Annotated in this window: 58 protein-coding genes and 1 tRNA gene (2 of these 59 only partly in view); 4 read left to right on the top strand and 55 right to left on the bottom strand. The window is 68.1% G+C overall.

The genetic code is table 11. The features are described from left to right. The 4 genes from ACTOQ1_RS27990 to rplM form a co-directional block, all read right to left on the bottom strand. Positions 1-6725, bottom strand: partial view of a putative Ig domain-containing protein gene (locus tag ACTOQ1_RS27990; RefSeq protein ID WP_440070964.1) — the 5' portion only. Its footprint begins 5002 nt before the window's first position; 6725 of the gene's 11727 nt are visible here — the first part of the coding sequence; it begins with the start codon at positions 6723-6725; its stop codon lies off the left edge, out of view. Between the two features lie 554 nt (positions 6726-7279). Further along, positions 7280-8635, bottom strand: a complete 1356-nt coding sequence (glmM, locus tag ACTOQ1_RS27985) for a phosphoglucosamine mutase (RefSeq protein ID WP_440070963.1) — start codon at positions 8633-8635, stop codon at positions 7280-7282. Between the two features lie 3 nt (positions 8636-8638). After that, positions 8639-9160: a 30S ribosomal protein S9 gene (gene rpsI, locus ACTOQ1_RS27980; protein ID WP_440070962.1), complete on the bottom strand. Its 522-nt coding sequence runs from the start codon at positions 9158-9160 to the stop codon at positions 8639-8641. 69 nt (positions 9161-9229) lie between these two features. Next, a complete protein-coding gene (gene rplM / locus ACTOQ1_RS27975; RefSeq protein WP_344746717.1) occupies positions 9230-9673 on the bottom strand; it encodes a 50S ribosomal protein L13 in 444 nt (147 codons plus the stop codon). A 500-nt stretch (positions 9674-10173) separates the two neighbouring features. Between rplM and ACTOQ1_RS27970 the strand changes: the two genes are divergently transcribed. The 3 genes from ACTOQ1_RS27970 to ACTOQ1_RS27960 all read left to right on the top strand — a co-directional run bounded on the left by ACTOQ1_RS27970 (position 10174) and on the right by ACTOQ1_RS27960 (position 14571). Then, complete coding sequence (locus tag ACTOQ1_RS27970) at positions 10174-10926, top strand: CAP domain-containing protein (RefSeq protein ID WP_440070961.1); 753 nt, start codon at positions 10174-10176, stop codon at positions 10924-10926. A 35-nt stretch (positions 10927-10961) separates the two neighbouring features. Further along, the gene (locus ACTOQ1_RS27965; protein WP_440070960.1) at positions 10962-11900 is read left to right on the top strand and encodes a hypothetical protein; all 939 of its coding nucleotides are present in this window, start codon (positions 10962-10964) and stop codon (positions 11898-11900) included. Between the two features lie 94 nt (positions 11901-11994). Beyond that, a complete protein-coding gene (locus ACTOQ1_RS27960) occupies positions 11995-14571 on the top strand; it encodes a hypothetical protein (RefSeq protein ID WP_440070959.1) in 2577 nt (858 codons plus the stop codon). On the opposite strand, the gene truA is transcribed toward ACTOQ1_RS27960, so the two are convergent. The 50 genes from truA to ACTOQ1_RS27710 form a co-directional block, all read right to left on the bottom strand. Continuing rightward, positions 14561-15442 carry a tRNA pseudouridine(38-40) synthase TruA gene (gene truA / locus ACTOQ1_RS27955; RefSeq protein WP_440070958.1) on the bottom strand — a complete coding sequence of 294 codons (882 nt, stop codon included), beginning with the start codon at positions 15440-15442 and terminating at the stop codon, positions 14561-14563. The two genes, ACTOQ1_RS27960 and truA, sit on opposite strands and share 11 nt — an antisense overlap. Before the next feature lie 171 nt (positions 15443-15613). Then, complete coding sequence (gene rplQ, locus ACTOQ1_RS27950) at positions 15614-16177, bottom strand: 50S ribosomal protein L17 (protein WP_440070957.1); 564 nt, start codon at positions 16175-16177, stop codon at positions 15614-15616. A 177-nt stretch (positions 16178-16354) separates the two neighbouring features. Beyond that, entirely contained in the window at positions 16355-17371 is a 1017-nt protein-coding gene (locus tag ACTOQ1_RS27945; RefSeq protein WP_089210160.1) for a DNA-directed RNA polymerase subunit alpha, read from the bottom strand. 101 nt (positions 17372-17472) lie between these two features. Further along, entirely contained in the window at positions 17473-18099 is a 627-nt protein-coding gene (gene rpsD, locus ACTOQ1_RS27940; protein ID WP_030912875.1) for a 30S ribosomal protein S4, read from the bottom strand. Between the two features lie 76 nt (positions 18100-18175). Continuing rightward, on the bottom strand, positions 18176-18580 hold the full coding sequence (gene rpsK / locus ACTOQ1_RS27935) for a 30S ribosomal protein S11 (RefSeq protein WP_012887860.1): 405 nt from the start codon (positions 18578-18580) through the stop codon (positions 18176-18178). A gap of 45 nt (positions 18581-18625) precedes the next feature. Further along, positions 18626-19006 (bottom strand): 30S ribosomal protein S13, encoded by a 381-nt coding sequence (gene rpsM / locus ACTOQ1_RS27930; protein WP_362678418.1) that lies wholly within the window; start codon positions 19004-19006, stop codon positions 18626-18628. Between the two features lie 212 nt (positions 19007-19218). After that, on the bottom strand, positions 19219-19332 hold the full coding sequence (gene rpmJ / locus ACTOQ1_RS27925; RefSeq protein ID WP_003956441.1) for a 50S ribosomal protein L36: 114 nt from the start codon (positions 19330-19332) through the stop codon (positions 19219-19221). A 25-nt stretch (positions 19333-19357) separates the two neighbouring features. Next, positions 19358-19579 carry a translation initiation factor IF-1 gene (infA, locus tag ACTOQ1_RS27920; RefSeq protein ID WP_012887858.1) on the bottom strand — a complete coding sequence of 74 codons (222 nt, stop codon included), beginning with the start codon at positions 19577-19579 and terminating at the stop codon, positions 19358-19360. Positions 19580-20102: 523 nt separating this feature from the next. Continuing rightward, entirely contained in the window at positions 20103-20585 is a 483-nt protein-coding gene (locus ACTOQ1_RS27915; protein ID WP_440070956.1) for a hypothetical protein, read from the bottom strand. A 111-nt stretch (positions 20586-20696) separates the two neighbouring features. Then, a complete protein-coding gene (locus ACTOQ1_RS27910; RefSeq protein WP_440070955.1) occupies positions 20697-21146 on the bottom strand; it encodes a DUF1707 domain-containing protein in 450 nt (149 codons plus the stop codon). A 31-nt stretch (positions 21147-21177) separates the two neighbouring features. Further along, entirely contained in the window at positions 21178-21996 is an 819-nt protein-coding gene (map, locus tag ACTOQ1_RS27905) for a type I methionyl aminopeptidase (protein WP_440070954.1), read from the bottom strand. A 123-nt stretch (positions 21997-22119) separates the two neighbouring features. Then, a complete protein-coding gene (locus tag ACTOQ1_RS27900) occupies positions 22120-22770 on the bottom strand; it encodes an adenylate kinase (protein WP_440070953.1) in 651 nt (216 codons plus the stop codon). Then, complete coding sequence (gene secY, locus ACTOQ1_RS27895; protein ID WP_440070952.1) at positions 22770-24089, bottom strand: preprotein translocase subunit SecY; 1320 nt, start codon at positions 24087-24089, stop codon at positions 22770-22772. Before secY ends, ACTOQ1_RS27900 begins: the two co-directional genes overlap by 1 nt. A 179-nt stretch (positions 24090-24268) precedes the next feature. Beyond that, on the bottom strand, positions 24269-24724 hold the full coding sequence (gene rplO / locus ACTOQ1_RS27890) for a 50S ribosomal protein L15 (RefSeq protein WP_362678406.1): 456 nt from the start codon (positions 24722-24724) through the stop codon (positions 24269-24271). Positions 24725-24726: 2 nt separating this feature from the next. Further along, entirely contained in the window at positions 24727-24909 is a 183-nt protein-coding gene (gene rpmD, locus ACTOQ1_RS27885) for a 50S ribosomal protein L30 (protein WP_012887849.1), read from the bottom strand. A gap of 3 nt (positions 24910-24912) precedes the next feature. Then, positions 24913-25545 carry a 30S ribosomal protein S5 gene (rpsE, locus tag ACTOQ1_RS27880; RefSeq protein WP_329089955.1) on the bottom strand — a complete coding sequence of 211 codons (633 nt, stop codon included), beginning with the start codon at positions 25543-25545 and terminating at the stop codon, positions 24913-24915. 73 nt (positions 25546-25618) lie between these two features. Further along, positions 25619-26002, bottom strand: a complete 384-nt coding sequence (rplR, locus tag ACTOQ1_RS27875) for a 50S ribosomal protein L18 (RefSeq protein ID WP_344913778.1) — start codon at positions 26000-26002, stop codon at positions 25619-25621. A gap of 2 nt (positions 26003-26004) precedes the next feature. Beyond that, a complete protein-coding gene (gene rplF / locus ACTOQ1_RS27870; protein WP_344746701.1) occupies positions 26005-26547 on the bottom strand; it encodes a 50S ribosomal protein L6 in 543 nt (180 codons plus the stop codon). An 18-nt stretch (positions 26548-26565) separates the two neighbouring features. Next, a complete protein-coding gene (rpsH, locus tag ACTOQ1_RS27865) occupies positions 26566-26964 on the bottom strand; it encodes a 30S ribosomal protein S8 (protein WP_329089949.1) in 399 nt (132 codons plus the stop codon). A gap of 146 nt (positions 26965-27110) precedes the next feature. Beyond that, entirely contained in the window at positions 27111-27296 is a 186-nt protein-coding gene (locus ACTOQ1_RS27860; RefSeq protein WP_012887844.1) for a type Z 30S ribosomal protein S14, read from the bottom strand. A 2-nt stretch (positions 27297-27298) separates the two neighbouring features. Continuing rightward, positions 27299-27877: a 50S ribosomal protein L5 gene (rplE, locus tag ACTOQ1_RS27855; protein ID WP_329089947.1), complete on the bottom strand. Its 579-nt coding sequence runs from the start codon at positions 27875-27877 to the stop codon at positions 27299-27301. Next, complete coding sequence (rplX, locus tag ACTOQ1_RS27850; RefSeq protein ID WP_362839965.1) at positions 27877-28197, bottom strand: 50S ribosomal protein L24; 321 nt, start codon at positions 28195-28197, stop codon at positions 27877-27879. The genes rplE and rplX overlap by 1 nt, the downstream gene beginning before the upstream one ends. Next, positions 28197-28565: a 50S ribosomal protein L14 gene (gene rplN, locus ACTOQ1_RS27845; RefSeq protein WP_012887841.1), complete on the bottom strand. Its 369-nt coding sequence runs from the start codon at positions 28563-28565 to the stop codon at positions 28197-28199. Before rplN ends, rplX begins: the two co-directional genes overlap by 1 nt. A 188-nt stretch (positions 28566-28753) precedes the next feature. Next, positions 28754-29035, bottom strand: a complete 282-nt coding sequence (gene rpsQ / locus ACTOQ1_RS27840; RefSeq protein ID WP_326635528.1) for a 30S ribosomal protein S17 — start codon at positions 29033-29035, stop codon at positions 28754-28756. Continuing rightward, a complete protein-coding gene (rpmC, locus tag ACTOQ1_RS27835) occupies positions 29028-29264 on the bottom strand; it encodes a 50S ribosomal protein L29 (RefSeq protein WP_030912909.1) in 237 nt (78 codons plus the stop codon). Before rpmC ends, rpsQ begins: the two co-directional genes overlap by 8 nt. Next, positions 29264-29683, bottom strand: coding sequence for a 50S ribosomal protein L16 (gene rplP, locus ACTOQ1_RS27830; protein WP_030912912.1), 420 nt, complete (start codon positions 29681-29683; stop codon positions 29264-29266). Before rplP ends, rpmC begins: the two co-directional genes overlap by 1 nt. A gap of 2 nt (positions 29684-29685) precedes the next feature. Further along, positions 29686-30555, bottom strand: coding sequence for a 30S ribosomal protein S3 (rpsC, locus tag ACTOQ1_RS27825; RefSeq protein WP_344746699.1), 870 nt, complete (start codon positions 30553-30555; stop codon positions 29686-29688). After that, positions 30555-30908 carry a 50S ribosomal protein L22 gene (rplV, locus tag ACTOQ1_RS27820; RefSeq protein ID WP_030912916.1) on the bottom strand — a complete coding sequence of 118 codons (354 nt, stop codon included), beginning with the start codon at positions 30906-30908 and terminating at the stop codon, positions 30555-30557. Before rplV ends, rpsC begins: the two co-directional genes overlap by 1 nt. A gap of 76 nt (positions 30909-30984) precedes the next feature. After that, positions 30985-31263: a 30S ribosomal protein S19 gene (gene rpsS, locus ACTOQ1_RS27815; RefSeq protein WP_012887835.1), complete on the bottom strand. Its 279-nt coding sequence runs from the start codon at positions 31261-31263 to the stop codon at positions 30985-30987. 11 nt (positions 31264-31274) lie between these two features. Continuing rightward, positions 31275-32111: a 50S ribosomal protein L2 gene (gene rplB, locus ACTOQ1_RS27810; RefSeq protein WP_440070951.1), complete on the bottom strand. Its 837-nt coding sequence runs from the start codon at positions 32109-32111 to the stop codon at positions 31275-31277. Between the two features lie 91 nt (positions 32112-32202). Next, entirely contained in the window at positions 32203-32505 is a 303-nt protein-coding gene (rplW, locus tag ACTOQ1_RS27805) for a 50S ribosomal protein L23 (protein WP_030912923.1), read from the bottom strand. After that, positions 32505-33152, bottom strand: a complete 648-nt coding sequence (rplD, locus tag ACTOQ1_RS27800; protein ID WP_344746698.1) for a 50S ribosomal protein L4 — start codon at positions 33150-33152, stop codon at positions 32505-32507. Before rplD ends, rplW begins: the two co-directional genes overlap by 1 nt. After that, positions 33149-33802 carry a 50S ribosomal protein L3 gene (rplC, locus tag ACTOQ1_RS27795; protein WP_329089937.1) on the bottom strand — a complete coding sequence of 218 codons (654 nt, stop codon included), beginning with the start codon at positions 33800-33802 and terminating at the stop codon, positions 33149-33151. The genes rplD and rplC overlap by 4 nt, the downstream gene beginning before the upstream one ends. A gap of 14 nt (positions 33803-33816) precedes the next feature. After that, entirely contained in the window at positions 33817-34125 is a 309-nt protein-coding gene (rpsJ, locus tag ACTOQ1_RS27790; protein ID WP_030912931.1) for a 30S ribosomal protein S10, read from the bottom strand. A 334-nt stretch (positions 34126-34459) separates the two neighbouring features. After that, positions 34460-35653, bottom strand: a complete 1194-nt coding sequence (gene tuf, locus ACTOQ1_RS27785) for an elongation factor Tu (RefSeq protein WP_440070950.1) — start codon at positions 35651-35653, stop codon at positions 34460-34462. Positions 35654-35882: 229 nt separating this feature from the next. Beyond that, positions 35883-37931 (bottom strand): elongation factor G, encoded by a 2049-nt coding sequence (fusA, locus tag ACTOQ1_RS27780; protein WP_440071015.1) that lies wholly within the window; start codon positions 37929-37931, stop codon positions 35883-35885. An 87-nt stretch (positions 37932-38018) separates the two neighbouring features. After that, a complete protein-coding gene (gene rpsG / locus ACTOQ1_RS27775) occupies positions 38019-38489 on the bottom strand; it encodes a 30S ribosomal protein S7 (protein WP_012887827.1) in 471 nt (156 codons plus the stop codon). Positions 38490-38491: 2 nt separating this feature from the next. Continuing rightward, positions 38492-38791 (bottom strand): 30S ribosomal protein S12, encoded by a 300-nt coding sequence (gene rpsL, locus ACTOQ1_RS27770; protein ID WP_435288898.1) that lies wholly within the window; start codon positions 38789-38791, stop codon positions 38492-38494. 563 nt (positions 38792-39354) lie between these two features. Next, positions 39355-43242, bottom strand: coding sequence for a DNA-directed RNA polymerase subunit beta' (locus ACTOQ1_RS27765; RefSeq protein ID WP_362839975.1), 3888 nt, complete (start codon positions 43240-43242; stop codon positions 39355-39357). Between the two features lie 27 nt (positions 43243-43269). Further along, positions 43270-46737 (bottom strand): DNA-directed RNA polymerase subunit beta, encoded by a 3468-nt coding sequence (rpoB, locus tag ACTOQ1_RS27760; protein WP_440070949.1) that lies wholly within the window; start codon positions 46735-46737, stop codon positions 43270-43272. A gap of 443 nt (positions 46738-47180) precedes the next feature. After that, positions 47181-47705, bottom strand: coding sequence for a hypothetical protein (locus ACTOQ1_RS27755; protein WP_440070948.1), 525 nt, complete (start codon positions 47703-47705; stop codon positions 47181-47183). Next, positions 47702-48229 (bottom strand): hypothetical protein, encoded by a 528-nt coding sequence (locus ACTOQ1_RS27750; RefSeq protein ID WP_440070947.1) that lies wholly within the window; start codon positions 48227-48229, stop codon positions 47702-47704. The genes ACTOQ1_RS27755 and ACTOQ1_RS27750 overlap by 4 nt, the downstream gene beginning before the upstream one ends. A gap of 268 nt (positions 48230-48497) precedes the next feature. Beyond that, positions 48498-48884, bottom strand: a complete 387-nt coding sequence (gene rplL / locus ACTOQ1_RS27745; RefSeq protein ID WP_440070946.1) for a 50S ribosomal protein L7/L12 — start codon at positions 48882-48884, stop codon at positions 48498-48500. 84 nt (positions 48885-48968) lie between these two features. Continuing rightward, positions 48969-49493: a 50S ribosomal protein L10 gene (gene rplJ, locus ACTOQ1_RS27740; RefSeq protein ID WP_344746617.1), complete on the bottom strand. Its 525-nt coding sequence runs from the start codon at positions 49491-49493 to the stop codon at positions 48969-48971. Positions 49494-49802: 309 nt separating this feature from the next. Beyond that, a complete protein-coding gene (locus ACTOQ1_RS27735) occupies positions 49803-50633 on the bottom strand; it encodes an LppX_LprAFG lipoprotein (RefSeq protein WP_440070945.1) in 831 nt (276 codons plus the stop codon). A 144-nt stretch (positions 50634-50777) separates the two neighbouring features. Next, on the bottom strand, positions 50778-51491 hold the full coding sequence (gene rplA / locus ACTOQ1_RS27730; RefSeq protein ID WP_362678384.1) for a 50S ribosomal protein L1: 714 nt from the start codon (positions 51489-51491) through the stop codon (positions 50778-50780). Positions 51492-51667: 176 nt separating this feature from the next. Then, positions 51668-52099: a 50S ribosomal protein L11 gene (gene rplK, locus ACTOQ1_RS27725; RefSeq protein WP_362840357.1), complete on the bottom strand. Its 432-nt coding sequence runs from the start codon at positions 52097-52099 to the stop codon at positions 51668-51670. A gap of 145 nt (positions 52100-52244) precedes the next feature. Continuing rightward, a complete protein-coding gene (gene nusG, locus ACTOQ1_RS27720; RefSeq protein ID WP_440070944.1) occupies positions 52245-53033 on the bottom strand; it encodes a transcription termination/antitermination protein NusG in 789 nt (262 codons plus the stop codon). 72 nt (positions 53034-53105) lie between these two features. After that, positions 53106-53354, bottom strand: a complete 249-nt coding sequence (gene secE, locus ACTOQ1_RS27715) for a preprotein translocase subunit SecE (protein ID WP_329089906.1) — start codon at positions 53352-53354, stop codon at positions 53106-53108. Positions 53355-53429: 75 nt separating this feature from the next. Then, positions 53430-53502: transfer RNA gene (locus ACTOQ1_RS27710), tRNA-Trp, on the bottom strand. A 245-nt stretch (positions 53503-53747) separates the two neighbouring features. On the opposite strand from ACTOQ1_RS27710, the gene ACTOQ1_RS27705 reads away from it, so the two are divergent. After that, positions 53748-54953 carry a pyridoxal phosphate-dependent aminotransferase gene (locus tag ACTOQ1_RS27705; protein ID WP_440070943.1) on the top strand — a complete coding sequence of 402 codons (1206 nt, stop codon included), beginning with the start codon at positions 53748-53750 and terminating at the stop codon, positions 54951-54953. Positions 54954-55089: 136 nt separating this feature from the next. Here ACTOQ1_RS27705 and ACTOQ1_RS27700 read toward each other — a convergent pair whose 3' ends face one another. Beyond that, positions 55090-56656, bottom strand: partial view of an ATP-binding protein gene (locus tag ACTOQ1_RS27700; protein ID WP_440070942.1) — the 3' portion only. It continues 473 nt past the right edge of the window; the window shows 1567 of its 2040 coding nt (coding positions 474-2040); its start codon lies beyond the right edge, outside the window; the stop codon is at positions 55090-55092.

Raw genomic sequence — 56656 nt, 5'->3', positions numbered from 1 at the left:
GTGACCGTGGTCCCCGGCACCGCCGTCGCGGGGTTCGAGGTCTTGGTGATCCTCAGCGCGGGGACGAGCACGGCCACGGTGCTGGTGCACCGGGCGTCGCCGCTCGCCGGTGCGCAGTTGGCACCGGCGGTGGGCGAGGAGACCGTGTTGATCATTGTCTTGTCCCCGGGGTCGGGGTTGCGCACGGCGACCGTGTAGGCGATGGTCGCGCTCGCCCCGACCGCGAGGTCCCCTGTCCAGGTCAAGGTGGACCCGGCGAAGCTCACCGTACCGGTCGTGGCGGTGGCGTCCGCGTTGTAGACGGCGTCGTCCAGCACTCCGGCCAGCGGGTCGGTGAACGTCGCGCCGGTGTAGGGCGCCTGTCCCGAGTTGACGACGGTGATCGTGTATCCGACGGTGCCCCCCTGGACGGTGGCGGCCGTGTCGGCGGTCTTGGTGATCGTCAGACCGGGGACGAGCACGTTGAGCGTGGCGGTGCAGCGGGGGTCCGAGCCGCCGGACGGGCAGTTGTTGCCCTCGGCGGCGGAGACGAGGGTGCCCGTGACGATCCGGTCGCCGGTGGGCGGGTTCTTGAGCGTGAGGGTTCCGGTGACGGTGACGACTCCCCCGACGGGGATGTTCCCGGTCCAGGTGAGGCTCGTGGCGTTGAGCAGGAGCGTGCCCGAGCTCGCGGTCTGGTCCCCGTTGGGGACGGCGTCGTCGAGGGTGCCGGCGGTGGGGGCGGAGACGGAGATTCCCGTGTAGGGAACCTGTCCCGTGTTGGTGAACGTGGCGTTGAGGGTGATCGTCGAGCCGGGGGTCGCCCCGGCCTGGGTGTAGCTCTGCTCCAGCACGAGGCGCGCCACCGCCACCTGGACGGTGCAGCGCGGGTCGATGCCCCCCGCCGGGCAGTTGCTCCCCGTGGTGGACGAGACGACGGTGCTGGAGAGCAGGGCGTCCCCGGCGTCGGGGGTGTCGACCGTGACCGAGTAGGTGATCGTGGCGCTCGCGCCGACCGCCAGATCGCCTGTCCAGTTCAGGTCGGACCCGGTGAGGCCGACCGTGCCGCTCGTGGCGGTGGCGTCCCCGTTGTAGGCCGCGTCGTCCAGCACCCCGGCCAGCAGGTCGGTGAAGGCGGCGGCGACGTACGGCGTCTGCCCGGAGTTGGTGACGGTCACCGTGTAGTTGACGGTCGCCCCGGGCGCCGTCGTGGCGGTGTTCGCGCTCGCGGCGATGGTCAGCTCCGGCACCAGGACGATCACCGTCGAGGTGCACGCCGGGTTGGTGCTCCCCGCCGGGCAGGTGCTGCCCGGAGCGGACGACACCGCGACGTTGCGCATCACCCTGTCGCCGAGGTCCGGGTCGTTCACGGTGACCGAGTAGGTGATCGTGGCGGTCGCCCCGACCGCCAGGTCACCGGTCCAGGTCAGGTCGGACCCGGCGTAGGCGACCGTGCCGCTCGTCGCGGTCGCGTCGCCGTTGTAGGCGGCGTCGCCGAGCACCTGGGCCAGCTGGTTGACGACCTGGGCGCCGGTGTAGGCGCTCTGCCCGGTGTTGGCGACCGTCGTCGTGTAGGTGACCGTGGCACCGGGGTTGGCCGTCTGGGTGTCGGCGGTGTTCGTGATCGTCAGCTCCGGCACCAGGACGGTGACCACGCTGAAGCAGCCGGGCGCCGTCGCGCCGACGTCCGGGCAGGTGCTGCCCGGCGCGGCGGAGGTGAAGGAGCCCCTCAGGACCTTGTCGCCGAGGTCGGGGTCGTTGACGGTCACCGAGCCGGTGATGGTGACCGTCGCGCCGATCGCGATGTCCCCGGTCCACAGGAGCGAACCGTCCGGGTTCACGTCGATGCCGCCCGAGCTCGTCACGATGTCACCGTTGTAGGTCGCGTCGTCGAACACGTCCGCGACGGTGAACGTGGCGCTGATGCCCACGTAGGGGGTCTGCCCGGTGTTGACCATCGTGAGCGTGTACGGCACGACGCCACCCGGGGTCGTGGTGCTCGACGGGGTCGTGACGGTCATCGTCAGCTGCGGGACGAGGACCGTCACACTGCTGGAGCACCGGGCGTCGCCACCGCCCGACGGGCAGTTGCTACCGGTGGTGGCCGAGGTGAGTGCGTTGGTCAGCGTCTTGTTCCCGGTGCCGGGGTCGGCGACGGTCACCGAGTAGGTGATCGTGGCGCTCGCCCCGACGGCCAGGTTCCCTGTCCAGGTCAGCGTGGAGCCCGCGAAGCCGACCGAGCCGCTGGTCGCGGCGGCGTTCGCGTTGTAGGTCGCGTCGTCCAGCACCCCGGCCAACGCGTCGGCGAACGTCGCGCCGGTGTACGGCGTCTGTCCCGAGTTGGTGACCGCGACCGTGTAGTTCACGACCGAGCCGGGGGTCGTGGTGAGCGTGTCGGCCGTTTTGGCGATCGTCAGGCCGGGGACCAGGACCGTGATGACGCTGAAGCACCCGGGGCCCTGGTTGCCCACCGGGCAGTTGCTGCCGGGCGCGTTGGAGATCACGGAGGTTGTCAGGACTTTGTTGCCGGTGTCGGGATCCTTCACGGTGACCGAACCTGTGACGGTGACGGTCGCGCCGATGGCCAGGTCACCGGTCCAGGTGAAGGTGCCGTTCAGGTTGTTGACGACGGTGCCCGACGTCGAGGCGAAGTCTCCGTTGCCCGTCGCGTCGTCCAGCACACCCACCATGGAGACGGTGAAACTCGTCCCGACGTACGGGGTCTGCCCGGTGTTGGAGACCGTCAACGTGTAGTTCACGACCGAGCCGGGGGTGGCGTTGGCCACGTCCGTGCTGGTGCTGATCGTCAGTCCCGGAACCAGGACGGTGACGGTGGCGGTGCACTGCGGGCCGGGGTTTCCCGGCGGGCAGGTACTGCCGGGAGTGGCCGAGGAGACCGTGTTGGAGACGATCCTGTTGCCGGGGTCGGGGTTGCGCACCGTGGCCGAGTAGGTGATGCTCGCGCTCGCGCCGGGCGCGAGGTTGCCGGTCCAGGTCAGGTTGGGGGCGGTGTACGACACGCTGCCGGTCGTCGCGACGGCGTCGGCGTTGTAGACGGCGTCGTCAAGCAGGCCGGCCATCGCGTCGGTGAACGTCGCACCGGTGTACGGGGTCTGGCCGTTGTTCGTCACCGTGATCGTGTATCCGATGCTTTGCCCGGGAGTCGTCGTCGAGACGCTGGCGACCTTGACGATGGACAGCCCGGACACGGTCACGGTGGCCGAGCACCGGGGGTCGACGCCGCCGGCCGGGCAGGTGCTGCCGACCGTCGACGAGGTCACCGCGTTGGCCAGCACCTTGTTGCCGGTGCCGGGGTTGTTCACCGTGACCGAGTAGGTGATGGTCACGGTGGCGCCGGCCGCCACGTTGCCGGTCCAGGTCAGGGTCTGGCCGGCCAGGGACACCGAGCCGCCGCTCGCGGTCGCGTCGCCGTTGTAGGTCGCGTCGTCGAGGACGCCCGCCAGCGGGTCGTCCAGCGTCGCACCGGTGAAGGCGGCGGTACCGGTGTTGTTCACCGTGATCGTGTAGTTGACCGTGCCACCCGGGACCGCCGAGGAGGCACTGGCCGTCTTGACCATGACCAGGGCCCCGGCCGCGATCACCAGCGTCGCGGATCTGGTGTCCGCGAGGCCGCCTGCGTCGACCACCCGGAAGGTGACCGGGAAGCTGCCCCTCACCGTCGGGGTGCCCGACAGCACGCCGGTGGAGGTGTTCAGCGTCAGGCCCGGCGGCAGGCTGCCCGCGCTGACCGACCACGTGTAGGGCGCGACCCCTCCGCTGACGGTCAGCGGGACGCTGTAGGCGACCCCGACCTGCCCGGGCGGCGGCGCGGCGAACGTGAACGTCGGCAGCGTCGCGATCGTCACACTCACCGTCCTGGTGCTGCTCTGGCCGAAGGCGTCGACCACCCTGACGGAGAAGGAGAAGACGCCACCCACCGTCGGGGTGCCCGACAGCACGCCGGTCGAGGCGTTCAGCGTCAGCCCCGGCGGCAGGCTGCCCGCCGTGATCGACCACACGTACGGCGCGGTGCCTCCGGTGACGGTCAGCGGGATGCTGTAGGGGATGCTCACCTGGCCGTTGGGCGGCGCGGGGAACGTCAGCACCGGCGGCGGCGCGATGACCAGGGTGACCGCCCGGGTGGTGCTCACGTTGCTCGCGTCCGTCACCTGCGCGGTGAAGGAGTAGCTGCCGCCCAGCGTCGGGGTGCCCGACAGCACGCCGGTCGAGGCGTTCAGCGTCAACCCCGGCGGCAGGCTGCCCGCGCTGACCGACCACACGTACGGCGTCGTACCGCCGGTGACCGTCAGCGGGACGCTGTAGGCGACGTTCACCTCACCGGCCGGCGGCGGGGCGAAGGTGAAGGCGGGCGAGGCGTTGGGGACGACGGCGGCGGAGGGCAGCGACGCCGGGCCCGGGCCCGCCGCGTTCACGGCGGTGACGGTGAACGTGTACGAGGTGCCGGGGGCCAGGCCGACGACACGCTGGGTGGTCGCGGTGCCGGGGAACGTCTGGGTGGGCTGCGCGACGCCGCCGATGTAGGGCGTGACGACGTAGCTCGTGATGGCACTGCCGTTGGCCGCCGGCGCGGTCCAGGTGAGGTTCGCCGAGGAGGTGCCCGCGGTGGCCGCGGTGATGGTGGGCCGGCCGGGGACGTCGTAGGGGACGACCGCGTTGGAGGCGGGGCTGGCCGGGCCGGTGCCGACGGCGTTCACCGCGGTGACGGTGAAGGTGTAGGTCGCACCGGCGGTCAGCCCGGTCAGCGTCCTGCTGGTGGCCGAGGCGTCGAAGGACACCGGGGTCTGGGCCACGCCGTTGCGGGTCGGGGTCACGATGTAGCCGGTGATGGCGCTGCCGTTGGCCGCCGGCGCCGTCCAGCTCACCGTCGCGCTGGTCGTACCGGCCACCGCGGTGGGCGCGACGGGCGCCGCGGGGGCGGAGATGTAGATGTAGGCGGCCTGCGCGTCCAGCCCCTCGGTGACGACGTTGACGTTCACCTCGGCGGCCGAGGTCCTGGCGGGCATGGAGGGGATGGTCAGGGTGCCGTCGCCGTTGTTGACGAAGCAGCCGGTGGTGACCCCCGAGGGGCACGGCAGCAGGACGACCGGGGTGCCCGCCTGCTGCTGGGCGGTGGTGCCGATCTCGATGGCGGTGGCGTTGGAGATGTTCGTACCGCTCACGATCACCGTGTTACCGCCGGAGATCGTGCCCGAGGTCGAGCTCAGGGAGATGCCGCCGGGCGTCGCCGGCAGCGTGCCGACGGTCGTCGTCGCCAGGTAGGCCGGATTGGCGTCGTTGGACGACGCGGTGACCACGGTCCCGCTCTGGATCTGTGCCGGCGTGACGCCGGTCCCGGTGACGATGCCCACCACGGTGAGCGGCGGTAACGTCGTCCCGTCCGCGAACGGGGTGGCGAAGTTCGTGCAGGTTATGGAGCGCGACGACGGCGGCGAGCAGACCCACCCGGTGCCGTACGCCCCCACGGGCACCGTCCCGGCGGGCAGGGTCTGGGTGATCGTGATCGGCGTGGTCTCGTCGAGACCCGCCGCGACACCCGCGACGACGCTGTAGGTCACGGGGTCGCCCGGCTGCAGCGTCGCGGCGTTGTAACTGGTCTGGGCGACGGTCAGCTCGGGAACCGCGCTGATCGTGGCGACCCTGGCGTTGTCGACCTCGTGGAAGTCGGTGATGCCGCCGGTGGAGGCCACCCAGCCGAACGCGAGCTGGCGGGGGATCCCGGCCGCGGTCAGCCAGCTCGCCGGGAACAGGCTCGTGGAGACCGCGGGGAGGGTGCCGGTCAACGTCCTGGACGTACCGTTCACCAGGGTGGTTATCACTCGGTAGCTGTTGGCCGGGATGGACATGCCGGCGGCGGTGGTGAGCACCGTGTTGGTGGGGTTGATACCGACCTGGACCGGGACGGCCCTGCGGGTGGTCGATCTCAGCCCGAGAACGGGGCTACTCGTCGAGGTCGCCGTGCTGTTGATCGCGCAGTATCCGACGGTGCCGTTGCCCGGCCCGCGGACGACAATCTGGCCGGCCACCCGGACGCTGCCCGTCCCGATGTAGGGCGGGTTCGTGCAGCCACTTCCCTGGTAGGCGCTGTTGCTGAAGTTCCCGTACACGTCGAAACCGATGCCGAGATAGCCGTACGCCAGGCCGGGGAGGGAGGAGAACGAGGTGTAGCCGAGCGCACCGCCCGACTGGCCGAGGTTGGCCGGGGGCGCGGACGTGGCGGGATTCACCGCGGCCAGGACGAAGGTCATCCCGTCGGCCGCCGACCCGCCGTACTGGTAGGTGTTGAACGTCACGTCCAGCCCCTGCGAGGTCGGCACGCTGGCGGCGCCGAGGAGTCCGCCGACCTTGGTGGTGACCGCGTCCGTCAGGCGCAGCTTGCCCGAGCCCTGATTGTCCCGGTTGTTGTCACAGGTGTGCAGGGCGCCCGTGCCGGGGTTGCCGGAGGCGGTCAGGCACGCCATGTTCGTCCCCGTCTGGCCGCTCGGCAGCGCGGGCAGCACCACGGCGCCGAGCCCGTTGGGCGTGTTGTTGTGGAAGGGCTGGTCGAACACGATCGTGCCGGCCGCCGACGCGGCCATGGGAGCCGGCGCGTTCAGCGCGCCGGCGGCCGCGCTCAGGACGAGCAGCTGGGCGAGTGCCCGCCTGTACCTCGGCGGCGGGCCTGCGATCAGGCCCGTGAACCGGCCGGAGCCGCCGGACCTCCCCGCGGGGCGTGCAACGTCACCCATCACGGCCACCGGACGTACGCGGGCGAGGTCGTCTCCATTTGATCGGGGACGCCGCCGAGAACGGCGAGAAGCGAAAGCACGGCGCGGCACCCCTTCGATCGATCACGATGTCGGCGGCCTCGCGCCGCGTGGGCATCGTGACGACCGGAGTGACCGGACGGCCACCGGAGCTCGTGGCCATTCGGCACGATGAGCGGTTTCCTGGCGGGAATCCCGCCCCAACCACTGAAAGTGTCTGATCAACGACTCAGAGTGTCAATCAATGCGAAGTGTGGCGTGGCGCCGGACAAGCCGGACACAACGGGTCACGGGAACGAGGCGCGTCGAGCGCGGCGGAACGGGTGCCGCGCGGGCCGGGCGGTGCCGGTCGCGAAGCCCTCGCGCAACGGCCGGTCACGGAGACCGGGGTGACCTGCCGGACGCTGTGAACCGGACGCGGCGGGCCGGACGCTGCGGGCCGGATGCGAAAACCAGGCGCCGAAGCCGAGCGCCACGAGGCCGGGTACAAGACGAAGCACGGCCCGCACCGAAAGTGCGGGCCGTGCTTCGATCGTTCAGACGCAGGCCGTGCGGACGACGTCGGCCAGCCGGCCGGCCAGCTGCTCCGCCTGTTCCGCCGAGGCGGCCTCGACCATGACGCGGATCATCGGCTCGGTGCCGCTGGGCCGGATCAGCACGCGTCCGGTCTCCCCCAGCTCCGACTCCGCGGCGCTGACCGCGGCGGCCAGCTCCGGAACCGAGGCCTTGGACCGGTCGACGTCCTTCACGTTGACCAGGACCTGCGGCAGACGGGTCATCACCGAGGCCAGCTCGGCCAGCGACTTCTTCTCCCGCGCCACGACCGCCAGCAGGTGCAGCGAGGTCAGCAGGCCGTCCCCGGTGGTGGCGTGGTCGAGCATCAGGACGTGGCCGGACTGCTCGCCGCCGAGGTTGTAACCGCCGGCCCTCATGGCCTCCAGGACGTAGCGGTCGCCCACGGCGGTCTCGACGACGTCGACACCGGCGTTCTTGAGCGCGATCTTGAAGCCCAGGTTGGACATGACCGTGGCCACCACGGTGTCGCCGATCAACTTGCCCTCGGCGTGCATGGCCATGGCCAGCACGGCCATGATCTGGTCGCCATCGACGATCTCACCGGTGTGCGAGACGGCCAGGCAGCGGTCCGCGTCGCCGTCGTAGGCGATGCCCACGTCCGCGTTGCGGGAGACCACGATCTGCTGGAGCTTGTCCAGGTGGGTGGAGCCGACCCCCGCGTTGATGTTGAGACCGTCGGGGCGCGCCCCGATCGTCTCCACGGTGGCTCCGGCCCGCAGCAACGCCTCGGGAGCCACCATGTGGGCGGCGCCGTGGGCGCAGTCGAGGACCACGTTCAGGCCGTCGAGACGGCCGTTCACGGTCGACAGCACGTGGGACACGTAACGGTCGGCCTCACCGTACGCCTCGCGTACGCGGCCGACCGAGGCACCGACAGGACGCTCCCACTTCTCGCCGAGCCGCTGCTCGATCTCGTTCTCCACCGCGTCGGGCAGCTTGTAGCCGCCTCGGGTGAGGAACTTGATCCCGTTGTCGGGGGCGGGGTTGTGGGAGGCGGAGATCATCACGCCCATGTCGGCTCTGAGAGCCGTCGTCAGGTAAGCGACCGCCGGGGTGGGCAGCACGCCGAGCCGGAGAACGTCCACACCAGACGACGCGAGGCCGGCGACCACCGCGGCCTCCAGGAATTCTCCTGAAGCCCGAGGGTCCCGGCCCACGACGGCGACGGGACGGCCCCGCCGCCCGACGCTGGTATTGAACGCCCCGGCATCGCCGAGGACATGAGCCGCGGCCACGGACAGGTCCATGGCGAGCTCGGCCGTGAGGTCGCGTCCAGCGACCCCACGTACCCCGTCGGTGCCGAAAAGGCGCCCCAACGCTTAACGCTTGCTGTACTGCGGAGCCTTGCGGGCCTTCTTGAGGCCGTACTTCTTGCGCTCGGTGGCGCGGGCGTCACGGGTCAGGAAGCCGGCCTTCTTCAGCGGCGGGCGGTTGACCTCGACGTCCAGCGCGGTCAGCGCGCGGGAGAGACCCATGCGCAGGGCACCGGCCTGGCCGGTCACGCCGCCGCCGTTGATGCGGGCGATGACGTCGAACTGCTCCTCGGCACCGAGCACCACGAAGGGCTCGTTGACGATCTGCTGGTGCACCTTGTTCGGGAAGTAGTTCTCAAGCGTACGACCGTTGATCGTCCACTTGCCGGTGCCCGGCACGATGCGCACGCGGGCCACGGATTCCTTGCGGCGGCCCGTGCCGTACGAGTTGCCGGTGGTGATGGGCTTGCGGACGGCGACGTCGCCGCTGGCGGTGGACTCGGAGGTGTACTCGGAGGGGAACTCCTCCGCGGAGTACGCTTCCTGCTCGGCCTCGACGGCCGTCTCGACACCGGTGGACTCAGCCACGGTTCTCCTCTAACTTTCCTACTCGGCGTCGGCCATCGGCCAACGCTGCTGGCGACAAGCAGCTAGTGACTACTGGGCGATCTGGGTGAGCTCGAAAGACACCGGCTGCTGCGCCTGGTGCGGGTGCTCGGAACCGGCGTAGACCTTGAGCTTCTTGATCATCTTCCGGCCGAGGGCGTTCTTGGGCAGCATGCCCTTCACGGCCTTCTCGACGGCGCGGTCGGGACGCTTGTCCATGAGCTCGCCGTAGGTCATGGAGCGCAGACCGCCCGGGTAGCCCGAGTGGCGGTAGGCCTTCTTCTGCTCAAGCTTGTTACCGGTCAGCGCGACCTTGTCGGCGTTGATGACGATGACGAAGTCACCGGTGTCGACGTGGTTGGCGAAGGTCGGCTTGTGCTTACCGCGAAGCAGGATCGCGACGTGGCTGGCCAGCCGGCCAAGCACGATGTCGGTGGCGTCGATGATGTGCCACTGACGCTCGACTTCGGCAGGCTTGGGTGTGTACGTGCGCACGGTCGTATGCCTTCTTTGGTCGCGTCTTCGGCGCTGTCGGAGAGGACAGCAACATGGTCGGTAGGTGCGGGCACACGACAGCCCGGACCTTCCGTCTCCAGGAAAAGAGGAGATGACGCCGGACGCGCCGCGTATCGGTCTGCAAGAGGAGACCAATTCGCACACAACGAACTAGCAGGATACCGGCACGGGAGAGTGCTTGCAAAACGACATGACTCTCCGCCGGTACCCCTGGCAGTCTACCCGCCCCCGGGCGGTGCCCGGGAACCGCCACGCGGGACGAGGGGATCCGGCGGGGATCCGGCGGGGATCCGGCGGCCACCGCACGGGGTCGTCACCAGGGCTGGAACCCGGCGGCACGATCTCTCCCCGCATCCCCGGGGAAGGGCGCCGGACGGCGATCTCGGGGCCGCCGCGCCGGAACCTTCACGGAACGGTTCCAATATGTTCTCAGCATTCCCTTCTTCCTCACCGCAAACATCCCTATCTTTGATAGCGGTATGTGGCAGCTTCCTCACCCCGGGCATACCCAGCGAGCGCGCCTGCGTCGCATGGGGGTGTTCGCGTGCCTGCTGGCGGTTCTGCTGGTCGGCTTCATCATCGGCCGGGGCAGCCGTGACGAGAACGCCGCGGACCAGATCTACCTGAACGACACCGGGCCGACGAGGCCCGCACCCAGCGGCGCCCTGGCCGGGCAGGTCGAGCGCGCCCCGCTCGCCCGGGTCGCCCGCGCCTCCGCCGCCCCCACCGCCCCCCAGGACCGGCGCCCGCGTCCCACCCCGAGCGCCGACGCGTCACCCGGCGGCTCCGGGAAGGACGGCCCCTCCCGATACCTGCTCAACGGCGACGGCGGCGACGGCGCCACCTCCGTCCTCGGCGCGATGGAGCGCGAGGTCGTCCGGCTCGTCAACGTCGAGCGCAGGCGGGCCGGGTGCGCGCCGCTCCGGATCGACAGGCGGCTGACCGCGTCGGCCAGGAGGCACTCGGCCGGGATGGCGGCCGCGGGAAGCCTCTCCCACAACTCCGCCGACGGCACGTCCCCCTGGGAGCGGATGGAGGCCACCGGCTACCGCGACGGCGGCGCGGAGAACATCGGGCGCGGCTACACCTCTCCCGACGAGGCGGTGCGCAGCTGGATGGGGACCAGCGGCCACCGGCGCAACATCCTCAACTGCGAGCTCATGGCCACCGGAGTCGGGGCCGTCCAGGGTCCCGACGGCCCCTGGTGGACCCAGGACTTCGGATACTCCTGAGCCAACCGGCTCCGATACCGGGCTACGCTCGGCGCATGGGTTTTCCCGTGGAGCCGCCGCGCCGCCCGCCTTACAACCGGCCTGACGCGTCGCCGCCCGCACAGGGCCAGCACTGGTTCGACGCCTCGCCGAACAACCGCGCCGCCGAGCCCTCCCAGCAGGCCTCCCGGCCCACCGGACCGCGGGAACGCCCCACGGAACCGCCCAGGGAACGACCTCGCCAGGAGATGTGGAGCCCGTACGACGAGGGGCCCCGCTCACGCCGCCCGATCTTCATCGCGGCCGGGGCGTTCGCCGCGCTGGTCGCCGCGGGCATCGGCCTGGCCGTGCTGGCCAACTCCGACCCCGACCCGGTGCCCGGCGCGACGGCCCCCACCGCCGAGGCCCCCCTGATACCGCCCGCCAGCACCGCGGAGGGCAAGTTCGGCTTCGCCTCCTCCCGCGCCGGCGACCCGCACCTTCTCACCCTGAACGAGGTGTTCAAGCGCAAGAAGGTGAAGATCGGCGGGCAGACCTACCTGATGACCACGCGCAGGACCGACAAGAAGTGCGACAAGGCGGTGGTCGGGGAGAAGCTCCAGAAGGCCCTCATCGCGGCCAAGTGCAACCAGCTCCTGCGGGCCAGCTTCCGCGACGCCTCAGGGAAGATCATCGGCACCGTGGGAGTCGCCAACCTCAAGACGTCGGCGGGGGCGTCCAAGGTCGTCTCGGTCGGCTCCGGCAAGGAGCGGGAGGAATACCTCAAACCGCTCCCAGGTAAGGATAAGGTCACCAAACTTCTCGGCACCGGTGAGGCGTTCGTGGGCGAGTGGCGCCACGGGCACTACGCGGTGATGGTCTGGTTCCAGTACAAGGACGGTCACCTCCCGAAGAAGACCGAGGTCAAGAAGCTGAACCAGGCGGCCTTCGGCGCGGCGGACGCGACCGTCACCCCCGCCCTGGAGTCGCGATCACTGACCGGAAAACGCCCTTGACCATGGGGTCATACTGGCGTTTTGCGGCATGAATCCGGCAGACGATACGGCCATACCCGCATGACGATCTCCGGCTGTCGCTAGGCTGCGTCGTATGCGTGGCCAGGAATCCGGGTCCGAGCACCAACGTGAAGCCGAGGGTTCGGCAGCACCGGCGACGCCGCCGCCGAGTTTCGGCCAGCCCTCGCCCCACGTGCTGCGGACCGATCTCACAGGTGACGAGCAGCCCCACAGCCCTTCGGCGTGGCCGGAGGTGACCCCCGGGGCGGCTCAGCCATGGACGGTCCCCGGCGACGGGGCCCCCTACGACTGGTACGCCCAGCCGGAGGACGACCCGCCCGCCCCCTGGTCCGGCCCCTCGCACGCCGCGCCCCGGCCGGAGCCGCTCCCGTCTCCGGAGCCCTCCGGTCCCCCGCGGCCCGAGTTCTCCGCCGAGCCCTCCGATCCCGCCGGGCCCGGGTTCCCGCCCGGCCCCTCGGGGAGCGCCCGGCCGGATCTCCCCTCCGAGCTCTCAGGCCCGCGGCCCGAGCTCCCGGATCCGCGGCCCGGGTTCCCGCCCGCTCCCTCCGGCCCCGCCTGGTCGGAGTTCTCCCGGCCCGATCCGGCCCCTCCGGCGTGGATCAACTCCCCCACGCCCCCGGAGCCCTCCCCTCCCGCCTGGCCGGCCCCGCCGAACCCGGGCGACCCCTCGGGCCCGTCCTGGCCCGGCGCCCCCGCGTCGGACGCGACCTCCCCCGCCTGGCCGCCCCCGCTCCCCGCCGAGGCCACCTCGCCCGCCTGGCCCTCTCCCGCCGACCGCCCGTCCGCGCCCTGGCCCGGTGCCCCCGGATCCGCCGACGCCCTGGGCCCGTCCTGGCCCGGCGCCCCCGCGTCGGACGCGACCTCCCCCGCCTGGCCGCCCCCGCTCCGGGACGACTCCTCCCCCGCCTGGCCGACGGAACCGGCCGCCCCTTCGCGGCCCGGCGAGGCCGGCGAGGGCGAGCGCCACGAGCACGGGGGTTCCGCGCCGCGGAGCGACCAGCCGCTGTCCACCGCGCCCATCGTGCCGGGCGCGCCGCCCTGGCAGCCGCCGCCCGCCTTCACGGCCGCGGCCGCGGGCATGCAGGTCTGGCCCTCGTCCGGGCAGGAGGCCCCCTGGCCCGCCGCGACCGGCGAGCCGGTGTGGACCGACCCCGAGGAGAGCGCCGCCCGCCCGGGAGAGCCCGGCGACGTCGCCGTGTGGCCGCCGGACGCCACCCCCCATCAGGAGCCGGACGAGAGCGGCGACACCACGGTCGACGTCCGCGCCACCGGGCCCGCCGCGCCGGCGCACCCCGCGCCGGGGGACCTCCTGGAGGACGGCCACGGCCTCGCGCCCCGGCAGGACCCGCCCGCCCGGCAGGCTTCCGCGCAGCCCTCCGCCCCGCAGGTCCCTCCGCAGCAGAACCCCGCGGCCCCGCAGGTCTCTCCGCAACAGGCCCCCGCGGCCCCGCAGCTCTCTTCGCAGCAGGCCCCCGCGCCCTCACCGGCCGGCCCGCCGGACGAGGCCCCTCCCGTCCTGTCCGGTCCCGCTCCGGCGGTTGTGCCCCCTATGTCTCCAATATCCGGACCCGTGGCGCAGCCCGTCACCCAGCCGGGCACACGACCGGGACCGGAGCCGGCCTCGCCGGTGCCCGCGCCTCCCCTCGACCAGGCCGCCCGCGACCGGACACCGTCCCAGCCCGCCGATCCCGGCCCGGAGGCGGCGCAGCCCTTCCCCTCCTCGGACCAGGCGACCCCGCCGGGCGGCATCCCCGTCGTCACCGGCGTCGCCCCGCCGTTCCCGGTCCTCCCGCCCCCGCCGGTGACCTCCGCGCCCGCGGGCGAACCGACGGCGGTCCTCGGGACCGGCCCGGCGACGACGCGGGGGGCGTTCACCCCGCTCTCGGCGTTCACCCCCGAGCCCCCGCCCCCCGCCCCCGCGCCGGCCCGCAGCAGGGCGAGTACGACGCTGATCGCGGCCGTGGTCGCGGTCGTGGTGGTCGGCATCGGCACCGGCGCCTTCTTCGCCTACCAGTCGTTCAGCGCCAAGCAGTCGGCGAACGCGACGGACCCGATTCCCAGCTCCGGAACCCTCGACCCCACCGACGACCTGGACATCACCGGCGAGCCCGAGCCGATCAACACCACGATGCTCAACTCCGAGAAGACCGACCCGGGCACGATGACCGTGGCCGCCGCCTTCGGCAAGAAGGTGTCCGTGGCCGGGACGACCTTCACCAGGGTCAAGACCGACGTCACCGAGCAGTGCCACAAGGCCGCGTCCGGCAAGTTCGCCGGCACCCTGCGCGACCAGGAGTGCCGCCGGGTGCTGCGGGCGACGTACGTGGACAGCAAGCGGCGATACGCCGTGACCACGGGGATCGCCGTGCTGCCCACCCGCGAGTCCGCGGTCGCGGCCGACAAGGCCAAGAATCTCGGCAGCAACCTGTGGTTCCGCGGCCTGCCCTCGGCCGCCGGCACGGGCGGCGAGCGGGTGCACATCGCGGGCGGCTACGCGGCCGGGATGGTGTGGGGCCGCTACATCGTGTTCAGCTACGCCACCTTCAGCGACGGGCACACGCCGACCGCCAAGGAGAAGGGGCTGGGCAAGGTCAGCGGCGCCTTCCGCGACCAGACCGCGAAGGTCGTGGAGCGCCGCGTCACGAGCTGAGCGTCCGCACCCGGCGGGTCTCCGCGGCCCGCCGGGCGAGCTCCTCGGCGCCGGGATAGCGCACCTCCTCCAGGCAGAGCCCGTGCGCGGGCGCGACGTGCACCCCCGAGTCCCTTACGGCCCTCGCCAGCACCCCGCCCGGCCAGTCGACCGGGAGCCGCCCCTCACCGACGGGCAGCAGGGATCCGACGAGCGCCCGGACCATGGAGTGGCAGAACGCGTCGGCCGTCACCGTCGCGACGACGAGCCCGTCCTCGCGGGTCCAGTCGAGCCGCTGGAGCTCGCGGATCGTGGTCGCGCCCTCGCGTTTCTTGCAGAACGCGGCGAAGTCGTGCTCGCCCAGGAGGGCGGCGGCGGCCGCGTTCAGCCTGTCCACGTCGAGGGGCCTGTTGTACCAGACGACCTCGCGGCGCCGGAGCGGGTCGACCCCGCCCGGGGCATCGGAGATCCGGTAGGCGTACCGCCTCGACAGCGCCGAGAACCGCGCGTCGAAGCCCTCAGGAGCCGCCGTGACGAGACGCACACGCACATCGGGCGGCAGGACCCCGGCGAGCCTCCTGCGCATGGCAGAGAGTCTCTCGGCGAGTTCCGCCGCGGATCCCGGCTCCGGGCCCTCGCCCGCCCCCCGGCGGTCGCGGCCGTCCAGCGCGCCGAGCGCGCCGGGGTCCAGGTCGACGTGGGCCACCTGACCGCGGGCGTGCACGCCCGCGTCGGTCCGCCCGGCCACGGTCAGCGCCGGGGGCTCGGCGAGCCGCAGGATCCTGCCGAGCGCCTCCTCGATCTCCCCCTGGACCGTACGCCGTCCGGGCTGCTTGGCCCAGCCGGAGAAGTCGGTGCCGTCATAGGCGAGATCCAGCCTCAGCCGTACCACGATGGTTCCTTTCTGGAACTCTCACGGGCTCACGTGCTCACATGGCCCCCGGGCCTCCCGGGCATTCCCGGGAGAGCGTCCGGAGACCTGCCGAAAGACCGCCTGGAGAACGGAAAGGGCCCGGCGCCCCCCGCTGAGGAGGTGCCGGGCCCGTTCACGGGGCCTGAGAGATCAGGCGTTGTCCTTCTTGGCCTCGGTCTCCTCGGCGGGAGCCTCGGTCGTCTCCTCGGAGGCCTTCGTCTCCTCGGTGGTCTCGGCCTTGGCCTCGCCGGCCTCCTCGGCCTTGGTCTCCTCGACCTCGGCCTCCTTGGCCTCCTCCGCCTTGGGCGCGGTGGCCTTGGCGGCGGCCGGGGTCTGGCCGACCTTGACCGCGTTCAGCGGCTCGGACACCAGCTCGATCACGGCCATGGGGGCGGCGTCGCCCTTGCGGAGGCCGATCTTGGTGATCCGGGTGTAGCCACCGGGACGCTCGGCGAAGGTCGGAGCGATCTCGGTGAAGAGGTGGTGGACGACGCTCTTGTCCTTGACGATCGTCAGCACCTGGCGACGGTTGTGCATGTCGCCCTTCTTCGCCTTGGTGATCAGCTTCTCCGCCACCGGACGCAGACGCTTCGCCTTGGCCTCGGTGGTCTTGATCCGGCCGTGCTGGAACAGCTGGGTGGCGAGGTTCGCCAGGATCAGCCGCTCGTGGGCCGGGCTGCCGCCGAGACGGGCACCCTTGGTGGGCCTAGGCATAACGTTCTCCTTGGGAGTAAACCCGCCCCGGCCGTACGAGGTACCGGGGTCGGGCCGGGGGCCGGAGGGCCCCCGTCATCGTGAAACTCGGTGACACCGGAGGTGACGAGGGGTCACCCGGTGCCGCGGGACGTCCGCGAGACGCCGTGAGGCGTGACGCCGCGGGACGTCCCGAACTCAGTACTGCTCGGTCTCGACGTAGGCGCTGTCGTCGTCGTCGTAGCCGCCGCCGGCCACCGCGCTCGGGTCGAACCCGGGCGGGGAGTCCTTGAGCGCGAGCGTCATCTCGTGCAGCTTCTGCTTGACCTCTTCGATGGACTTGGCACCGAAGTTCCTTATGTCGAGAAGGTCCTGCTCGCTGCGGGCCACGAGCTCACCCACGGTGTGGATGCCCTCGCGCTTGAGGCAGTTGTAGGAGCGGACCGTGAGGTTCAGCTCCTCGATCGGCAGCGCCAGGTCGGCGGCGAGGGCCGCGTCCGTCGGCGACGGGCCGATGTCGATGCCCTCGGCCTCGACGTTCAGCTCGCGGGCGAGGCCGAACAGCTCGACGAGGGTCTTGCCGGCGGAGGCCACCGCGTCGCGGGGCTTCATGCACGGCTTGGTCTCGACGTCCAGGATCAGACGGTCGAAGTCGGTGCGCTGCTCGACTCGGGTCGCCTCGACCTTGTAGGTGACCTTGAGCACCGGCGAGTAGATGGAGTCGATCGGGATGCGGCCGATCTCCTGGCCCGGCTGCTTGTTCTGCGCGGCGGAGACGTAGCCGCGACCGCGCTCGACGGTCAGCTCCATCTCCAGCTTCGCCTTGCCGTTCAGGGTGGCGATGCGCAGCTCGGGGTTGTGCACCTCGACACCGGCCGGGGGCGCGATGTCGGCGGCGGTGACGTCACCGGGGCCCTGCTTGCGCAGGTACATCACCACGGGCTCGTCGTGCTCGGAGGAGACGACCAGGTCCTTGAGGTTCAGGATGATGTCGGTGACATCCTCCTTGACGCCCGGCACGGTGGTGAACTCGTGCAGCACGCCCTCGATGCGGATGCTGGTCACGGCCGCGCCCGGGATGGACGACAGCAGCGTGCGGCGCAGCGAGTTGCCGATGGTGTAGCCGAAACCCGGCTCCAGCGGCTCGATGATGAACTTGGACCGAGTCTCCTCGAGGGACTCCTCAAGGAGGGAGGGACGCTGAGCGATCAGCATGGTGAGATCTCCCTTGCATGGCGGCGCCCGCTATTTGACGCCGCTCGAACAACAGCATAGGTGCCGTACGGCGGATCGCCGCACGGCACCTACAGGAGCCGCTACTTGGAGTAGAGCTCGACGATCAACTGCTCCTGGACCTGGGTGTCGATCTGCTGACGGACCGGGAGCTGGTGGACCAGGACGCGCAGCGCGTCCGGGACGACGCCCAGCCACGCCGGGTACGTCTTGTCACCGGCGGTGGCGCGGGCCACCTCGTAGGGCAGGAGGTTGCGCGACTTCTCGCGGACCTCGACGATGTCGTGCTCGCGCACGCGGTACGACGGGATGTCGACCTTCTTGCCGTTCACCAGGATGTGGCCGTGACGGACCTGCTGGCGGGCGGCGTCGCGCGACTCCGCGAAACCGGCGCGGTAGACCACGTTGTCGAGACGGCTCTCCAGGATCTGGAGGAGGTTCTCGCCGGTCTTGCCGGTCTTGCGGTTGGCTTCCTCGTAGTAGTTGTGGAACTGCTTCTCGAGGACGCCGTAGATGCGGCGGGTCTTCTGCTTCTCACGAAGCTGGAGCTGGTACTCAGACTCCTTGGGACGGCCGCGGCCGTGCTCACCCGGCGGGTAAGGACGGATCTCGATGGGGCACTTCGCGGACTCGCACTTCTTGCCCTTGAGGAAGAGCTTGGTCTTCTCCCTGCGGCAGAGCTTGCAGTCCGCACCCGTGTAACGAGCCATTTTCTATCTTCTCCTGGGCGTCAGACGCGACGGCGCTTCATGGGCGCTACCGGACGGCAGCTGGCTGCGGGGGCGGTCACACCCGCCTCCGCTTGGGCGGACGGCAGCCGTTGTGCGGCACGGGGGTGACGTCCTGGATGGACCCGACCTCGAGGCCGGTCGCCTGCAGCGACCGGATCGCGGTCTCACGGCCGGAGCCGGGGCCCTTGACGAAGACATCGACCTTGCGCATGCCGTGCTCCATGGCGCGGCGGGCGGCGTTCTCCGCGGCCATCTGCGCCGCGAACGGGGTGGACTTACGAGAGCCCTTGAACCCGACGTGGCCGGCGCTGGCCCAGGAGATCACGTTCCCACTCGGGTCGGTGATCGAGACGATCGTGTTGTTGAACGTGCTCTTGATGTGGGCGTGCCCGTGAGCGACGTTCTTCTTTTCCTTGCGGCGCACCTTCTTGGGTGCACCCTGGCGGCTCTTAGGAGGCATTCTTTGCCTTCACTCCTGAGGTCTTCGGTCCTGCGGCTACGCGGACTACTTCTTACCGGGCTTCTTCTTGCCGGCCACGGTCTTCTTCTTGCCCTTACGGGTGCGTGCGTTGGTCTGCGTGCGCTGACCGTGCACGGGAAGGCCACGGCGGTGCCGAATGCCCTGGTAGCACTGAATCTCGATCTTGCGACGGATGTCGGCCTGAACTTCGCGACGGAGGTCACCCTCGATCTTGTAGTTCGCCTCGATGTAGTCGCGCAGCGGCACCAGCTCTTCGTCGGTCAGCTGGTGAACCCGCAGGTCGCCGTTGACGCCGGTGGCCTGAAGGGTTTCGAGCGCACGAGTGCGGCCGATTCCGAAAATGTAGGTGAGAGCGATCTCCAGCCGCTTGTCGCGGGGGAGGTCTACACCAACCAGGCGAGCCATGGTCGGGCATTCTCCTTCGTTATGGCGGAGGTCCTGCGCCTCACTTCCCCTCCCCATGCCCGGGGTGAGGGCCCCGGCCTCCGACCGGGGGTCTCCTGCGGGGTACGGCGCGAGCCGCCGGCGCAGGTGTGAGACACGATTACGTGAAAGCCCCACATGGATCGAGTCCGCCTCTTAGGAGCGGACTCTCACGGGGCCTTGTTTTGGAGCGACTAACCCTGGCGCTGCTTGTGGCGCAGGTTGTCGCAGATCACCATGACGCGACCGTGCCGGCGAATCACCTTGCACTTGTCACAGATCTTCTTGACGCTCGGCTTGACCTTCATAGTCCTATTCGTCCCTCAGACGCGCTTACTTGTATCGGTAGACGATCCGCCCACGACTGAGGTCGTAGGGGCTCAGTTCGACGACAACCCTGTCGTCAGGAAGGATCCGGATGTAGTGCATCCGCATCCGCCCGCTGATGTGGGCCAGGACCTTATGGCCGTTGTCGAGTTGCACCCGGAACATCGCGTTCGGGAGCGACTCAACCACAGTGCCCTCGATCTCGATGGCGCCGTCTTTCTTGGCCATGTCCCTCGCGTTTCACTGATCGGTCGTCTGAGGCTTCGGAACACTAAGCAGCCGCGACCCAGCGCTTCGATGAGAGCGGCGGTTGCGACACCGCCGATGCGCAATGGTCATAGTGAACCGAAGAAGGAGTGTACGGCACCGGGCGAGGAAATGCGAAACACACGGCCGGCACCTTGACACAACCGCTACAAAGGATACCGCAGATCCCGAGCGGGACGGACGGCACGGCTCGACGCGCGAATGCTCGCTTCCCCATTGTGGCACGTCCGGCCAGGTCAGGCCAGCATCCCGGGTCCCACTCCCCGCCCCCGGGCACGGGAAAGCCCCCCGGCGACCCGGCGCCGGGGGGCTTGCTCGACCAACCTCATCGATCAACGTTTTCCGATCGACTTCTCTCGGCCGACGCTTCTCGACCAACACCCCTTGATCAACACCTCTCGGCCAACGTCCCGCCGAAGGGCCCCCGCCCTCATCGGATGACCTTGACCACTCGGATCGTCCCCCCGGAAGGAGTGGGGAGGGATCAGAAGGCGTCACCCCAGCGACCGCAGTCGTCGAACTTGTTGCCGCCCTCGCAGACCCGGATCTTGAAGTCGTCGAAGCCGTTGCTCTTCTTGAACCCGCCGAACTTGTTGAAGCCGGAGTTGCCGAAGGTGCTGAACACCTTGCTGTGCGAGCCGAACTTGTCGTGCCACTTGAACCACACGTAGCTGCGCTGGCGGTCGCGGTCGCGGTCGAACAGGTTGCCGTAGAACCAGTAGCGGCCACCGCTGCTGGTCCAGTAGCCCTTGAAGTAGGAGCGCTTGCCGAAGCTCTCGCCACCGCCGAAGCCCGAGTAGTACGGACCGAAGAAGTGCTTGCTCGACGTCTGCGCCTCCTGGACCGCGACCGCGGACCCGGCCGGGGCCTGCGAGGCCGAGGCCATCGCCGACGGGGCGGCGAGGACACCCGCGGCCAGCGAACCTGCCAGCGCCGCTCCGACCAGGGCTGCACGGATCTTGCTCATTGAATCTTCCTCCTGTGAACCGGGGTCCGGCTGTCCGGACACCGCTCACGTTAGGAAGATTCAGTCCCTCCTTCTGCGGAGGAATGCACACTCAACGCCCAGAGTGCACTATTACGGGTTCCGTCCTCGCCCCAGGACCGTGGCGACCGTCGTCACCAGCAACACCACACCCCACGGGCCCATGACCCACAGGGGCCACGGGTACGGGAAGTCGTCGCCGGTCACCCCGATGATGAGCCAGATCATCCAGTTGATGCCGCTGGCCGTCGCCCAGACGGACCAGGCGGCCATCAGGCCCTTGTCCTGCGCGCCCTTCACGCTGCTCGCCTTGGCGCGCTCAGGGGCCCGGGAGGGGGCCTCGGGGAGCCGGCGCAGGTCGACGTCCGGAAGGTCGGAGGTGAGGACGGCGAGCTCGCCGTACGTCTTGCTGGTGTAGAGCTGCTCCAGACGCTCGTCGAACTCCTCCGTGGTCAGGCGTCCCTGGGCGTAGTGCTCCCTCAGGACCGAGGCGACCTTGTCGCGATCTCCGTCGGAGGCTCGCATCTCCGGACCAGCCGCCATGTCACCACATCCGCTCGCCGGCGGGCCCGAATCAGCCCGCGTCTCCCAACAGGTCGGCAAGCCGCTCTTTCCCCCCGTCAAGGGCGGTCAATACCCAAGGTCCATTATGTGTCACGGCGACGCTGTGTTCGAAGTGTGCGGAGACCTTTCCGTCGATCGTGACCACGGTCCAGTCGTCGGCCAGCACCTTGGTCCTGTCCGTCCCGAGGTTGACCATCGGCTCGACGGCGAAGCACATGCCCGGCTCGAACTTCGGGCCCCGGCCGGGCTTGCCGTGGTTGGCCACCCACGGGTCCATGTGCATCTCGGTGCCGATGCCGTGGCCGCCGTACTCCTGCGGGATGCCGTAGCGCCCCTGGGAGCGGACGTACTTCTCCACCTCGTGGCCGATATCGGACAGATGGCGGCCCACGGTGAGCGCGGCGATGCCCCGCCACATGGCCTCCTCGGTGACCCGCATCAGCTCGGTCAGCTTGGGATCCACCTCGCCGACCGGGACCGTGACGGCCGAGTCGCCGTGCCAGCCGTCCAGGATGGCGCCACAGTCGATCGAGATGATGTCGCCCTCCCGCAGCGGGCGGCGGTCACTCGGGATGCCGTGGACGACCTCGTGGTTGACCGAGGCGCAGATCGTGGCGGGGAAGCCCTGGTAGCCCTTGAAGGAGGGGATCGCCCCCTCGTCCCTGATGGCCTTCTCCGCGATCGCGTCCAGGTCCAGAGGCGTCATGCCCGGCTGGACGCTCTCCCGCAGGAGCTGCAGGGTACGGCCGACCACGAGACCTGCCGCCCGCATCTTCTCCACCTGCTCGGGCGTCTTCATCTGGATTCCATGCTTGTTCTTCTTGAACACGTGCACACCCCCTGGGGTGGTTCAACGGGCGGTCCGGGAGCCCAATTCCCCCGATTCTGCCCTAAATGACAGCACGCCACCCATGAGAAACCCATGGGTGGCGTGCTCGGTGCTATCGCTTCGCTAGCCGATGAAGGGGTTCAGAGCCTCCATCGCGCGCTGGGTGACCTCTTCCACCGGACCGGTGGCGTCCACGCCGACCAGGATGCCCTCGTCGGCGTAGAAGGAGACCAGGGGAGCGGTCTGCTCCTGGTAGACCTCCAGGCGGTGCCTGACGGTCGCCTCCTTGTCGTCGTCCCGCTGGTACAGCCGGCCGTTGCAGGCGTCGCAGACGTCGTCCTTCTTGTCATCGAAGTCGACATGCCAGATGCGGCCGCACTGGCTGCAGGTCCGGCGCCCCGCGAGCCTGCGGACGACCTCCTCGTCGTCGACCACGAGCTCCAGGACGATGTCCAGACCGACCTCGAACTCGGCGAGGATCTTCTTCAGGATCTCGGCCTGGGGCACGTTCCTGGGGAAGCCGTCGAGCAGGAAACCGTCCTGCGCGTCCTTCTCGGCGAGGCGGTCGCGGACCATCGCGATGGTGACCTCGTCGGGTACGAGGTCGCCGCGGTCCATGTATTCCTTGGCAAGCTTGCCGAGCTCCGTGCCACCCGAGACATTGGCGCGGAAGATGTCACCTGTCGAAATCTTCGGGATCGACAGGTTCGATGCGACGAACTGGGCCTGTGTCCCCTTACCCGCTCCGGGGGGCCCGACCAGGACGAGGCGCACTACTTCAGGAAGCCTTCATAGTTGCGCTGCTGCAGCTGGCTCTCGATCTGCTTCACGGTGTCGAGGCCGACACCAACCATGATCAGAATGCTCGTCCCTCCGAACGGGAAGTTCTGACTCGCGCCGACGAGCGCCAGCGCGACGATCGGCACCATGGAGATCAGGCCCAGATACAGCGCGCCAGGAGCGGTGAGTCGCGTGAGCACGTAGTTCAGGTACTCAGCCGTCGGGCGACCCGGACGGATGCCCGGGATGAACCCACCGTACTTCTTCATGTTGTCGGCGACTTCAACGGGGTTGAAGGTAATCGACACGTAGAAGTACGTGAAGAAGACGATGAGCAGGAAGAAGGTGATCATGTACGTCGGGGTGGTCCCGCCGCCGCCGAACTCCTGCGAGATCCACTGGATGATCGGGTGCGGCTCTTCCTGGGTGTTCGAGAAGAGCGTCGTGATCAGCTGCGGAAGGTAGAGCAGCGAGGAGGCGAAGATGACCGGGATGATGCCGGCCTGGTTGACCTTCAGCGGGATGTAGGTCGACGTCCCGCCGTACATCCTGCGGCCGACCATGCGCTTGGCGTACTGCACCGGGATCCGGCGCTGTGCCTGCTCCACCATCACGACCAGGGCGATCATCGCGATACCGACGACGATGACCACGGCGAAGACGAAGCTGCCCTTCTGGCGGGCGATGTTCAGCAGCTCGGACGGGAAGACCGCGATGACCTGCGTGAAGATCAGGATGGACATGCCGTTGCCGATGCCGCGATCGGTGATGAGCTCGCCCAGCCACATGACGACGGCGGTGCCGGCCGTCATGGTCAGCACCATCGTGACGATGGCGAAGACGTTGTCCTTGTCGAGGAGGATCTCCTCGCGGCACTGCGGGAACAGCTGGCCGCTGCGGGCCAGGGCCACGAAGGCGGTCGACTGCAGGACCGCCAGGCCGACCGTCAGGTAACGGGTGTACTGCGTGATCTTCGTCTGCCCGGCCTGTCCCTCCTTCTTGAGGGCTTCCAGGCGCGGGATGACCACGACGAGCAGCTGAAGAATGATGCTCGCGGTGATGTACGGCATGATGCCGAGGGCGAAGATTGAAAGTTTCAGAAGGGCGCCGCCGCTGAACAGCTGCACCATTCCGTAGATGTTGCCCGCGTCCCCCGCCTGCGCCTGGGTGAGACAACGGCTGATGTTCTCGGTATGCACACCCGGAGTCGGCAGGACCGACCCAAGTCGGAACAGCGCGATGATGCCCAAAGTGAAGAGCAACTTCTTACGCAGGTCCGGCGTACGGAACGCTCGGGTAAATGCGGTCAGCACGGTCCCTCCTGCGCGCCTGAAAGGCGAGGTCGGTCAGCGATGGTGCGGGGGTGTTCCATCTTTGCCATATCCAGTCAATGAGCCCACGGAAATGAGTCGAGGCCCACTGTCCAGCGAACTCTAACGCACTACGGGCGCGGGAGCCCATTACGAGCCCCCGCGCCGCGTGATGATAACGCCTACAGCTCGGAGACGGAGCCCCCGGCAGCGGCGATCTTGTCCTTGGCCTTGGCCGAGAAGGCGTGCGCCTCCACGTTCAACGCCACGGAGATGTCACCGGTTCCCAGAACCTTGACGAGCTGGTTCTTGCGAACCGCGCCCTTGGCGACGAGCGTGTCGACGGTGACGTCGCCACCGTCGGGGAACAGCTCGCCGAGCCTGTCAAGGTTGACGACCTGGTAGGTCGTCTTGAACAGGGCGTTGGAGAAGCCCTTGAACTTGGGCAGGCGCCGCTGCAGCGGAACCTGGCCACCCTCGAAGCCGAGCGGGACCTTGTTCCTGGCCCTCGTGCCCTTGGTACCACGACCCGCGGTCTTGCCCTTGGACGCCTCGCCGCGGCCCTTACGGACCTTCGACTTGTTGGCGCCGGGGGCCGGACGCAGGTGGTGGATGCGGAGCGGAGTGTTCTCTGCCATGTCTAGTCGACCTCTTCCACGGTGACGAGGTGCGTCACCACGGTGACCATGCCACGGATCTCCGGGCGGTCCTCCTTGACAACGACGTCGCCGATTCGCTTCAGACCGAGCGAGCGCAGCGAGTCACGCTGGTTCTGCTTGCCACCGATCTTGGAACGGACCTGGGTAATCTTCAGGCGTGCCATGGACTAGCTCACCGCCTTCGCGGCCGCGGCCTCCGCGAGACCCTCGGCGCGAGCCTTGAGCATCCGCTTGGGGGCGACGTCCTCGATCGGGAGACCACGGCGGGCCGCGATCTCCTCGGGGCGGCTGAGGCCCTTCAGGGCCGCCACCGTGGCGTGCACGATGTTGATCGGGTTGTCCGAGCCGAGCGACTTGGACAGCACGTCGTGGATACCGGCGCACTCCAGCACGGCGCGCACCGGGCCACCGGCGATGACGCCGGTACCGGGCGAGGCCGGACGCAGGAAGACGACGCCCGCGGCCTCTTCGCCCTGCACGATGTGCGGGATGGTGCCCTGGATGCGGGGCACCTTGAAGAAGTGCTTCTTGGCCTCTTCGACACCCTTGGCGATCGCCGCGGGCACTTCCTTGGCCTTGCCGTAGCCGACGCCGACCATGCCGTTGCCGTCACCGACGATGACGAGGGCGGTGAAGCTGAAGCGACGACCACCCTTCACGACCTTGGCCACTCGGTTGATCTTCACAACGCGCTCGATGTACGAGACGCCCTTGTCAGCGTTTCCACCGCGGCGATCGTCACGACGACCGTCACGCCGCTCGCCACCGGCGGCGCCACCGCGACGCGGAGCTCCAGCCATTAGTGGTTCCTCTTCTCATTCGTAAGACGGGCCATCGGGTGCGATCCTGGATTGCGATCCTGGGACGGAGTCATCAGAACTCCAGTCCGCCTTCGCGTGCGCTGTCTGCCAGCGCCGCGATGCGGCCCGCGTAGCGGTTGCCACCCCGGTCGAACACGACCGCGGTGATCCCGGCTGCCTTGGCCCGCTGAGCGAGAAGCTCGCCGACCTGCTTGGCCTTGTCGGTCTTGGCGCCCTCCGCCGAGCGCAGGGAGGCGTCCATGGTGGACGCGCTCACCAGCGTGTGGCCCTGGGTGTCGTCGACGATCTGCACGAAGAGGTGCTTCGTGGAGCGGTTGACGACCAGGCGCGGACGCGTGGCCGTACCGGCCACCTTCTTGCGGACTCGGCCGTGGCGGCGGGCCCGCGAGACGGCGCGGGCGGCCGTGTGCTTGCCGAACGCAGTCTTGCCAGCCATGCCTACTTACCAGCCTTTCCGACCTTGCGGCGGATAACTTCACCCTGGTAGCGCACGCCCTTGCCCTTGTACGGGTCGGGCTTGCGCAACTTGCGGATGTTCGCGGCGATCTCGCCGACCTTCTGCTTGTCGATGCCGTCCACGTGGAACAGCGTCGGCCGCTCGACGCGGAAGGTGACACCCTCGGGGGCGTCGACGATCACCGGGTGGCTGAAGCCGAGAGCGAACTCGAGCTGAGTCGGGCTCTTGGCCTGCACGCGGTAACCGACGCCCACGATCTCCAGGGTCTTCGAGTAACCCTGGGTCACACCGGTCACCATGTTGGCGACCAGGGTGCGGGACAGGCCGTGCAGCGCACGGACCTTGTTCTCGTCGTTGGGACGGGTGACGTTCAGATTGCCGTCGTCACCCTTGGCGATCGCGATGGGTTCCGCGACCGTGTGTGAAAGCGTGCCCTTGGGACCCTTGACCGTGACGTCCCGGCCGTCGATGGCGACGTCCACTCCGTTCGGTACGGGGATGGGCAGCCGTCCGATTCTTGACATGCTGTTCGTTCTCCCCTCTTACCAAACGAAGGCGAGGACTTCCCCGCCCACTCCACGCTTGCCGGCCTGCTTGTCCGTCATGAGACCGCCGGACGTCGAGATGATCGCGACGCCCAGTCCGCCCAGGACTCGGGGCAGGTTGTCCTTCTTTGCATAAACCCGCAGGCCGGGCTTGGAAACCCGGCGCAGGCCCGCGAGGGACCGCTCACGGGTCGGCCCGAACTTCAGCTCCACCACGAGGTTCTTTCCGACCTTGGCGTCTTCGACGCTCCAGGACTGGATGTAACCCTCCTGCTGGAGGATCTCGGCGATGTGCGCCTTGATCTTCGAGTACGGCATCGCCACACTGTCGTGGTACGCCGAGTTCGCGTTTCGCAGACGCGTCAGCATGTCTGCGATCGGGTCCGTCATCGTCATGGCCGGTGGCCTTCCTCACCGCGGTTTCCACAGGGGACCTACGGTGCGGTCATGGACGCCTGTAGTCGGCGCCCGGTGAATACGACTTCTATGTGCGGCCGGTGCCACGCGCGGGCCCGTGATCGCTCACGGGGCCGCGCGGAAGGCTACCAGCTCGACTTGGTGATGCCGGGCAGCTCGCCCCGGTGCGCCATCTCACGGAAGCAGATGCGGCACAGGCCGAACTTCCTGTAGACGGCGCGGGGACGACCACAGCGCGAGCACCGAGTGTACGCCCGGACCTCGAACTTGGCCTTGCGAGCAGCCTTGACCTTGAGCGACGTCTTCGCCATGATCAGGCCTCCTTGAACGGGAATCCGAGCTGCTTCAGCAGCGCCCGGCCCTGGTCGTCGGTCTTAGCGGTGGTCACGACCGTGATGTCCATACCACGCTGGCGGTCGACCTTGTCCTGGTCGATCTCGTGGAACATGACCTGCTCGGTGAGACCGAAGGTGTAGTTCCCGTTGCCGTCGAACTGCTTGGGCGACAGACCGCGGAAGTCACGGATGCGGGGCAGCGCCAGCGAGAGCAGCCGGTCGAGGAACTCCCACATGCGGTCACCGCGAAGCGTGACGTGCGCGCCGATCGGCATGCCCTCGCGCAGCTTGAACTGGGCGATGGACTTGCGGGCGCGGACGACCGCCGGCTTCTGGCCGGTGATCACGGTGAGGTCGCGGACGGCGCCTTCGATGAGCTTCGAGTCGCGCGCGGCCTCGCCGACGCCCATGTTCACCTTGATCTTGGTGATGGTGGGCACCAGCATGATGTTCTCGAACTCGAACTGCTCGTTCAGCTTCGCGATGATCTCTTCGCGGTAGCGCTGCTTGAGGCGCGGGAGGGCCCGCTGTCCGGTCTCGGTGGTGTTCGCGGTCATCAGTTGTCCTCACCCGTCTCCTCGGAAGCGGCCTTGGCCGACTCCTTCTTGGCGGGCTTGTCGTCCTTGGCAGGCTTCTCATCCTTGAGCTTCTTGACGTTGCTCACGTGGATGGGAGCCTCCATGGTCTGCACGCCACCGGTCTTGGCGCCGCGCGGACCCTGGTTGGTCTCCTTGGCGTGCTTCTTGACCATGTTGACGCCCTCGACCACCACGCGCTCGTCGCGCGGGTGGGCGGCGATCACACGACCCTTGGCACCCTTGTCCTTGCCGGCGATGACCAGGACGAGGTCACCCTTCTTCACATGAAGCTTCGGCATTACAACACCTCCGGCGCGAGCGAGATGATCCGCATGAACTTCTTGTCACGCAGCTCACGTCCGACGGGACCGAAGATGCGGGTGCCCCGGGGGTCACCGCTGTCCTTGATGATGACGGCGGCGTTCTCGTCGAAGCGGATGTAGGAACCGTCGGGACGGCGGCGCTCCTTGACGGTGCGGACGATGACGGCCTTGACCACATCGCCCTTCTTCACGGTGCCGCCGGGGATGGCGTCCTTGACCGTGGCGACGATGATGTCGCCGATTCCCGCGTAACGGCGGCCCGAGCCACCGAGAACACGGATGCAAAGGACTTCCTTCGCACCGGTGTTGTCGGCGACCTTGAGCCGCGACTCCTGCTGGATCACTTGAACTCCTGTTTGTCTCGCCGGTTCTCACCCGTCGCTCTGTGGGTGAGCCTTGCGGAACCTGATGGTCTTTTTCCCCCGGCGACAGCCCCTCTCAGGACCGCCACCGCAGGCGGGGCGAAGATCGCTTCGCCCCCTTGGACGCCGTCATGGGGGGTGACGGTGTCACCCCCCACGAGGCGCGTTGCCTACTTGGCCTTCTCGAGGATCTCGATGACCCGCCAGCGCTTGCTGGCGGACAGCGGCCGGGTCTCCATCAGGAGGACACGGTCGCCGACACCGCAGGTGTTGGCCTCGTCGTGCGCCTTGTACTTGGTCGTCCTGCGGATGACCTTGCCGTACAGGGGGTGCTTGACGCGGTCCTCGACAGCGACCACGACAGTCTTGTCCATCTTGTCACTGACGACCAGACCCTCACGGGTCTTGCGGTAGTTCCGCGTCTCGGTCGTGGTTTCCGTGGCCTCAGCCATCGATCGACTCCTTCTCTACCGTGACGATTCCGAGCTCCCGCTCGCGCATCACGGTGTAGATACGGGCGATCTCGCGGCGGACGGCACGCAACCGCCCGTGGCTCTCCAACTGGCCGGTCGCTGCCTGGAAGCGGAGGTTGAACAGCTCCTCCTTGGCTTCCTTCAGCTTCGTGACCAGGGTGTCCTGGTCTTCCACCCGCAGCTCACCGGCGGTCAGGCCCTTAGCCATCACGCCTCACCCACTTCACGCTTGACGAACCGGCACTTCATCGGCAGCTTGTGCATCGCACGACGCAGGGCTTCGCGAGCCACCGGCTCGGCGACACCCGACAGCTCGAACATGATGCGGCCGGGCTTGACGTTGGCGATCCACCACTCCGGCGAACCCTTACCGGAACCCATGCGGGTCTCGGCGGGCTTCTTCGTGAGGGGGCGGTCCGGATAGATGTTGATCCAGACCTTTCCACCACGCTTGATGTGACGGGTCATCGCGATACGAGCCGACTCGATCTGGCGGTTGGTCACGTAGGAGTGCTCAATCGCCTGAATGCCGAACTCGCCGAACACGACCCTGGTGCCACCCTTGGCGGCTCCGTGACGGTCGGGCCGGTGCTGCTTGCGGTGCTTGACCCTGCGCGGGATCAGCATGGTCAGCTCCCTTCAGCACCCGGCTGCGCAGCCGGGCCGGTCTCGGGGGCGGCCTGCGAGGCCGCCTCGTTCCTGGGGGCGGAGGCGCGGTCGCCACGGCCGGCACCGGCGCCACGACGGGCGCCACCGGCGCCGCCGCCACGACGGGGACGGTCGCCGCCACCGGCACCGGGGCCACGACGGTCGTCGCGGTCACGACGCTGGCCGGCACGAGCACCGGCGGCGGCCGCCTCGCGCTCGGCGCGGCTGGTCGGAGCCTCACCCTTGTAGATCCACACCTTCACGCCGATACGGCCGAAGGTGGTGCGGGCCTCGTACAGGCCGTAGTCGATGTCCGCGCGGAGGGTGTGCAGGGGCACGCGGCCCTCGCGGTAGAACTCCGAACGGGACATCTCGGCGCCGCCGAGACGACCGGAGCACTGCACCCGGATGCCCTTGGCACCGCTCTTCATCGCCGACTGCATCGCCTTGCGCATGGCACGGCGGAACGAGACACGGCTGGACAGCTGCTCGGCCACACCCTGGGCGACGAGCTGAGCGTCGATCTCAGGGTTCTTGACCTCGAGGATGTTCAGCTGGACCTGCTTCTTGGTCAGCTTCTCGAGGTCACCGCGGATCCGGTCCGCCTCGGCGCCGCGGCGGCCGATGACGATGCCCGGACGGGCGGTGTGAATGTCGACCTGTACCCGGTCGGTGGTCCGCTCGATCTCCACCTTGGAGATGCCGGCCCGCTCCATGCCCTTCTTGAGCATGCGGCGGATCGCCACATCCTCGGCAACGTACGACTTGTAGAGCTTGTCGGCATACCACCGGCTCTTGAAGTCGGTCGTGATGCCGAGGCGGAACCCGTGCGGGTTAACCTTCTGACCCACTAGCGGGTCCTCCCCTTCGGCTCGCGGGACTCCACGATCACGGTGATGTGGCTGGTCCGCTTGTTGATCCGATAGGCACGACCCTGAGCACGGGGACGAAACCGCTTCAGCGTCGGGCCCTCGTCGACCCAGGCACGGCTCACGAAGAGCGTGTCACGGTCGAGCTTGAAGTTGTGCTCCGCGTTGGCAATGGCGCTCGAGAGCACCTTGTACACGGTCTCGCTCGCCGACTGGGGAGCGAACTGCAGCACGGCCTGCGCCTCCGAAGCGGGCAGCCCGCGAATGAGGTCCACCACACGGCGGGCCTTCATGGGCGTGTGGCGCGCGAACCGCGCCTGAGCCCTGGCTTCCATCGCTTACTCCTCTTACCCTTCGTTTTGGTCGAGTCCGTCTCGCCTTGTGAGGCTCGACGTCCTCTTCCTGAGGCGCTTATCGCCGGCTGCGGCGGTCTTCCTTGACGTGGCTGCGGAAGGTTCGCGTCGGAGCGAACTCACCCAGCTTGTGGCCGATCATCGACTCGGTGACGAACACCGGGACGTGCTTGCGGCCGTCGTGAACGGCGATCGTGTGACCAAGCATGTCGGGCACGATCATGGAGCGCCGCGACCACGTCTTGATGACGTTTTTGGTGCCCTTCTCGTTCTGGACATCCACCTTCTTCTGAAGGTGGTCGTCCACGAAGGGACCCTTCTTAAGGCTACGTGGCATTTTGGCTGCTCCTACCGCTTCTTCCGCTTGGTACGACGGCGGATGATCAGCCGGTCGCTGGCCTTGTTCGCCGCACGGGTACGTCCCTCGGGCTTGCCCTTGGGGTTGACAGGGTGACGACCGCCGGAGGTCTTACCCTCACCACCACCGTGCGGGTGGTCGACCGGGTTCATCGCGACACCGCGGACGGTGGGGCGCTTGCCCTTCCACCGCATCCGGCCGGCCTTGCCCCAGTTGATGTTGGCCTGCTCGGCGTTGCCGACCTGGCCGATCGAGGCCCGGCAGCGAACATCGACCTGGCGCATCTCGCCGGAGGGCATACGCAGCGTGGCGTACTGGCCCTCCTTGGCGAGGAGCTGGATCTGCGCGCCGGCGGAACGGCCCAGCTTGGCGCCACCACCCGGACGGAGCTCCACCGCGTGGATGAAGGTACCGGTCGGGATGTTGCGCAGCGGGAGGCAGTTACCCGGCTTGATGTCGGCCGTGGGGCCGTTCTCGATGTTGTCGCCCTGCTTGACGCCGGTGGGGCAGAGGATGTAGCGCTTCTCCCCGTCGGCGTAGTGCAGCAGCGCGATGCGGGACGTGCGGTTCGGGTCGTACTCGATGTGAGCGACCTTGGCCGGGATCCCGTCCTTGTCGTGACGCCGGAAATCGATGATCCGGTAGGCGCGCTTGTGGCCACCACCCTGGTGACGGGTGGTGACTCGGCCGTGGACGTTACGGCCACCCTTGCTGTGCAGGGGTGCAAGCAGCGACTTCTCGGGCGTGCTGCGCGTGATCTCGGCAAAGTCCGAGACGCTGGCGCCGCGGCGACCCGGGGTCGTCGGCTTGAGTTTACGGATGCCCATCTTTTTCGTTCATCCTTCGTCGGTTAATCCGGTCGAATGCCCCTCACCAGGCGGCGAGGGGCTTTCTCCCTGTACTTACTGAGCGAGCGCGTCAGCCGATCTGGCCGAAGATGTCAATCCGGTCGCCCTCGACCAGGCTGACGATGGCTCGCTTGGTGGCCGGGCGCTGGCCGTAGCCGAACCTGGTCCGCTTCCGCTTGCCCTGGCGGTTGATGGTGTTGACGCTGGCGACCTTGACACCGAAGATCTTCTCAACGGCGATCTTGACCTGCGTCTTGTTGGCCGTCTTCCGCACCAGGAACGTGTACTTGTTGTGCTCGTCGATCAGGCCGTAGCTCTTCTCGGAGACAACCGGCTTGATGATGATGTCGCGCGGGTCGGCGATCTTCTCCATCAGGCGTCTTCCTTCCCGCTCTTGCTCAGACGCGCCACGATCTGGTCGTAAGCGTCCTGAGTGAAGACGACGTCGTCGTAGCAGAGCACGTCGTAGGTGTTGAGCTGCCCGGCGTCCAGAAGGTGGACCTCGGGAGCGTTGCGCAGGCTCAGCCAGCTGAGCTCGTCACCCTCGTCGACGACGACCAGGACGCTGCGGGCCTTGGTGAGCCTGCGAAGCGACTCGAGAGCCGCCTTGGTCTTGGGGGTCTCCCCCTCGACCAGACCGCTGACCACGTGAACGCGGCCGCCGGTCGCCCGGTCGGACAGGGCCCCGCGCAGGGCGGCGGCCTTCATCTTCTTGGGAGTCTTCTGGGAGTAGTCCCGCGGAACCGGGCCGTGGACGGTGCCACCGCCGGTGAACTGCGGGGCGCGGGTCGAACCCTGGCGGGCGCGGCCGGTGCCCTTCTGGCGGTACGGCTTCTTGCCGCCGCCTCGGACCTCACCGCGGGTCTTCGCCTTGTGGGTGCCCTGCCGGCGAGCGGCGAGCTGGGCCACGACGACCTGGTGGATCAGCGGGATGTTGACCTTCGTACCGAAGATGTCCTCCGGCAGGTCGACGGTGCCGGCCTTCTCACCGCGTACGTCGAGGACGTCAATGGTGCTCACTTGGCAGCCCCCTTCTTGGCGGCGGTGCGGACCAGGACCAGGCTGCCGTTGGCGCCGGGGATCGCACCCTTGATCAGGATGAGGCCCTTCTCGGCGTCCACGGCGTGAACCTTGAGGCTCTGGACGGTCGTGCGGACGTTGCCCATCCGGCCCGCCATGCGCACGCCCTTGAAGACGCGGCCGGGGGTGGCGCAGCCACCGATGGAACCGGGCGAGCGGTGCTTGCGCTGCGTACCGTGCGAGGCGCCGAGGCCCTTGAAGCCGTGGCGCTTCATGACACCCGCGAAACCCTTGCCCTTGCTCTTGCCCGTCACGTCGACGAACTGGCCGGCCTCGAAGGTGTCGGCGAGGAGCTCCTGGCCCAGGGTGTAGTCGCTCGCGTCGTCGGTGCGGATCTCCGCGAAGTAACGGCGCGGGGTGATGTCGTGCTTGCGCAGGTAGTCGCCGAGCGGCTTGTTGACCTTCCGCGGGTCGACCTGGCCGAAGCCCAGCTGGACGGCGGTGTAGCCGTCCTTCTCGGCGGTGCGGACGCGGGTCACGACGCACGGGCCAGCCTCGACGACGGTCACCGGGACCATCCGGTTGTCCGCGTCGAAGACCTGGGTCATGCCGAGCTTCTTGCCCAGGACGCCCTTGATCTTGTTAGCCATGTCAGTGCGTTCCCTCAGAGCTTGATCGAGATGTCAACGCCGGCGGGAAGGTCGAGTCGCATGAGCGAGTCGACCGTCTTCGGCGTCGGGTCGATGATGTCAATCAGCCGCTTGTGCGTGCGCATCTCAAAGTGCTCGCGGCTGTCCTTGTACTTGTGCGGCGAGCGGATGACGCAGTACACGTTCTTCTCGGTCGGCAGCGGCACCGGGCCCGCGACCTTGGCGCCAGTCCTTGTCACCGTCTCGACGATCTTCTTGGCCGAGACGTCGATGACCTCGTGGTCATAGGCCTTGAGCCGAATGCGGATCTTCTGTCCCGCCATAATGGCCTCGGTGTCCTTCACTGTCGTCTGAAAAAGTTACGTGCGGCCTGTTGCCGCTGTGTCATGGCCGGGTCCGTCCGGGACGGTCCCGCCACGTCGTGCCGGAGCACGTCGCGCCCTGGGGCGGCGTTCTCCGCACATGCCCCACGTAGCAGACGCTGTGAGTCCGCGCTTTCTTCCGTGATCTGGCAATTAGTTCGGTCATCCTTCGGCCGAACCAACTGCGAGATCACGGTTCGTGGGGTCCTGCCGGGGTCCGCGCCCTGCGGCACGGTCCCCTCGTGGGGAGGCGGCCGGCCCTGCGTCGAGGGCCGACCGCCACTCCGCGATCGTACTACTTGATGATCTTCGTCACTCGACCCGCACCGACGGTGCGGCCACCCTCACGGATGGCGAACTTGAGACCGTCCTCCATCGCGATGGGCTGGATCAGCGCGACGCTCATCTCCGTGTTGTCGCCGGGCATGACCATCTCGGTGCCCTCGGGGAGGTTCACCACGCCGGTCACGTCGGTCGTACGGAAGTAGAACTGAGGGCGGTAGTTGTTGAAGAACGGGGTGTGGCGGCCGCCCTCGTCCTTGCTCAGGATGTAGACCTGGGCCTCGAACTCGGTGTGCGGGGTGGTCGTGCCCGGCTTGATGATGCACTGGCCGCGCTCGACGTCCTCGCGCTTGATGCCGCGCAGGAGCAGACCGACGTTGTCACCCGCCTGACCCTCGTCGAGGAGCTTGCGGAACATCTCGACACCGGTGACCGTGGTGGTGGTCTTGGTCTCCTTGATGCCGATGATGTCGACGGTCTCGTTGACCTTGACGATGCCACGCTCGATACGGCCGGTGACGACCGTGCCGCGACCGGTGATCGAGAAGACGTCCTCGATCGGCATCAGGAACGGCTTGTCGGTCTCACGGGTCGGCTCGGGGACGTTCTCGTCCACGGCGGTCATGAGCTCGATGATCGAGTCGCCCCACTTGGCGTCGCCCTCGAGCGCCTTCAGCGCCGAGACGCGGACGACCGGCAGGTCGTCGCCGGGGAACTCCTGGGCCGAGAGAAGCTCGCGGACCTCGAGCTCGACGAGCTCCAGGATCTCCTCGTCGTCCACCATGTCGGACTTGTTGAGGGCCACGACGATGTAGGGGACGCCGACCTGGCGGGCCAGGAGGACGTGCTCCTTCGTCTGCGGCATCGGACCGTCGGTGGCGGCGACCACGAGGATCGCACCGTCCATCTGAGCCGCACCGGTGATCATGTTCTTCACGTAGTCGGCGTGACCGGGGCAGTCCACGTGGGCGTAGTGGCGCTTCTCGGTCTGGTACTCGACGTGCGCGATGGAGATCGTGATACCACGAGCCTTCTCCTCGGGCGCCTTGTCGATCTTGTCGAACGGGGTCGCCTCGTTGAGGTTCGGGAAACGCTCGTGGAGCACCTTGGTGATCGCCGCGGTCAGAGTGGTCTTGCCGTGGTCGATGTGCCCAATGGTGCCGATGTTTACGTGCGGCTTGGTCCGCTCGAACTTGGCCTTGGCCACTGCTCTCTCCTTAGAGATTCTGACGTGACTTGCGTCTTCATATTCGGGCTTGGGGAGGCCGGCCCCTCTCGGAACCGGCCGGCGAGAGGTATCTCGCCCCGCACCCCTCCGGTAGCGGGGCGACGATCTCTCGCCTCCCGCACCCGGAACGGTGCTGGACTACTCGCCCCGCACCCCTCCGGTGGCGGGGCGACGATCTCTCGCCTCCCGCACCCGGAACGGTGCTGAGCTACTCGCCCCGCACCTTCGCGACGATCTCCTTGGCGATGTGCGCAGGCACTTCCGCGTAGGAGTCGAACTGCATGCTGTAGCTCGCGCGTCCCTGCGTCTTGCTACGGAGGTCTCCCACGTAGCCGAACATCTCAGAGAGCGGCACGAGCGCCTTGATGATCCGGGCGCCGGAGCGCTCGTCCATCGCCTGGATCTGCCCGCGGCGACCGTTGAGGTCACCGATGACATCACCCATGTAGTCCTCGGGCGTGGTGACCTCAACGGCCATCATCGGCTCCAGGATTACGGCGTCCGCCTTGCGCGCGGCCTCCTTGAAGGCCATCGAGCCAGCGATCTTGAAGGCCATTTCGGACGAGTCCACCTCGTGGTAGGCACCGTCCTGCAGGGTGACCTTGACCCCGACCATGGGGTATCCGGCGAGAACACCGAACTCGGCCGCCTCCTGGGCGCCCGCGTCGACCGAGGGGATGTACTCCCTCGGGATGCGGCCACCGGAGACCTTGTTCGAGAACTCGTAACCGTCGTTGCCTTCGCCCAGCGGCTCAATGTCAATGATGACCTTGGCGAACTGGCCGGAACCACCGGTCTGCTTCTTGTGGACGTAGTCGACCTTCTCCACCTTGCGGCGGATGGTCTCCCGGTAGGCCACCTGAGGCCGGCCGATGTTGGCCTCGACCTTGAACTCGCGGCGCATCCGGTCGACGAGGATCTCCAGGTGGAGCTCGCCCATACCCCAGATGACCGTCTGCCCGGTCTCGTCGTCACGACGGACCTGGAAGGACGGGTCCTCCTCGGCCAGACGCTGGATCGCGGTGCCCAGCTTCTCCTGGTCACCCTTGGTCTTGGGCTCGATGGCGACGCTGATGACCGGCGCCGGGAAGTTCATCGACTCCAGGACCACGGGGTGAGCCGGGTCCGACAGGGTGTCACCGGTGGTGGTGTCCTTCAGACCCATGACGGCGACGATCTGACCGGCCACGGCCGACGGGCGCTCTTCACGCTTGTTGGCGTGCATCTGGTAGATCTTGCCGATCCGCTCCTTGCGGCCCTTCACCGAGTTGACCACGGCGGTGCCGGTCTCGAGCGTGCCCGAGTAGATGCGGATGTAGGTGAGACGGCCCAGGTGCTGGTCGCTCATGATCTTGAAGGCGAGCGCGGAGAAGGGCTCGTTCACGTCCGCGTGACGCTCGATGACCTCCTCCTCCTTGCCGACCGCGTGGCCCTTGAAGGCCGGGATGTCGATCGGGGCGGGGAGGTAGGCGACGATCGCGTCGAGCAGGGGCTGGACGCCCTTGTTCTTGAACGCGGTGCCGGTCAGGACCGGGTTGATGGCGCTGGCCAGCGTGGCGCGGCGGATGGCCGCGACCAGCTGCTCCTCGGTGGGCTCGACGCCCTCCAGGAAGAGCTCCATCAGCTCGTCGTCGTTCTCGGAGACCGTCTCGACGAGCTTGTCACGCCACTCGCGAGCGATCTCGGCGTGCTCGGCCGGGATGTCGACGGTCTCGTACATCTCGCCCTTGGCCGCCTCGGCGCTCCAGAGCAGACCCTTCATCTTGACCAGGTCGATGACGCCCTTGAAGTCGGCCTCGACGCCCCAGGGAAGCTGGATGACGGCGGGGGTCGCGTTCAGGCGGCTGATCATCATGTCGACGCAGCGGTGGAACTCCGCGCCGACCCGGTCCATCTTGTTGACGAAGCAGATCCTGGGCACTTCGTAGCGGTCGGCCTGACGCCAGACCGTCTCGGACTGCGGCTCGACACCGGCGACGCCGTCGAACACGGCGACGGCACCGTCGAGGACGCGGAGCGAGCGCTCCACCTCGATCGTGAAGTCCACGTGGCCCGGCGTGTCGATGATGTTGATCGTGTGGCCGAGCCATTCGCAGGTCGTGGCAGCGGAGGTGATGGTGATACCACGCTCCTGCTCCTGCTCCATCCAGTCCATCGTGGCTGCGCCCTCGTGGACCTCACCGATCTTGTAGTTGATACCGGTGTAGAACAGGATGCGCTCGGTCGTCGTGGTCTTGCCCGCGTCGATGTGGGCCATGATCCCGATGTTACGGACCTTGGCCAGGTCAAGAGCGGTCGTGGTGGCCACTTCTCTCGCGTCCTCGTCGTCTCGTCGAACCCGCTGTTACCAGCGGTAGTGGGCGAAGGCCTTGTTGGACTCGGCCATCTTGTGGGTGTCCTCGCGCTTCTTGACGCTTGCGCCGAGGCCGTTGCTGGCGTCGAGCAGTTCGTTCATGAGGCGCTCGGTCATGGTCTTCTCGCGGCGGGCGCGGGAGTACTGCACCAGCCAGCGCAGGGCCAGGGTGGTGCTGCGCGCCGCGCGCACCTCGACCGGGACCTGGTAGGTCGCGCCACCGACACGGCGGCTGCGGACCTCAAGGGTGGGCTTGACGTTGTCCAGCGCGCGCTTCAGGGTGACGACCGGGTCGTTGCCGGTCTTCTCCTTGGCGCCTTCGAGGGCGCCGTACACGATGGACTGGGCGATGGATCGCTTGCCGTCCAGGAGCACCTTGTTGATGAGCGCGGTGACCAGGGGCGAGTTGTGAACCGGGTCAGCCATGAGCTGACGACGGCCAGGAGAACCCTTGCGAGGCATTCCTACTTCTCCTTCTTCGCGCCGTAACGGCTACGGGCCTGCTTGCGGTTACGGACACCCTGGGTGTCGAGCGAGCCGCGGATGATCTTGCCGACACCGGGGATGTAGGCCGTGACCTCGATGCCGTTGGTGAGCCGGACACGCGCGACCTTGCGGAGGGCGGAGTTCGGCTTCTTCGGGGTCGTGGTGTAAACGCGCATGCAGGTGCCGCGTCGCTGAGGGCTGGCCTTGAGCGCCGGGGTCTTGGTCTTGGTGACCTTGTCCTGGCGGCCCTTGCGGACCAGCTGCTGAATCGTGGGCACCGCGTCTCCGTTCGTGCTAGCCGGTAATTCGAATGTGATGCATTTTGCAGGTACTGCCGGTATCATGACCTGCGGTTCTTTCATCCCCTCCGACCCACGCGGTCGGGCGTGTCGCGTAGGTTCCGCGCCACATCCCGGTTAAGGCCGGTCCGGTGGAGGAGGCCACGCGGCGCCTCTGCCGACTCCCCAATGGGAAACCTGTCGACGCGCACGCATGAAGGCCCATGAAGACATGGGCACGAAGGAAAAGACTACCCAGCCCAACGCAACACGTCAAAACGGTTGCACTCGCCAGGCGCCGGCGTTCGTGTCATGACTCCCGCGATCGGTTTCCGACCGACCGCTTCTGGGTCCGTGTCGAGTTTACCCGCCGCGGAGCACTTCTCCGGCCGTTCTCCGCATTAACGTACGGCTTTCGCCGCAACATTCCGGTCAAGAAAGGCCCACATCCCCAGCTACCGGGCCACCGGGAAGGAAAAAGCGACGGCCGGGGGGAAGGCGACGGCGCCCGGCCCCCTTCCGGGGATCGGGCGCCGCCCGTGACCACTCAGCGTTCGTACCGCTTAGCGGTTGTACTGCCCGAAGTCGTACTCCTCCAGCGGCACGGCCTCACCGGAGCCCGAACCGAAGGTGTAGTCGGCCGCGGAGCCGTCGTAACCGCCGACGGTGTACATGGCGGCCTTGGCCTCCTCGGTGGGCTCGACCCGGATGTTGCGGTACTGGGGCATGCCCGTACCGGCCGGGATGAGCTTTCCGATGATGACGTTCTCCTTGAGGCCGAGCAGCGAGTCCGACTTGGCGTGGATCGCCGCGTCGGTGAGCACTCGGGTCGTCTCCTGGAAGGACGCCGCGGACAGCCAGGACTCGGTGGCGAGCGAGGCCTTGGTGATGCCCATCAGCACCGGGCGTCCGGAGGCCGGCGTGCCGCCCTCCGCCACGCACTCGCGGTTGATCCGCTCGAAGCGCGGCCGCTCGACGAGCTCACCGGGCAGCATGTCGGCGTCGCCGGACTCCAGCACGTTCACGCGCTTGAGCATCTGCCGCACGATGATCTCGATGTGCTTGTCGTGGATCGACACACCCTGCGAGCGGTAGACCTGCTGGACCTCCGCCACGAGGTGCAGCTGCACGGCCCGGGGGCCGAGGATGCGCAGCACCTCGTTGGGGTTGACCGCACCGGCGATCAGCTGCTGGCCGACCGTGACGCGCTGCCCGTCGGAGACCAGCATGCGCGACCGCATCGACACCGGGTACGCGACCTCCTCGGAACCGTCGTCCGGGACGATCACGATCTTCCGCGTCTTGTCGGTCTCGTCGATGCGGACCCGGCCCTCGGCCTCGCTGATCGGGGCGACACCCTTGGGGACGCGCGCCTCGAAGAGCTCCTGCACACGGGGCAGACCGTGGGTGATGTCGGCGCCCGCCACACCACCGGTGTGGAAGGTCCGCATCGTCAGCTGGGTGCCGGGCTCGCCGATCGACTGGGCGGCGATGATGCCGACCGCCTCGCCGACGTCCACGAGCTTGCCGGTCGCGAGCGAGCGGCCGTAGCAGGTGGCGCAGACACCGATCTTGGCCTCGCAGACGAGCGCGCTGCGGGTCCTGACGGTCTCCACACCGGCCTCGACCAGCGCGGTGACGTGGATGTCGTTGATGTCGACGCCCACCGGCACGATGATCTTGCCGTCCACCTCCACGTCCTCGGCGAGGATGCGGCCGTGCACGTTGCTCTCGGCGTTCTCCGCCTTGACCAGGTTGCCCTGGGCGTCGCGCTCGCCGACGTGCAGCGGGACGCCGCGGTCGGTGCCGCAGTCGATCTCGCGGACGATGACGTCCTGCGCGACGTCCACCAGGCGACGGGTCAGGTAACCCGAGTCGGCGGTCCGCAGCGCGGTGTCCGCCAGACCCTTCCGCTGGCCATGGGTGGAGATGAAGTACTCCAGCACCGACAGGCCCTCGCGGAACGAGGCCTTGATCGGACGCGGGATCGTCTCACCCTTGGTGTTGGACACCAGACCACGGATTCCGGAGATCTGCCGGACCTGCATCAGGTTTCCTCGGGCGCCCGACTGGACCATCATCCAGACCGGGTTGGTCTTCGGGAACGCCTTCTGCATGTCGTCGGTCACGTCACTGGTCGCGTGCGTCCAGATCTCGATGAGCTCCTGACGGCGCTCCTCGTCCGTGATCAGACCGCGCTCGTACTCACGCTGGACCTTGTCGGCCCTGCGCTCGTACGTCTCCATGATGTCGGCCTTGTTCGGCGGCGCGATGACGTCCTCGATGGAGATCGTCACACCGGCCCTGGTCGCCCAGTAGAAACCGGCGTCCTTGAGGGCGTCGAGCGCCGCGGCGACCTCGACCTTGGGGTACTTCTCGGCGAGCTCGTTGACGATGACCGACAGCTGCTTCTTGCCGACCTGCGAGTTCACGTACGGGTAGTTCGCCGGCAGGGTCTGGTTGAACAGGCACCGGCCCAGGGTGGTCTCCAGGCGGTAGCTGTCACCTGCCTCCCAGCCCTCGGGAGCGGCCCAGCCGCGGGGCGGCGGGACGTCGCCCTTCATCCGGATCTGGATCAGCGACTGGATGTCCAGCTCGCGGCGGTCGAAGGCCATGAGCGCCTCCGACACCGAGCCGAAGACCCGGCCCCTGCCGACACCGTTCTCGTCCTCGTCCTTGAGCGTGGTCAGCGAGTAGAGGCCGATGATCATGTCCTGGGTGGGCATGGTCACGGGCTTGCCGTCGGCCGGCTTGAGGATGTTGTTCGTCGACAGCATCAGGATGCGGGCCTCGGCCTGCGCCTCGGCCGACAGCGGCAGGTGCACGGCCATCTGGTCACCGTCGAAGTCCGCGTTGAACGCGGTGCAGACGAGCGGGTGGATCTGGATGGCCTTGCCCTCGACCAGCTGCGGCTCGAAGGCCTGGATGCCCAGGCGGTGCAGGGTCGGCGCGCGGTTGAGCAGCACGGGGTGCTCGGTGATGACCTCTTCGAGGACGTCCCACACGACCGGCCGGGCACGCTCGACCATCCGCTTGGCCGACTTGATGTTCTGCGCGTGGTTCAGGTCGACCAGGCGCTTCATCACGAACGGCTTGAAGAGCTCCAGCGCCATCTGCTTGGGCAGACCGCACTGGTGCAGCTTCAGCTGCGGGCCGACGACGATGACCGAACGGCCGGAGTAGTCGACTCGCTTGCCCAGCAGGTTCTGGCGGAACCGGCCCTGCTTGCCCTTCAGCATGTCGCTGAGGGACTTCAGGGGACGGTTGCCGGGACCGGTGACCGGGCGGCCGCGGCGGCCGTTGTCGAACAGCGCGTCGACGGCCTCCTGGAGCATCCGCTTCTCGTTGTTCACGATGATCTCGGGGGCACCGAGGTCGAGAAGCCGCTTGAGGCGGTTGTTCCGGTTGATCACCCGGCGGTACAGGTCGTTCAGGTCCGAGGTCGCGAACCGGCCACCGTCGAGCTGCACCATCGGGCGCAGGTCCGGCGGGATGACCGGGATGCAGTCGAGGACCATCCCGTTGGGCGAGTTGCGGGTGTTCAGGAACGCCGACACGACCTTGAGACGCTTGAGCGCACGGGCCTTCTTCTGGCCCTTGCCGCTGCGGATCGTCTCGCGCAGGTTCTCGGCCTCGAGAGCGAGGTCGAAGTTGGTCAGACGCTCCTGGATGGCCTGGGCGCCCATGCCACCGCGGAAGTAGCGGCCGAAACGGTCGCGCATCTCGCGGTAGAGCAGCTCGTCGCCCTCGAGGTCCTGGACCTTGAGGTTCTTGAAGCGGCTCCAGACCTCGTCCAGCCGGTCCAGCTCGCGCTGGGCCCGGTCGCGCAGCTGCCGCATCTCGCGCTCGGCGCCCTCGCGGACCTTGCGGCGCTGGTCGCCCTTGGCGCCCGCGGCCTCAAGCTCGGCCAGGTCGGTCTCCAGCTTGCGCTGGCGAGCCTCGATGTCGGCGTCACGGCGCTGCTCGATGTGCTGCCGCTCGACGGAGATCTTCGCCTCGAGCGACGGCAGGTCACGCTCGCGCATTTCCTTGTCGACGTGCGTGATCATGTAGGCCGCGAAGTAGATGACCTTCTCGAGGTCCTTCGGGGCCAGGTCGAGCAGGTATCCCAGGCGGGACGGGACACCCTTGAAGTACCAGATGTGCGTGACGGGCGCGGCCAGCTCGATGTGGCCCATCCGCTCACGACGCACCTTGGCGCGGGTCACCTCGACGCCACAGCGCTCGCAGATGATGCCCTTGAAACGGACGCGCTTGTACTTACCGCAGTAGCACTCCCAGTCGCGGGTCGGACCGAAGATCTTCTCGCAGAAGAGTCCGTCCTTCTCGGGCTTGAGCGTCCGGTAGTTGATCGTTTCAGGCTTCTTCACCTCGCCGTGCGACCACTGGCGGATGTCGTCGGCGGTCGCGAGGCCGATCCGAAGCTCGTCGAAGAAGTTGACGTCGAGCACTATGTAATCCCCTCCTCAGCTTCTAGATCAGACCTCTTCGACGCTGCTCGGCTCACGCCGGGACAGGTCGATGCCGAGCTCCTCCGCGGCGCGGAAGACGTCCTCGTCGGTGTCGCGCATCTCGATGGACATGCCGTCGCTGGAGAGCACCTCGACGTTCAGGCACAGCGACTGCATTTCCTTGATGAGCACCTTGAACGACTCCGGGATGCCGGGCTCGGGAATGTTCTCGCCCTTGACGATCGCCTCGTAGACCTTCACGCGGCCCAGGACGTCGTCGGACTTGATGGTGAGCAGCTCCTGCAGGGCGTAGGCGGCGCCGTAGGCCTCCAGGGCCCAGACCTCCATCTCACCGAAGCGCTGGCCACCGAACTGGGCCTTACCGCCGAGCGGCTGCTGGGTGATCATGGAGTAGGGGCCGGTCGAACGAGCGTGGATCTTGTCGTCGACCAGGTGGAGCAGCTTCAGGATGTAGATGTAGCCGACGGAGATCGGGTGCGGGAACGGCTCCCCGGAACGGCCGTCGAACAGCTGGGCCTTTCCGTTCGCGCCGACCATGCGCCCGCCGTCCCTGTTGACCAGGGTGTTGTCGAGCAGACCGATGATCTCTTCCTCGTTGGCACCGTCGAACACCGGCGTGGCCATGTTGGTGCGCGGCTCGACCTCTGCGAAGCCCTTGTCGCGCAGCCGCTCGGCCCATGCCTCCTGGATGCCGGTGATGTCCCACCCTCTGGCGGCGATCCACCCGAGGTGGGTCTCCAGGACCTGGCCGACGTTCATTCGGCCGGGCACGCCCAGCGGGTTGAGGATGATGTCGACGGCGGTGCCGTCCTCGAGGAACGGCATGTCCTCGACCGGAAGGATCTTGGAGATGACGCCCTTGTTGCCGTGCCGGCCGGCCAGCTTGTCGCCGTCGGTGATCTTACGCTTCTGGGCCACGTAGACGCGGACCAGCTCGTTGACGCCGGGGGGGAGCTCGTCGCCCTCCTCGCGGCTGAACACGCGGACGCCGATGACCTTGCCCTGCTCGCCGTGCGGCACCTTCAGGGAGGTGTCACGGACCTCGCGGGCCTTCTCACCGAAGATCGCGCGAAGCAGGCGCTCCTCGGGGGTGAGCTCGGTCTCGCCCTTGGGCGTGACCTTGCCGACGAGGATGTCGCCCGGGACGACCTCGGCGCCGATGCGGATGATGCCGCGCTCGTCGAGGTCGGCCAGGACCTCCTCGGAGACGTTCGGGATGTCCCGGGTGATCTCCTCGGGGCCCAGCTTGGTGTCGCGGGCGTCGACCTCGTGCTCCTCGATGTGGATCGAGGACAGGACGTCGTCCTGCACCAGGCGCTGGGAGAGGATGATCGCGTCCTCGTAGTTGTGGCCCTCCCACGGCATGAACGCCACGAGGAGGTTCTTGCCCAGGGCCATCTCGCCGTCGTCGGTGCAGGGACCGTCGGCGACGACCTGGTTCACCTCGATCCGGTCGCCTTCCTTGACGATCGGCTTCTGGTTGAAGCAGGTGCCCTGGTTGGAGCGCTTGAACTTGGCGACCCGGTAGGTCGTGCGGGTGCCGTCGTCGTTCATCACCGTGACGTAGTCGGCGGAGACCTCCTCGACCACGCCCGCCTTGTCGGCGGTGATGACGTCGCCGGCGTCGGTCGCGGCACGGTACTCCATGCCGGTGCCGACCAGCGGCGCCTCGCTCTTGAGCAGCGGCACCGACTGGCGCTGCATGTTGGAACCCATGAGCGCGCGGTTGGCGTCGTCGTGCTCCAGGAACGGGATCATCGCGGTCGCCACGGACACCATCTGGCGTGCCGAGACGTCCATGTAGTCGACCTCGTTGGCGCGCAGGGACTCGAACTCCCCGCCCTTCCTGCGGACGAGCACGCGCGGCTCGAGGAACGTTCCGTCGGAACCGATCGGCGTGTTCGCCTGGGCGATGACGTGCCGGTCCTCCTCGTCCGCGGTCAGGTAGTCGACCTGGTCGGTGACCCGGCCGTCGACGACCTTGCGGTAGGGGGTCTCGACGAAACCGAAGGAGTTGACCCGACCGAAGGAGGCCAGGGAGCCGATCAGACCGATGTTCGGTCCTTCCGGCGTCTCGATCGGGCACATGCGGCCGTAGTGCGACGGGTGGACGTCACGGACCTCGAAGCCGGCCCGCTCACGGGACAGACCACCGGGGCCCAGCGCGGACAGACGACGCTTGTGCGTCAGGCCGGCCAGGGGGTTGGTCTGGTCCATGAACTGGGACAGCTGGGAGGTGCCGAAGAACTCCTTGATCGACGCCACGACCGGGCGGATGTTGATCAGGGTCTGCGGCGTGATCGCCTCGACGTCCTGGGTCGTCATCCGCTCGCGGACGACGCGCTCCATGCGGGCCAGGCCCAGGCGGACCTGGTTCTGGATGAGCTCGCCCACCGTGCGCAGACGGCGGTTGCCGAAGTGGTCGATGTCGTCGGTCTCGACGACGATCTCACCGTTGGCGCCGGGCATCTCGACCTCGCCGGCGTGCAGCCGGACGATGTACTCGATGGTGGCGACGATGTCGTCCTCGGTGAGCGTGCCCTGGGTGATCTCGCTGTCGACCCCGAGCTTCTTGTTGATCTTGTATCGGCCGACCTTGGCGAGGTCGTAACGCTTGGAGTTGAAGTACAGGTTCTCCAGCAGCGTCTGCGCCGACTCCTTGGTCGGCGGCTCGCCCGGGCGCAGCTTGCGGTAGATGTCGAGCAGAGCGTCGTCCTGGCCGGCCGTGTGGTCCTTCTCCAGGGTGGCGCGCATGGACTCGTACTGACCGAAACGCTCGAGGATCTGCTCGCTGGTCCAGCCGAGCGCCTTGAGCAGGACGGTGACGGCCTGCTTGCGCTTGCGGTCGATGCGGACACCGACGCTGTCACGCTTGTCGATCTCGAACTCGAGCCAGGCGCCCCGGGAGGGGATCACCTTGCATCCGTAGAGGTCCTTGTCGGAGGTCTTGTCGACACTGCGGTCGAAGTAGACGCCCGGGGACCGGACCAGCTGGGAGACGACGACACGCTCGGTGCCGTTGATGATGAAAGTGCCCTTGCCGGTCATGAGCGGGAAATCGCCCATGAACACGGTCTGGCTCTTGATCTCACCAGTGGTGTTATTGATGAACTCCGCCGTGACGAACATCGGGGCGGAGTAGGTCATGTCCTTGTCTTTGCACTCATCGACTGAGTACTTGGGCGGCTCGAACCGGTGATCGCGGAACGACAGGGACATGGTCCCGGAGAAGTCCTCGATGGGACTGATCTCCTCAAAGATCTCTTCGAGGCCCGACTGGGCCGGAACGTCCTTGCGCCCGGCCTGGCGAGCCGCCTCGACCCGCCCCTTCCACTTCTCGTTGCCGAGCAACCAGTCGAAGGACTCGGTCTGAAGAGCGAGAAGGTCAGGAACTTCTAGCGGCTCCTGAATTCGTGCGAAAGACACACGACGGGGACCGGCGGGTACGGCGAAGGCGTTGCGCGAGGCTGCCAACAGATGTCCTTCCGAGGGCTCGCGGCGGACTGACTACACGCACGCCAGACGACCATGCATCAGAGCACCAAAAGAAGCGGGTCGTCAAAGGGCAGCGCAAAGGGGCAGTGTAGCCGAACGGCATACACCTGTCCACTTCAGTCTCGCTGCAAGCTCCACGTTGGTCGCAGCATCGCCCGTCAGAGCCGAAACGTCAAGCCCGGGAGCTGACATTTCGGCCGGGAAATGGCCGAGACCTTGGGAGTTTTCCCCCCGGGTGACCTGCGTACACCACAAGGCCGGAGACGATGCCCGACCTGGTGCGGCTGACGCTGAGTCACCCGGCGGATCGAACGCTAGCCGAGGGATCGACTGACGATCGACGCTGCCATGGCCGATGTACCCAACCGTGTGCCCAACCTAAACCAAGCCTTTACTAACAATTGGGTAAAGCGACGCGCCGATCAAGGTGGCGGAGGGTCTCCGAGCAGCGTGGAGAGCTCCGAGACCAGCCAGCGGGAATCCTTCTTGACCATGATGAATCTGGCCCGGTTCTGGCTGACGACCCGGCGGGGCTCCTTCTCGCCCTCGGGGGTCCTGACGGTGCTCATGCTCATGAAGAGCAGCACCTCGACCCTGCCGAAGTCACCGGACTCCACCGACTCCACCCCGGCCCCGGTCACCGCGGCCTGCTGCACCGTCTTCTGCTTTCTCGCCTGCGCGGCCATGCTCCTGGCCAGCTGCCGGTAGTGCAGGCTGAGCGCCCCGGTGGTGTATCCACCCGCTCTTGCGAAATCCTGTTCGATCGTACGATAGTCGTACGACAGCATGTCGGGGGCGACCGCGCGGGCCGCGGCGAGCGCCTCCCGCCCCGCCGTCTCGTCCGCGCGCAACCGGCTCAGGTCGGTGAACATGATCCAGACGGCCGCCGCGAGCGCGAGCGCGACGGCGACCATGAGCCCGATCGCCAGCCGGGAGGCACGTCTCACAGCACCAGCTCCGCTTTGGACACCAGCCAGGCTCCCCCTACCTTGGTCACTTCCATGTTCCACCGGTAGAACCGCTCCTGCGGAGCGTCCTTGCTCCCCTCCCGCCGGACCACCGCGTCGCCCACCACCATCACCTGGGCGGTGCTCCCCTTCAGCGAGACCAGCCCTGAGGCCCGCAGCGCACCTGTTTGGAGGATCTTGTCCTTGACCGTGCTCTTCTTGAGCTCCGCGGCGGTCCTGGCGTACTCGGCCCTGGCCGCGCCCGTGGAGGTGTCGAGAATGCGCCCGATGTCGTCGTCGACGCTCCTGTAGCCGACGGAGAGCAGATGAACGGCGTGGGCCCCCGCCGCCCGCAGCGCCGCCTGCCTGTCGTCAGCGGCCGTCTGGGCGTCGCGCAGGGTGGCACCGACCCAGAACGCGGCGGCCAGCAGTCCGGCGATCAGCAGCCCCAGCACCGGTCCGGCGATCCTGAGCGGGCGCCGGGAGCGGCGCGAGCGACGGGAGCGGGTGGCGTGCACTGCCATGCGTCTCTCCCATCGCACGGTCTGCGGAACGCGGGCCGGCGAGCGCGGCTGCTTCGCCGCCCGGGACGGCATGCTCCCCGATCGCCGGATCATAACCCGCCACGCGGATCCGCATAACGGCCTTCGCGCACATGCCCCGGGCCATTTCCCCCGGCTCGCTCGACCGCGTACGAAACGGCCGGACGCGGAAACACGAAAAGAGACGCGGAAACACGAAAAGAGCGGGCCACCGGCACCAGGTGGACCCGCTCTTTTCCGATGAAACGAACTACTTGACGGTGACCGAAGCGCCGGCGCCCTCAAGGGCGGCCTTGGCCTTCTCGGCCTGCTCCTTGTTGACCTTGCCGTCGAAGACGGACTTGGGAGCGCCGTCAACGAGGTCCTTGGCCTCCTTGAGGCCCAGGCTCGTCAGGGCGCGGATCTCCTTGATGACCTGGATCTTCTTCTCGCCGGCGGCCTCGAGGACGACCTCGAACTCGTCCTGCTCCTCGACCTCTTCGACAGCGGCCGCACCGGGGGCGGCGGCGGCGACGGCGACGGGGGCAGCGGCCTTGACGTCGAAGGTCTCCTCGAAGAGCTTCACGAAGTCGGACAGCTCGAGGAGAGTCATCTCCTTGAAAGCGTCGAGCAGCTCGTCGGTGCTGAGCTTCGCCATGATGGTTCCTCCATACGGATCTGAACTACTAAAGAAAGTTGGGACCGCGGTTTGCGTTAATCCCCTGTGACCGCCTGCGCGGACCTACTCGCCGGCGCCTTCGCGCTTGGCGCGCAGGGCCTCGGCCAGCTGAGCCATGTTGGTGGGCAGCGCGTTGAAGACGGCGGCCGCGTGGCCCTGCTTCGCCTTCAGTGCGCCGGCCAGCTTCGCGAGGAGAACCTCACGCGACTCGAGGTCGGCAAGCTTGCTGATCTCGTCCGGCGTCATCGACCTGCCGTCGACGACACCGCCCTTGATGATCAGGAGGGGATTGGCCTTGGCGAAGTCACGCAGACTCTTGGCAGCCTCGACCACGTCGCCGTTGACGAACGCGATCGCCGACGGACCCGCGAGCAGGTCGTTGAGCTGGTTGAACCCGGCCTCGGTGGCCGCGATCTTGGTCAGCGTGTTCTTCACCACGGCGAACTTCGCATTCTCACCGAGGGAAACGCGCAGCTGCTTGAGCTGAGCGACGGTGAGACCGCGGTATTCGGTCAGAACGGCAGCATTGGAGCCGTCGAAGCTGCTCTTCAGCTCAGCGACAGCCGTTGCCTTTTCTGCCTTCGCCATGGGCCTCCTTCCAGATGTGCCGCCGGGGCAAAGGGCCCAGAAAAGCGAACAAGCCCCGGCGCAGGCGCACGGGGCTCACATGAGGAGGTTAGTCCAGATGAAAACTCACATCACAACCTACGCGGGCCGTCCACTGACGTGGATCCTTAAGTCGTCAGGCCATGCGGCTTGACGACGACCGGCGGTCTTCGGCGTTGACAGCTTACGTCCTCCCGTACCGAATGCCAACTCGGAGTCCCCTGACGGGGACCCGCGGAAAAGGCTCGCGCCCCCGGCCGGAGGGCCGGGGGCGCGAATCTGGGGGAAACGTCAGTTTCCGCCGCGGTGCTCGGGCAGGTCGCCCACCTGGTCGGCGGGCGGAGCGGTGATCTCCACGGGCTCGTTGAAGCCCTTGAAGAGTGCCGTCAGGTTGAACGTCGCGTCCTTCTCGGAGCCGCTGAGCGTCACCTTGCGGGGCAGGCTCTGGGCGTCGGCCCAGAGGTCGAACTTCACGTTCTTGGCCTGCGAGAGCTGCTCCTGGAGCTTCTCACGCTTGGCCGGGTCGATCAGCTGGGCGGCCTCGGCGACCGGGAAGGTGCCGCTGTAGTGCGTCGTGTCGACCCCGCCGACCGTCTCGGTGCCGACCGCCTTGACGTCCTTCGACGCGGTCAGCAGCTTGACGGTGCCCGCCAGGTCGAACTGCTGGGCCTGGTCCATGAACTTCCTGATCTCGGACTGCCCCTTGGCGTCGAGCTCGCTGAGCGACACCTTGGTCCACGGCTTGGTGGTGCCGGCGAACCTGTTGATGAGCTCGGACTTCACGTAGACCGTGTCGCCCGACAGGATGGCCCGCGCCCCGCCGGGCACGTTCTGCCCGCCGAAGGTGATCGTGTCGAGCCTGATGTCCGTGGCCAGCTGGGGCTTGCTCTGGTAGAGCATGCTGCCCTGGACCTTGCCCGCGCCCTTCTCGCCGCCGCTGGCGTCGAGAACCACGTCCGCGGAGTAGGAGGTGACCTCCTGGGCCTTCTGCGCGCTCTGCTGCACCGCGTCCGCCGCGGCGAGCTTGATGTTTCCGAGGGAGCTGGTGCCCTGTGCACCGCATCCCGCGACCGCGACGAGCGCGGCCGCTCCCAGTGCAAGTGCGGGAGCCAATCGGCGCATTTCGTCTTCCACCCTTTCGTTCCCCCGATGATCCTGATAAAGACACTACGCGTCGGCAAAGCCGGGCGCGTCGTCCGGGAGAACGAAGAAAGGCCTCAACCGAATGGCCATTCGGTTGAGGCCTTCCGCGGAAGACGTCTGGTATCAGGCGTCGAGCTCGGCGGTCAGCGCCCGCGTCTGGTTGGGGTCGACCTGGATGCCGGGGCCCATGGACGTGGAGAAGACGACCTTCTTGACGTAGCGTCCCTTGGCCGCGGACGGCTTGAGACGCAGCACCTCGTCGAGGGCGGCGGCGTAGTTCTCGATGAGCTGGCGCTCGCCGAAGGACACCTTGCCGATGATGAAGTGCAGGTTCGCGTGCCGGTCGACACGGAACTCGATCTTGCCGCCCTTGATGTCGGTGACGGCCTTGCCGACGGCCGGGGTCACGGTGCCGGTCTTGGGGTTCGGCATCAGGCCACGGGGGCCGAGCACGCGGCCCAGACGGCCGACCTTGCCCATGAGGTCCGGGGTGGCGACGACGGCGTCGAAGTCGAGGCGGCCCTTGGCGACCTCGTCGATCAGCTCGTCGGCACCGACGATGTCGGCACCCGCGGCGCGAGCCTCCTCGGCACGGTCACCGGTCGCGAAGACCAGGACCCGGGCGGTCTTGCCGGTGCCGTGCGGGAGGTTGACGGTGCCACGGACCATCTGGTCGGCCTTGCGGGGGTCGACACCCAGCCGCAGGGCCACCTCGACGGTGGCGTCGAACTTGGCGACGCTGGTGTCCTTGGCCAGCTTGGCCGCCTGGGCCGGGCTGTACAGGGTCTCGCGGTCGACCTGCGCCGCCGCGGCGCGGTATCCCTTGCTGCGCTTCATGTGATCACTCCTGTGGATCCGAGTGTTCGTGGTGCGGGCCAGCGCCTGGCCCCTCCACTTACTTCGATGTCTGGTGGTCGGCGCGATCGAGATCGCGCTCGCCGCCGGTCCCCGCCGGTCTCGCGGATGCGGTTCGCCGCCGCGAGGTCGCCGCCGAGTCCGTACGGCGGATGGTGCTAGTCGACGATCGTGATGCCCATCGACCGGGCGGTGCCGGCGATGATCTTCTCGGCCGCCGCGACGTCGTTGGCGTTGAGGTCCTGCATCTTGGTCTCGGCGATCTGGCGCAGCTGCTCCTTGGTGAGCTTGCCCACCTTGTCCTTCTGCGGGACGGCCGAACCCTTGGCGACACCGGCGGCCTTCTTGATCAGCTCAGGCGCCGGGGGCGTCTTCGTGACGAAGGTGAAGGTGCGGTCCTCGTAGATGGTGATCTCGACGGGGATGATGTTGCCGCGCTGGGCCTCGGTGGCAGCGTTGTACTGCTTCACGAAGTCCATGATGTTGACGCCGTGCGGACCGAGGGCGGTACCGACCGGCGGCGCGGGCGTGGCCTGGCCGGCGGGGAGCTGGACCTTGACCAGCGCGGCGAACTTCTTCTTAGGAGGCATGCTTCTCTCCGGGTCCTTGCTTCTCTGAACGATGTTCCAGATCCCGCGACCGCGGGGCTCACGGCACGTGCGCATTGGCCGGTGCCGAGAACGTGGAACCATCCCCGCGACCGCGGGGCAGACTGATGAAGTCTACGCGACCGGTTTAGATTTTCGAGACCTGGTTGAACGAGAGCTCGACCGGGGTCTCGCGACCGAAGATCGACACGAGCACCTTGAGCTTCTGCGACTCGGCGCTGATCTCGCTGACCGTGGCGGGCAGCGTGGCGAACGGGCCGTCCATGACGGTGACGGACTCGCCGACCTCGAAGTCGACCGTCGCGGCGGAGGCCTTCGCGGTGGACTTCTTGACCTCTTCCGAGGGCTCCGGCGCGAGCAGCTTGGCGACCTCTTCGAGGCTCAGCGGGCTCGGCTTGTTGGAAAGACCCACGAAACCGGTCACACCGGGCGTGTTACGCACCGCGGACCAGGACTCGTCGGTGAGTTCCATCCGGACCAGCACGTAGCCGGGCAGCACCCGCTCCTTGACCAGCTGGCGCTTGCCGCTCTTGATCTCGGTCACGTGGTGGGTGGGCACCTCGACCTGGAAGATGTAGTCCTCCATGTTGAGGGACTGCGTGCGGGTCTCGATGTTCGACTTCACCCGGTTCTCGTAGCCGGCGTAGGAGTGGATGACGTACCACTCGCCGAACAGACTCCGCAGGTGCCGCTTGAACTCCTCGACCGGGTCGACGTCGGGAAGGACGTCACCGTCCTCGTCGACGGCGCCGGCCGGGGCCTGCTCGGCCTCGGTTTCGGCGTCGGCGTCGGTCTCGGCGTCGACGTCCTGCCCGTCGGACTCGTCAAACGAATCCTCGGTGACGTCGACGGCCTTCTCCAGCTCGTCCTCGCGCTCTTCGCGGGGCTCGCCGGCCGACTGTGCAGACTCGGACACGGTGCTCTTTCTCTTTTCGTCGATGGCTGATGGACTCGTCCGCGGGGCTGCTCGCCCGCTGGAGACCGCGGCTCAGGCTCCGCCGAAGATTCTCAGCACGCCCTCGGTGAACAGCGCGTCCAAAGCCGACACGATCCCGACCATGATCAGAACGAAGACCAGGACGATGATGGTGTACGAAATGAGGTCCTTGCGCGTAGGCCAGATGACCTTACGCAGCTCGGCGACTACCTGACGGTAGAAAAGGGCGGGAGAAGTGCGCTTAGTCTTCTTCTCACCGCTCGGCTTGTCTGCGGTTTCGCCGCGCGTGTCGATCGCCACAGTCCTCACCTGAATCCATCGAGTCCAACGCACATAAGCGGCGCGCTGGACGCCTGATGCGCGGACCGCTCCTAGCAGGGCACGAGGGACTCGAACCCCCAACCGCCGGTTTTGGAGACCGGTGCGCTACCAATTGCGCTAGTGCCCTAAGACATGAACCACCATACATCGGTTGGACCGAAGTTTGTCCGTGGCTCACGGTCTTGACCGCCGGTTCACGCATGCGGCGGAAAGACCATGCCGGAGTCTACGTGTGAATGGCCACCGCGTCGAACCGGCAGGAGATTGCCCAGGTCAGCGCATTTTTACCGATGTTCGTACGGCTTGTGGGGGAAGCGTCCGCATGGTGGATACCCGGCGGAAACATCGGCACAGGTCTGTAACCATGGGGGTATGACCCGTCCTCGCATCTCAGCGCGCATCTCCGCGATCTCCGAGTCCGCCACGCTCGCCGTGGACGCCAAGGCCAAGGCGATGAAGGCGGCGGGCCGCCCGGTCATCGGCTTCGGCGCCGGTGAGCCGGACTTCGCGACTCCCGGCTACATCGTCGAGGCGGCCGTCGAGGCGTGCCGGAACCCCCGGTTCCACAAGTACACCCCGGCCGGCGGCCTTCCCGAGCTGAAGCAGGCCGTCGCCGACAAGACGCTCCGCGACTCCGGCTACCGGGTGGACGCGGCCCAGGTCCTGATCACCAACGGCGGCAAGCAGGCCGTCTACGAGGCGTTCGCCACGCTGCTCGACCCGGGCGACGAGGTCCTGGTCGTCGCCCCGTACTGGACGACCTACCCCGAGGCGATCAAGCTCGCCGGCGGCGTCCAGGTCGACGTGGTGACCGACGAGACCACCGGCTACCTGGCGAGCGTGGAACAGCTGGAGGCGGCGCGCACCGACCGCACCAAGATCCTCCTCTTCGTCTCGCCGTCCAACCCGACCGGCGCGGTGTACACCCCCGAGCAGGTCGCGGAGATCGGCCGCTGGGCCGTCGAGCACGACCTGTGGGTCGTCACGGACGAGATCTACGAGCACCTCACGTACGGCGACGCCACGTTCGCGAGCATCGCCACCGTGGTCCCCGAGCTGGGCGACAAGGTCGTGGTCCTGAACGGCGTCGCCAAGACCTACGCGATGACCGGCTGGCGGGTGGGCTGGCTGATCGGCCCCAAGGACGTCGTCAAGGCCGCGTCCAACCTGCAGTCGCACGCCACCTCCAACGTCTCCAACGTCGCCCAGGCCGCCGCGCTGGCCGCCGTCACCGGCGACCTGTCGGCCGTGGCGGAGATGCGCGGCGCCTTCGACCGGCGCCGCCGGACCATGGTCAGGATGCTCAACGAGATCCCGGGCGTGCTCTGCCCCGAGCCGCTGGGCGCGTTCTACGCCTACCCGTCGGTCAAGGCGCTGCTGGGCAAGGAGTTCGGCGGCAGGCGCCCGGCGACCTCCGCCGAGCTGGCCGAGATCATCCTGGAGGAGGCCGAGGTGGCGGTCGTCCCCGGTGAGGCCTTCGGCACCCCGGGCTACTTCCGTCTGTCCTACGCGCTCGGCGACGACGACCTCGCCGAGGGCGTGAGCCGCCTCGCCAAGTTCCTCGGCCAGGCCGGCTGAGCACGACGGCTCCCCGGCCGGCCGGGCGCGACCTCCGTACGCGCCGGGCGGGCTCGGCCTCCCGGGGCGTGGGCCGCGGCGCCACTCGAAGCGGTCACACTCCCGCGGGGCGTGGGCCGCGGCTCCCTCGATGCGGTCAGTCCCGCAGGGCGTAGGTCACGGCGCCCTCGAAGTGGGAGGCCGCGCCCTCGTTGAAGGCCCGCGCGTAGGCGACCTCGCCGATCAGGCACACCGCGCGGGCCCCGACGGCCTCGCGGAGCGCGGTCAGGGTGTCGGCCTCGGCGGCGGGCGGCCCGAAGGTGGTCCAGATCCGCTGCGCGGCTCCCAGGAGCCAGGCCGCGCGGTGGCCGTCCTCCGTGGCGGCGGCGATCCTGGCGAGCTGGTCGATGGCGAGGACGCTGCCGACCGGGTCCCTCAGCCGCCATTTGACCTCCAGCGCGGCCCTGGCCGCCGCGGAGGCCTCCGCGATGTCTCCCCGGCCGAAGAGGGCCAGGGAGAGGACGTAGTCGTCCATGGCGCGCTGTGACAGCTCCCCTCGCACCTCGTGGCGGGAGCGCGCCTCGCGCAGGATCCTCACCGCCTCGTCGAAGTCGCCGCCGAACGTGGCGGTCATCGCGAGGAAGGAGGGCAGGAAGAGCGTCCCCGGCGAGGTGGGGCCCAGCCCGGCGGCCACGCGCAGCGCGTACGCCCGCGCGCTCTCCAGGTCCAGGTCACCGGTGAACAGGCGGGCCTCCGCGAGGGCGAGGAGGGCGTGTGCCTCGGCGTCGGCGTCACCGTGCCGCCGGGCGCTCTCGACGCCCTCCTCGGCCCTGCCGCGTGCCAGGGACATGTCTCCCCGGATGAGCGCGAGATGGGCGGCGACCCAGAGCGGCCTGGACCTGGCCCGGTCGGTGACGGGGGCGGCGGCCAGGGCGCGGTCGAGATAGTGGCGGCCCTCGCGGACGAGCCCCAGATGGCACCAGAGCACCCACAGGGCCCCGGCCAGCTCCAGGGCGCCGTGGTGGTCACCCGTGACGAGGCAGCGGTCGAGGGCCGCGCGGATGTTGGGCAGTTCCCCGCGCGCCCAGCAGGCCCATTCGAGCTGGTTCGGGCCGTACCATTCGGCGCCCATGCGCCGGGCGGTGGACAGGTAGTGGTCGCGGTACCTGCGGGTCATCAGGCCGCTCTCGCCCAGCTCGGCGAGCCAGCCCCGCCCGTAGTCCCTGATGGTGTCGAGCAGGCGGTACCGGCCCCCCACGCGGGCGACGACGGATTTGGCCGCGAGCGTGGCGAGGACGCCGGGGACGTCGGGCAGGCGCTCGTCCTCGCACACGCCGCGCGCCGCCTCCGTGTCGAAGGCGGCGGGGAAGACCGACAGGCGGGCCCAGAGCAGGCGTTCGGCGGGCGTGCACAGCTCGTGGCTCCAGCCCGCGGCGGTGCGGAGGGTGTGGTGGCGGACGGGGAGCCCCTCACCGTCGGCCAGCAGCTTGAAATGGATGTCGATCTGGTCGGCGAGCTGGGTCGCCGACAGGCCGCGCATGTGGCTGGCGGCCAGCTCGATGGCGAGCGGCATGCCGTCGAGCCGGCGGCAGAGCCTGGCGACGGCCATCATGGCCCGCTCGTCCGTGCGCAGCCCCGGGGCCACGGCCCTGGCGCGGTCGAGGAAGAGGCTCGGCGCGTCGTGGCCGGCGAGGTCGGCGGCCTCGGGCGGGGGGACGGGGAAG

Origin of the sequence: Streptosporangium sp. OZ121, assembly GCF_051918885.1 — a bacterium.
GTDB lineage: Bacteria > Actinomycetota > Actinomycetes > Streptosporangiales > Streptosporangiaceae > Streptosporangium.
This window is presented reverse-complemented; position numbering and strand designations above follow the sequence as displayed.

Excerpts from the sequence above, each read along its gene's own strand:
- rplJ (WP_344746617.1), bottom strand. The coding sequence starts at position 49,493 with ATGGCGAAGGCAGAAAAGGCAACGGCTGTCGCTGAGCTGAAGAGCAGC.
- rpsM (WP_362678418.1), bottom strand. The coding sequence starts at position 19,006 with ATGGCTCGCCTGGTTGGTGTAGACCTCCCCCGCGACAAGCGGCTGGAG.
- rplE (WP_329089947.1), bottom strand. The coding sequence starts at position 27,877 with ATGACCGCGAACACCACCGAGACCGGACAGCGGGCCCTCCCGCGCCTC.
- rplQ (WP_440070957.1), bottom strand. The coding sequence starts at position 16,177 with ATGCCTAGGCCCACCAAGGGTGCCCGTCTCGGCGGCAGCCCGGCCCAC.
- fusA (WP_440071015.1), bottom strand. The coding sequence starts at position 37,931 with ATGGCCCACATCGACGCGGGCAAGACCACGACGACCGAGCGCATCCTG.
- rplR (WP_344913778.1), bottom strand. The coding sequence starts at position 26,002 with ATGGCTGGCAAGACTGCGTTCGGCAAGCACACGGCCGCCCGCGCCGTC.
- ACTOQ1_RS27945 (WP_089210160.1), bottom strand. The coding sequence starts at position 17,371 with ATGCTGATCGCTCAGCGTCCCTCCCTCCTTGAGGAGTCCCTCGAGGAG.
- rpsD (WP_030912875.1), bottom strand. The coding sequence starts at position 18,099 with ATGGCTCGTTACACGGGTGCGGACTGCAAGCTCTGCCGCAGGGAGAAG.
- rpsG (WP_012887827.1), bottom strand. The coding sequence starts at position 38,489 with ATGCCTCGCAAGGGTTCTCCTGGCCGTCGTCAGCTCATGGCTGACCCG.
- ACTOQ1_RS27970 (WP_440070961.1), top strand. The coding sequence starts at position 10,174 with ATGTGGCAGCTTCCTCACCCCGGGCATACCCAGCGAGCGCGCCTGCGT.
- rplW (WP_030912923.1), bottom strand. The coding sequence starts at position 32,505 with ATGGAGAAGATCGCCGACCCGCGCGACATCATCATCAAGCCGGTTGTC.
- rpsH (WP_329089949.1), bottom strand. The coding sequence starts at position 26,964 with ATGACGATGACGGACCCGATCGCAGACATGCTGACGCGTCTGCGAAAC.
- rplA (WP_362678384.1), bottom strand. The coding sequence starts at position 51,491 with ATGAAGCGCAGCAAGGGATACCGCGCCGCGGCGGCGCAGGTCGACCGC.
- ACTOQ1_RS27860 (WP_012887844.1), bottom strand. The coding sequence starts at position 27,296 with ATGGCGAAGACGTCGCTCAAGGTCAAGGCTGCTCGCAAGGCCAAGTTC.
- ACTOQ1_RS27960 (WP_440070959.1), top strand. The coding sequence starts at position 11,995 with ATGCGTGGCCAGGAATCCGGGTCCGAGCACCAACGTGAAGCCGAGGGT.
- rpsE (WP_329089955.1), bottom strand. The coding sequence starts at position 25,545 with ATGGCTGGAGCTCCGCGTCGCGGTGGCGCCGCCGGTGGCGAGCGGCGT.
- rplP (WP_030912912.1), bottom strand. The coding sequence starts at position 29,683 with ATGCTGATCCCGCGCAGGGTCAAGCACCGCAAGCAGCACCGGCCCGAC.
- infA (WP_012887858.1), bottom strand. The coding sequence starts at position 19,579 with ATGGCCAAGAAAGACGGCGCCATCGAGATCGAGGGCACTGTGGTTGAG.
- rpsK (WP_012887860.1), bottom strand. The coding sequence starts at position 18,580 with ATGCCTCCTAAGAGCCGCCAGGGTGCACCCAAGAAGGTGCGCCGCAAG.
- ACTOQ1_RS27750 (WP_440070947.1), bottom strand. The coding sequence starts at position 48,229 with ATGGCAGTGCACGCCACCCGCTCCCGTCGCTCGCGCCGCTCCCGGCGC.
- rplB (WP_440070951.1), bottom strand. The coding sequence starts at position 32,111 with ATGGGCATCCGTAAACTCAAGCCGACGACCCCGGGTCGCCGCGGCGCC.
- rplF (WP_344746701.1), bottom strand. The coding sequence starts at position 26,547 with ATGTCAAGAATCGGACGGCTGCCCATCCCCGTACCGAACGGAGTGGAC.
- ACTOQ1_RS27735 (WP_440070945.1), bottom strand. The coding sequence starts at position 50,633 with ATGCGCCGATTGGCTCCCGCACTTGCACTGGGAGCGGCCGCGCTCGTC.
- rplC (WP_329089937.1), bottom strand. The coding sequence starts at position 33,802 with ATGGCTAACAAGATCAAGGGCGTCCTGGGCAAGAAGCTCGGCATGACC.
- ACTOQ1_RS27915 (WP_440070956.1), bottom strand. The coding sequence starts at position 20,585 with ATGAGCAAGATCCGTGCAGCCCTGGTCGGAGCGGCGCTGGCAGGTTCG.
- rpsS (WP_012887835.1), bottom strand. The coding sequence starts at position 31,263 with ATGCCACGTAGCCTTAAGAAGGGTCCCTTCGTGGACGACCACCTTCAG.
- rpmC (WP_030912909.1), bottom strand. The coding sequence starts at position 29,264 with ATGGCTAAGGGCCTGACCGCCGGTGAGCTGCGGGTGGAAGACCAGGAC.
- rpmJ (WP_003956441.1), bottom strand. The coding sequence starts at position 19,332 with ATGAAGGTCAAGCCGAGCGTCAAGAAGATCTGTGACAAGTGCAAGGTG.
- ACTOQ1_RS27965 (WP_440070960.1), top strand. The coding sequence starts at position 10,962 with ATGGGTTTTCCCGTGGAGCCGCCGCGCCGCCCGCCTTACAACCGGCCT.
- rplO (WP_362678406.1), bottom strand. The coding sequence starts at position 24,724 with ATGGCAGAGAACACTCCGCTCCGCATCCACCACCTGCGTCCGGCCCCC.
- ACTOQ1_RS27910 (WP_440070955.1), bottom strand. The coding sequence starts at position 21,146 with ATGGCGGCTGGTCCGGAGATGCGAGCCTCCGACGGAGATCGCGACAAG.
- rplX (WP_362839965.1), bottom strand. The coding sequence starts at position 28,197 with ATGCCGAAGCTTCATGTGAAGAAGGGTGACCTCGTCCTGGTCATCGCC.
- rpsJ (WP_030912931.1), bottom strand. The coding sequence starts at position 34,125 with ATGGCGGGACAGAAGATCCGCATTCGGCTCAAGGCCTATGACCACGAG.
- rpmD (WP_012887849.1), bottom strand. The coding sequence starts at position 24,909 with ATGGCACGCCTGAAGATTACCCAGGTCCGTTCCAAGATCGGTGGCAAG.
- rplL (WP_440070946.1), bottom strand. The coding sequence starts at position 48,884 with ATGGCGAAGCTCAGCACCGACGAGCTGCTCGACGCTTTCAAGGAGATG.
- rplK (WP_362840357.1), bottom strand. The coding sequence starts at position 52,099 with ATGCCTCCTAAGAAGAAGTTCGCCGCGCTGGTCAAGGTCCAGCTCCCC.
- rplV (WP_030912916.1), bottom strand. The coding sequence starts at position 30,908 with ATGGAAGCCAGGGCTCAGGCGCGGTTCGCGCGCCACACGCCCATGAAG.
- rpsQ (WP_326635528.1), bottom strand. The coding sequence starts at position 29,035 with ATGGCTGAGGCCACGGAAACCACGACCGAGACGCGGAACTACCGCAAG.
- ACTOQ1_RS27705 (WP_440070943.1), top strand. The coding sequence starts at position 53,748 with ATGACCCGTCCTCGCATCTCAGCGCGCATCTCCGCGATCTCCGAGTCC.